Source organism: Mycobacterium sp. (genome assembly GCF_036490025.1).
GTDB lineage: Bacteria > Actinomycetota > Actinomycetes > Mycobacteriales > Mycobacteriaceae > Mycobacterium.
Map to the genome: position 1 here is coordinate 1 of NZ_DASXEP010000202.1, position 44,223 is coordinate 44,223.

Annotated in this window: 45 protein-coding genes and 1 pseudogene; 16 read left to right on the plus strand and 30 right to left on the minus strand. The window is 66.0% G+C overall.

Features of this window, described 5'->3' with window-relative positions; all coding sequences use genetic code 11:
- Together VGG53_RS23700 and VGG53_RS23705 are read right to left on the minus strand one after the other, a co-directional pair.
- Window positions 1–659: Ig-like domain-containing protein (locus tag VGG53_RS23700; RefSeq protein ID WP_331520567.1), on the minus strand; the 659-nt coding region annotated here is incomplete at its 3' end.
- A 46-nt stretch (window positions 660–705) separates the two neighbouring features.
- Window positions 706–1,839: a UDP-N-acetylmuramate dehydrogenase gene (locus tag VGG53_RS23705; protein WP_414689047.1), complete on the minus strand. Its 1,134-nt coding sequence runs from the start codon at window positions 1,837–1,839 to the stop codon at window positions 706–708.
- Between VGG53_RS23705 and VGG53_RS23710 the strand changes: the two genes are divergently transcribed.
- The gene (locus tag VGG53_RS23710; RefSeq protein WP_331520569.1) at window positions 1,820–2,344 is read left to right on the plus strand and encodes a DUF2505 domain-containing protein; all 525 of its coding nucleotides are present in this window, start codon (window positions 1,820–1,822) and stop codon (window positions 2,342–2,344) included. The genes VGG53_RS23705 and VGG53_RS23710 overlap by 20 nt on opposite strands.
- Before the next feature lie 11 nt (window positions 2,345–2,355).
- On the opposite strand, the gene VGG53_RS23715 is transcribed toward VGG53_RS23710, so the two are convergent.
- On the minus strand, window positions 2,356–2,790 hold the full coding sequence (locus VGG53_RS23715; RefSeq protein ID WP_331520570.1) for an SRPBCC family protein: 435 nt from the start codon (window positions 2,788–2,790) through the stop codon (window positions 2,356–2,358).
- Between the two features lie 105 nt (window positions 2,791–2,895).
- Between VGG53_RS23715 and VGG53_RS23720 the strand changes: the two genes are divergently transcribed.
- The 3 genes from VGG53_RS23720 (at window position 2,896) to VGG53_RS23730 (ending at window position 5,837) form a co-directional block, all read left to right on the plus strand.
- A complete protein-coding gene (locus VGG53_RS23720) occupies window positions 2,896–3,723 on the plus strand; it encodes a carbon-nitrogen hydrolase family protein (protein ID WP_331520571.1) in 828 nt (275 codons plus the stop codon).
- Window positions 3,720–4,682, plus strand: coding sequence for a DUF2993 domain-containing protein (locus VGG53_RS23725; RefSeq protein WP_331520572.1), 963 nt, complete (start codon window positions 3,720–3,722; stop codon window positions 4,680–4,682). Before VGG53_RS23720 ends, VGG53_RS23725 begins: the two co-directional genes overlap by 4 nt.
- A gap of 189 nt (window positions 4,683–4,871) precedes the next feature.
- Window positions 4,872–5,837, plus strand: a complete 966-nt coding sequence (locus tag VGG53_RS23730; RefSeq protein WP_331520573.1) for a DUF2993 domain-containing protein — start codon at window positions 4,872–4,874, stop codon at window positions 5,835–5,837.
- A 13-nt stretch (window positions 5,838–5,850) separates the two neighbouring features.
- On the opposite strand, the gene deoC is transcribed toward VGG53_RS23730, so the two are convergent.
- The 6 genes from deoC to VGG53_RS23760 form a co-directional block, all read right to left on the minus strand.
- Window positions 5,851–6,522 carry a deoxyribose-phosphate aldolase gene (gene deoC, locus VGG53_RS23735; RefSeq protein WP_331520574.1) on the minus strand — a complete coding sequence of 224 codons (672 nt, stop codon included), beginning with the start codon at window positions 6,520–6,522 and terminating at the stop codon, window positions 5,851–5,853.
- Window positions 6,522–6,944 (minus strand): DUF2599 domain-containing protein, encoded by a 423-nt coding sequence (locus VGG53_RS23740; protein WP_331520575.1) that lies wholly within the window; start codon window positions 6,942–6,944, stop codon window positions 6,522–6,524. The genes deoC and VGG53_RS23740 overlap by 1 nt, the downstream gene beginning before the upstream one ends.
- 4 nt (window positions 6,945–6,948) lie before the next feature.
- Window positions 6,949–7,173, minus strand: a complete 225-nt coding sequence (locus VGG53_RS23745) for a DUF2516 family protein (RefSeq protein WP_414689050.1) — start codon at window positions 7,171–7,173, stop codon at window positions 6,949–6,951.
- 135 nt (window positions 7,174–7,308) lie between these two features.
- Complete coding sequence (locus VGG53_RS23750; RefSeq protein ID WP_331520576.1) at window positions 7,309–7,920, minus strand: heparin-binding hemagglutinin; 612 nt, start codon at window positions 7,918–7,920, stop codon at window positions 7,309–7,311.
- Window positions 7,921–7,978: 58 nt separating this feature from the next.
- Window positions 7,979–8,371 (minus strand): helix-turn-helix transcriptional regulator, encoded by a 393-nt coding sequence (locus tag VGG53_RS23755; protein WP_331520577.1) that lies wholly within the window; start codon window positions 8,369–8,371, stop codon window positions 7,979–7,981.
- A 96-nt stretch (window positions 8,372–8,467) separates the two neighbouring features.
- Entirely contained in the window at window positions 8,468–9,781 is a 1,314-nt protein-coding gene (locus VGG53_RS23760) for a DUF445 domain-containing protein (protein WP_331520608.1), read from the minus strand.
- Between the two features lie 283 nt (window positions 9,782–10,064).
- Between VGG53_RS23760 and VGG53_RS23765 the strand changes: the two genes are divergently transcribed.
- On the plus strand, window positions 10,065–10,766 hold the full coding sequence (locus VGG53_RS23765; RefSeq protein ID WP_331520578.1) for a TetR/AcrR family transcriptional regulator: 702 nt from the start codon (window positions 10,065–10,067) through the stop codon (window positions 10,764–10,766).
- A gap of 18 nt (window positions 10,767–10,784) precedes the next feature.
- Window positions 10,785–11,846: a prenyltransferase gene (locus VGG53_RS23770; protein WP_331520579.1), complete on the plus strand. Its 1,062-nt coding sequence runs from the start codon at window positions 10,785–10,787 to the stop codon at window positions 11,844–11,846.
- A 21-nt stretch (window positions 11,847–11,867) separates the two neighbouring features.
- On the opposite strand, the gene VGG53_RS23775 is transcribed toward VGG53_RS23770, so the two are convergent.
- The 6 genes from VGG53_RS23775 to VGG53_RS23800 form a co-directional block, all read right to left on the minus strand.
- Entirely contained in the window at window positions 11,868–12,755 is an 888-nt protein-coding gene (locus VGG53_RS23775; protein ID WP_331520580.1) for a cyclopropane mycolic acid synthase family methyltransferase, read from the minus strand.
- Window positions 12,756–12,844: 89 nt separating this feature from the next.
- On the minus strand, window positions 12,845–13,777 hold the full coding sequence (locus VGG53_RS23780) for a cyclopropane mycolic acid synthase family methyltransferase (protein ID WP_331520581.1): 933 nt from the start codon (window positions 13,775–13,777) through the stop codon (window positions 12,845–12,847).
- 124 nt (window positions 13,778–13,901) lie between these two features.
- Window positions 13,902–15,152, minus strand: coding sequence for a KasA/KasB family beta-ketoacyl-ACP synthase (locus VGG53_RS23785; protein WP_331520582.1), 1,251 nt, complete (start codon window positions 15,150–15,152; stop codon window positions 13,902–13,904).
- A 120-nt stretch (window positions 15,153–15,272) separates the two neighbouring features.
- Window positions 15,273–16,133 (minus strand): 3-hydroxybutyryl-CoA dehydrogenase, encoded by an 861-nt coding sequence (locus VGG53_RS23790; protein ID WP_331520583.1) that lies wholly within the window; start codon window positions 16,131–16,133, stop codon window positions 15,273–15,275.
- A 158-nt stretch (window positions 16,134–16,291) separates the two neighbouring features.
- Window positions 16,292–17,578 carry an isocitrate lyase gene (aceA, locus tag VGG53_RS23795; protein ID WP_331520584.1) on the minus strand — a complete coding sequence of 429 codons (1,287 nt, stop codon included), beginning with the start codon at window positions 17,576–17,578 and terminating at the stop codon, window positions 16,292–16,294.
- A gap of 261 nt (window positions 17,579–17,839) precedes the next feature.
- Window positions 17,840–18,637 (minus strand): acyl-[acyl-carrier-protein] thioesterase, encoded by a 798-nt coding sequence (locus VGG53_RS23800; protein ID WP_331520585.1) that lies wholly within the window; start codon window positions 18,635–18,637, stop codon window positions 17,840–17,842.
- A gap of 190 nt (window positions 18,638–18,827) precedes the next feature.
- Here VGG53_RS23800 and ramB point away from each other — a divergent pair, with 190 nt between their 5' ends.
- Both ramB and VGG53_RS23810 read left to right on the plus strand, forming a co-directional pair.
- The gene (gene ramB, locus VGG53_RS23805; protein WP_331520586.1) at window positions 18,828–20,249 is read left to right on the plus strand and encodes an acetate metabolism transcriptional regulator RamB; all 1,422 of its coding nucleotides are present in this window, start codon (window positions 18,828–18,830) and stop codon (window positions 20,247–20,249) included.
- Complete coding sequence (locus VGG53_RS23810; RefSeq protein ID WP_414689048.1) at window positions 20,246–20,809, plus strand: carboxymuconolactone decarboxylase family protein; 564 nt, start codon at window positions 20,246–20,248, stop codon at window positions 20,807–20,809. Before ramB ends, VGG53_RS23810 begins: the two co-directional genes overlap by 4 nt.
- On the opposite strand, the gene VGG53_RS23815 is transcribed toward VGG53_RS23810, so the two are convergent.
- The 7 genes from VGG53_RS23815 to VGG53_RS23845 are packed head-to-tail and all read right to left on the minus strand — an operon-like array spanning window position 20,800 to window position 26,204.
- Entirely contained in the window at window positions 20,800–21,090 is a 291-nt protein-coding gene (locus VGG53_RS23815; protein ID WP_331520587.1) for a hypothetical protein, read from the minus strand. The two genes, VGG53_RS23810 and VGG53_RS23815, sit on opposite strands and share 10 nt — an antisense overlap.
- A gap of 15 nt (window positions 21,091–21,105) precedes the next feature.
- Window positions 21,106–22,500 (minus strand): dihydrolipoyl dehydrogenase, encoded by a 1,395-nt coding sequence (gene lpdA, locus VGG53_RS23820; RefSeq protein WP_331520588.1) that lies wholly within the window; start codon window positions 22,498–22,500, stop codon window positions 21,106–21,108.
- A 31-nt stretch (window positions 22,501–22,531) separates the two neighbouring features.
- Window positions 22,532–23,245 carry a helix-turn-helix transcriptional regulator gene (locus tag VGG53_RS23825; protein WP_331520589.1) on the minus strand — a complete coding sequence of 238 codons (714 nt, stop codon included), beginning with the start codon at window positions 23,243–23,245 and terminating at the stop codon, window positions 22,532–22,534.
- A 33-nt stretch (window positions 23,246–23,278) separates the two neighbouring features.
- On the minus strand, window positions 23,279–23,890 hold the full coding sequence (locus VGG53_RS23830; RefSeq protein WP_331520590.1) for a hypothetical protein: 612 nt from the start codon (window positions 23,888–23,890) through the stop codon (window positions 23,279–23,281).
- Window positions 23,883–24,161, minus strand: coding sequence for a putative holin (locus VGG53_RS23835; RefSeq protein WP_331520591.1), 279 nt, complete (start codon window positions 24,159–24,161; stop codon window positions 23,883–23,885). The genes VGG53_RS23830 and VGG53_RS23835 overlap by 8 nt, the downstream gene beginning before the upstream one ends.
- Before the next feature lie 28 nt (window positions 24,162–24,189).
- The gene (locus tag VGG53_RS23840) at window positions 24,190–24,681 is read right to left on the minus strand and encodes a DUF779 domain-containing protein (RefSeq protein WP_331520592.1); all 492 of its coding nucleotides are present in this window, start codon (window positions 24,679–24,681) and stop codon (window positions 24,190–24,192) included.
- Complete coding sequence (locus tag VGG53_RS23845) at window positions 24,681–26,204, minus strand: aldehyde dehydrogenase family protein (RefSeq protein WP_331520593.1); 1,524 nt, start codon at window positions 26,202–26,204, stop codon at window positions 24,681–24,683. The genes VGG53_RS23840 and VGG53_RS23845 overlap by 1 nt, the downstream gene beginning before the upstream one ends.
- Window positions 26,205–26,260: 56 nt before the next feature.
- Between VGG53_RS23845 and VGG53_RS23850 the strand changes: the two genes are divergently transcribed.
- The 3 genes from VGG53_RS23850 to VGG53_RS23860 all read left to right on the plus strand — a co-directional run bounded on the left by VGG53_RS23850 (window position 26,261) and on the right by VGG53_RS23860 (window position 30,179).
- Entirely contained in the window at window positions 26,261–28,285 is a 2,025-nt protein-coding gene (locus VGG53_RS23850) for a prolyl oligopeptidase family serine peptidase (RefSeq protein ID WP_414689049.1), read from the plus strand.
- Between the two features lie 32 nt (window positions 28,286–28,317).
- Window positions 28,318–28,962 (plus strand): hypothetical protein, encoded by a 645-nt coding sequence (locus VGG53_RS23855; RefSeq protein ID WP_331520595.1) that lies wholly within the window; start codon window positions 28,318–28,320, stop codon window positions 28,960–28,962.
- 314 nt (window positions 28,963–29,276) lie between these two features.
- Window positions 29,277–30,179, plus strand: coding sequence for a crotonase/enoyl-CoA hydratase family protein (locus tag VGG53_RS23860; RefSeq protein WP_331520596.1), 903 nt, complete (start codon window positions 29,277–29,279; stop codon window positions 30,177–30,179).
- Between the two features lie 159 nt (window positions 30,180–30,338).
- On the opposite strand, the pseudogene VGG53_RS23865 reads toward VGG53_RS23860, so the two are convergent.
- The 3 genes and pseudogenes from VGG53_RS23865 to VGG53_RS23875 all read right to left on the minus strand — a co-directional run bounded on the left by VGG53_RS23865 (window position 30,339) and on the right by VGG53_RS23875 (window position 33,448).
- Window positions 30,339–30,928: pseudogene (locus tag VGG53_RS23865) on the minus strand (fasciclin domain-containing protein).
- Window positions 30,929–31,008: 80 nt separating this feature from the next.
- Window positions 31,009–32,715: a cytochrome c biogenesis protein DipZ gene (locus tag VGG53_RS23870; protein WP_331520610.1), complete on the minus strand. Its 1,707-nt coding sequence runs from the start codon at window positions 32,713–32,715 to the stop codon at window positions 31,009–31,011.
- A 67-nt stretch (window positions 32,716–32,782) separates the two neighbouring features.
- Entirely contained in the window at window positions 32,783–33,448 is a 666-nt protein-coding gene (locus VGG53_RS23875; protein ID WP_331520597.1) for a fasciclin domain-containing protein, read from the minus strand.
- Between the two features lie 218 nt (window positions 33,449–33,666).
- On the opposite strand from VGG53_RS23875, the gene VGG53_RS23880 reads away from it, so the two are divergent.
- The 4 genes from VGG53_RS23880 (at window position 33,667) to VGG53_RS23895 (ending at window position 37,791) form a co-directional block, all read left to right on the plus strand.
- Complete coding sequence (locus tag VGG53_RS23880) at window positions 33,667–34,935, plus strand: class I SAM-dependent methyltransferase (RefSeq protein WP_331520611.1); 1,269 nt, start codon at window positions 33,667–33,669, stop codon at window positions 34,933–34,935.
- Window positions 34,936–35,056: 121 nt separating this feature from the next.
- Window positions 35,057–35,617, plus strand: a complete 561-nt coding sequence (sigK, locus tag VGG53_RS23885; RefSeq protein WP_331520598.1) for an ECF RNA polymerase sigma factor SigK — start codon at window positions 35,057–35,059, stop codon at window positions 35,615–35,617.
- Window positions 35,614–36,309, plus strand: a complete 696-nt coding sequence (locus tag VGG53_RS23890) for an anti-sigma factor (RefSeq protein ID WP_331520599.1) — start codon at window positions 35,614–35,616, stop codon at window positions 36,307–36,309. The genes sigK and VGG53_RS23890 overlap by 4 nt, the downstream gene beginning before the upstream one ends.
- A gap of 63 nt (window positions 36,310–36,372) precedes the next feature.
- On the plus strand, window positions 36,373–37,791 hold the full coding sequence (locus VGG53_RS23895; RefSeq protein WP_414689051.1) for an NAD(P)-binding protein: 1,419 nt from the start codon (window positions 36,373–36,375) through the stop codon (window positions 37,789–37,791).
- Here VGG53_RS23895 and VGG53_RS23900 read toward each other — a convergent pair.
- The 3 genes from VGG53_RS23900 to VGG53_RS23910 form a co-directional block, all read right to left on the minus strand.
- Window positions 37,756–38,598 (minus strand): hypothetical protein, encoded by an 843-nt coding sequence (locus tag VGG53_RS23900; RefSeq protein WP_331520601.1) that lies wholly within the window; start codon window positions 38,596–38,598, stop codon window positions 37,756–37,758. The genes VGG53_RS23895 and VGG53_RS23900 overlap by 36 nt on opposite strands.
- Window positions 38,599–38,625: 27 nt before the next feature.
- Window positions 38,626–40,164 carry an aldehyde dehydrogenase family protein gene (locus VGG53_RS23905; RefSeq protein ID WP_331520602.1) on the minus strand — a complete coding sequence of 513 codons (1,539 nt, stop codon included), beginning with the start codon at window positions 40,162–40,164 and terminating at the stop codon, window positions 38,626–38,628.
- A 68-nt stretch (window positions 40,165–40,232) separates the two neighbouring features.
- The gene (locus VGG53_RS23910) at window positions 40,233–40,748 is read right to left on the minus strand and encodes a mycothiol transferase (protein WP_331520603.1); all 516 of its coding nucleotides are present in this window, start codon (window positions 40,746–40,748) and stop codon (window positions 40,233–40,235) included.
- Window positions 40,749–40,847: 99 nt separating this feature from the next.
- Between VGG53_RS23910 and VGG53_RS23915 the strand changes: the two genes are divergently transcribed.
- Complete coding sequence (locus tag VGG53_RS23915; protein WP_331520604.1) at window positions 40,848–42,581, plus strand: N-acyl-D-amino-acid deacylase family protein; 1,734 nt, start codon at window positions 40,848–40,850, stop codon at window positions 42,579–42,581.
- Here the strand turns inward: VGG53_RS23915 and VGG53_RS23920 are convergent.
- Both VGG53_RS23920 and groEL read right to left on the minus strand, forming a co-directional pair.
- Entirely contained in the window at window positions 42,578–42,952 is a 375-nt protein-coding gene (locus VGG53_RS23920) for a heme-binding protein (RefSeq protein WP_331520605.1), read from the minus strand. The genes VGG53_RS23915 and VGG53_RS23920 overlap by 4 nt on opposite strands.
- Window positions 42,953–43,068: 116 nt before the next feature.
- On the minus strand, window positions 43,069–44,223 hold a 1,155-nt coding region (gene groEL, locus VGG53_RS23925; RefSeq protein WP_331520606.1), incomplete at its 5' end, for a chaperonin GroEL.

A 44,223-nucleotide genomic window follows, 5' to 3' on the forward strand; every position in this document is an offset into this window, starting at 1 on the left:
GCGTCGACGTTCACCTTGGTGCCGGCCGGGTAGTACTCCCGGCTGCGCCAGTGCACGCGGGCACCCCCGACCTCGTCGGGTAGCCACGCCCAGCTGCCCTCGACGGGCGGCTCGGCGGTGACCTTCAGCGCCCGCTCGACGGCGGCCTTGTCGGCGATCGGCCCGTCGAACTGGATGATCACCGGTGCCGCGACGCCTACCGTCTGGCCGTCGGCGAGCTGGAACCCGCCATCGATCACCTTGGTGGGTGCGACGGTTGTGATCTCGCCTTTCAATGGGAGGGCCTTGCCGTCGTGACCGACTGCCGTTCCGCTCCAGCTGTAGGTCGCGTCGTAGCCGAGCGGCTCGGTGACGGCATAGAGGGTGCGGTCCCGGTTGAGGGTGCCCGCGACCACCTTGCCGGCCGAGTTGGTCAAGGCGATGTGCTGGAACCAGCCGTCACGGATCTCGGCGCTGACCGGAGCGGTCGGCAACACCTTGGTCGACTTGTCCGCCGGCCGGTACGTCACCGTGGCTTCGGCCGCGGGTTTGGCCTTCTCGGACTGCTTGGCCGGTCCGCCGAAGCAGGCAGCTAACACGTTGGGCGCGAAGACGCCGACCGCCAGGGTCGTCAGTGCCCGGCGCCGGGTGACCGGCGAGAGGCCGCGCGCTGTGTCCACGACATCAAGATACCGGCGAAATCGACCTCTCTCCGCCGCGCAGGTCTTACAGCAAGCAGCCGACCAGCGCGGGTTCGGGCACCAATGTGACGCCAAACACGTCACGAACCCCGTCGCGGACGGTGCGCGCCAATGCCAGCACTTCGGCGGCGCTGGCTCCGCCGCGGTTGGTCAGCGCGAGCGCATGCTTGGTGGACAGTCGGCAGCGTGCGTCTCCGACGTCGGGGTAGCCCTTGCCGAAGCCGGCCTGCTCGACCAGCCAACCGGCGGCCAGCTTGACGCCGCCGGGTGCCGGGTAGTGCGGAACCGGGCGATCGCCGCCGTCGGCCAGCTTTTGGTAATGCTGCTGTGTGACAACAGGGTTGGTAAAGAACGATCCGACGCTCCAGGTGTCGTGGTCGGTTGGGTCGAGCACCATGCCCTTTCGCGCCCGCAGGGCTAGTACCGCCGCGCGTACCGCCGCGGGGTCGGCCCGCTCGCCGGCGGTGGCGTCCAGTGCGGTCACCAACTCGCCGTAGCGCAGCGGCGCGCTGCGACCCGAGGCGTCCAGCGCGAACTCCACCTCCAAAACGACAGCCGCATCGGAGTGTTTGAGCACGCTGGTCCGGTAGCCGAAACCAAGGTCGGCCGGCGCCGCCCAGCGGACCACCCCGCTGCGCCGATCCAGCAGCCGAACCCGGGTGATGGTGTCGGCCACCTCGACCCCGTAGGCGCCGACGTTCTGCACCGGGGTGGCCCCCGCCGAACCGGGAATGCCGGACAGGCATTCCAGCCCGCCCAGGCCGGCCGCGATGGCCGCGACGACAACGTCGTCCCACACCGCGCCCGCCTCGGCCCGCACGATGTCGCCCTCGACACGAACGTTGTTGTTGGCCAACCGAATTACGGTGAGATCGGTCAGCGTGTCGGCGATCACCACATTGGAGCCGCCGGCCAGCACCAGCAGCGGTTGAGCACCCTGGCCGTCGAGATGGCGCAGCGTCGCCACCACCTGCTCGGTGCTGGCGCAGGTGATGACCCGCGACGCGGCCGGACCGACCCGCAGCGTGGTCAGCGGGGCCAGCGGCATCGTCTCGTCCACGCGCGCACCGGCGAAAACCGTTCCCACCCCTCCCCCTTCAGACCCGGTTTCATGCGTCTTGACGGTAGCCTGACCTGCTATGCCGCGTTCGTTCGACATGTCCACCGATTACGTGGTCACCGTCGAGGAGGTTCTCCGGGCCTTCAGCGAGGAGCAGTACTGGCTGGCCCGGCTGGCCGATTCGGGTGCCGACGACACGATCCTGGATTCGCTCCAACTCGGCGGCCCATCCGGCGACGACGGCAGCATCGACGTGATCACCACCCAAGTGCTGCGCAGTGATCGGCTGCCGGGCGTGGTCACTCAGTTCCACCGCGGCGATCTACGCATCCGCCGCGAGGAGCGGTGGGAGCCGATCACCGACGGCTCCGCGACGGCGACGATCACCGGCTCGATCCTGGATGCGCCGGCGTCGCTGACCGGCACCGCGGTGCTGGATCCGCTGGCCGAGTCGGGCGGCGCACGGTTGAAGTTCCGCGCCACCGTCGAGGTGCGGGTGCCGCTGGTCGGCGGCAAGTTGGAGAACTTCATCGGCAGCCAGCTGGTCGAGTTGCTGATCGCCGAGCAGCGTTTCACCACGGTGTGGATCGGCGAAACGGCCTAGCACGCGAGCGCTCAGGCACCACCTTCGGCGGCATTGACGGCGCCGTTCAGCAGTTCGCCGATGACCCTCTTCAACACCGGCTTCAACAGCCAATCGAGGCCGGGAATCTTGGGTGTCGACCGTAGGTGCCAGCTGACCTCGGTTCCGCTGCCGGCTTCGCGCAGCTCGACCGTGCCGACGTGATCGCGCACCGGCGCCCCGGAGACCATCTTGTAGGCGTAACGGCTGGGTCGCTGGTAGTCGATGATCTCTTCGACGATCGGGGGCCCGAACGCCTCGATGCGTCTGATGGCACCCACGCCGTTGGGCGCGGGGGTTCCCTCGCGGTCCAGCGTGCTGCGACGGGCCGCACGCACGTAGTTCGCGATCCCGCGGTGGTTGGTCAGAGCGTCGAACACCGTCTCGATCGGCGCCGTCGTCGCTCGTGTGAGAGTGAACTCAATCATGGTCGCTGATTCTGGCATGCCGCCACGAGCGTCGACTTGGTGGGAACGATCGCGGGCGATTTCGCCCAACAACTCGACGCCGGCCAACCATCTAGGCTGGCAGTCATGCGGATCGCGGTGGCACAGATACTCAGTGGCACCGACCCTGCCGACAACCTGCGGCTGGTCCGGGACTACACCGGGCGGGCCGCCGAGGCCGGCGCCTCGTTGGTGGTGTTTCCAGAAGCGACGATGTGCCGATTCGGGGTTCCGCTGGCCCGGATCGCCGAGCCGGTCGACGGGCCGTGGGCCGACGGCGTGCGCCGGATCGCCGCCGACGCCGGCATCACGGTCGTCGCGGGCATGTTCACCCCAGCCGACCACGGCCGGGTGGCCAACACGCTGCTTGTTGCGGGTCCGGGCGCTCCGAATGAGCCTGACGCGCATTACGACAAGATCCACCTCTACGACGCGTTCGGGTTCACCGAGTCCAACACTGTCGCGCCGGGGCGCGAGCCGGTCGTGGTCAGCGTCGACGACGTCGGGGTGGGGCTGACCACCTGCTATGACCTCCGCTTTCCCGAACTGTTCAGCACGCTGGCCCGCCGCGGCGCCCAGCTGATCGTGGTCAGCGCCTCGTGGGCCGCCGGGCCCGGAAAGCTCGAGCAATGGACGCTGTTGGCCCGCGCCCGGGCGCTGGACTCAACCAGCTACATCGTCGCGGCCGGGCAGGCCGATCCCGGTGAGCCGCTGGCCTCCAGCGCGCCGACCGGAGTCGGCGGCAGCCTGGTGGTTTCGCCGTTCGGCGACGTGGTGGCCGCGGCCGGTGCCGGGCCGCAGCTGCTGGTCGCCGATCTCGCCCTGGAACGCGTGGCAAAGGCCCGCGAGACTATCGCCGTGCTACGCAACTACTCAGCCTTCGCTCATCCGGATAAGGCAGAATCGCCCAGGTGACGAATCCGCAAGGACCCCCACACCAGGACCCGTCCTCGATATGGGCTCGTCCGGGGGACCAGGATTCGCCCGCCCAGACGGAGCTGCCGACGGATTTTTCGTATTCGCCACCGGCTCCGCCGACATATCCGCCGCCGGCTCAGGAATACCCGGCTACCGCGCCCTTTGGTCAGCCGCCGTCGCAGGACACCACAGAACCCGTGAAAACCAAACGCCGCCGCTTCCGCTTCCGCGGCGACCCCGTGTCGGTCATCCTGGTTCTGGTCATCGTGGCGGCGCTGGTCATAGCCGGGCTGGTCGGCGGCGAGCTCTATGCCCGTCACCGCGCCAACGACGTCGTCGCCTCGGCGACCGCATGTGTGGTCCAAGACGGCGCCACGGCGTCCTTCGGCCCGAGCCCATTCCTGTTGCAGCACCTCGCCGGCCACTACAAAGACATATCGATCCACACCGCGGGACACCAAGTCCGCAACGCCAAGGGCATGAAGGCCGACATCAACATCAACGACGTCGACCTGCACGGCAACGCAGATTCCAAGGGCACCATCGGCGAGCTGGATGCCACCATCACCTGGACATCGCAGGGCATCCAGGAGACCGTGCAAGATTCCATCCCGTTCATCGGTGGCCTGGTCAACAGCGTGACTACGGACCCCAGCGCCGGGTCGATCGTGCTCAGCGGGGCGTTCGGGCTGGGCAGCGTCACCGTCAAGCCGCAGGTCGCCAACGGCGAACTGACGCTGCGGGTCTACAAGGTGACCGCGATGGGCGCAATCGTGCCGCACGAGACCGCGCAAGCGGCGCTCAACACGTTTACCTCGGCAATGCTCAAGAACTATCCACTGGGCATCCGGGCCGACAGCGTGCAAGTCACCAACGACGGTGTGGTGGCACACTTTTCGACGCACAACGCGTCGATCCCGGCCGCTCAGAACGACCCCTGCTTCGCCCATGTGTAGTGGAGGCTGCCAATGACGAATCCACCAGGTCCCCCGAACAACGAGCCACCGGAAAGAGGTCGTCCGCCCAGGCCCGCCGGACCGCCCAATCGCGGCTTTTTTCCGCGACGTCAGCCTCCACCGCCATCGGAATCACCGACGCGCCACATCCCCCAGCCCGGCCGGCCGCAGCCGCCATCGGCTCGTGACGTGCCGCGGCCGCCGCAGCCCGGGCGCCCGCCCGGTCGCCCGCCGCAACAGCCGGTGCCCCCGCCCAATCGGCCGCCGCAACAGGCCGGTCTGCCGCCCAACCCGCGGCCACAGCAGCCCGGTCCCCCGCGTCACCCGCACGAACAACTGACCACCCGGATATCGATACCGACACCGCCTCCGCCGCCCGCGGAACCAAAGGCGCCGGGCGGACGTCGATTTTTCGCCAATCGGACGTCGCTGTTGCTGATCCTGCTGATCGTGGCGCTGCTCGTCATCGCCGTGCCGGTCGGCGCGGAGCTGTATGCCCGCCAGCTCGCGAGCAGCAAGGTCGCGAACGCCGTGCAGTGCGAGGTGCAAGACAGCGCCAGCGTGTCGTTCGCCGCAGTCCCGCCGGTGCTGTGGCAGTACACCACCAGTCACTACACCGACATATCGGTGCAGACCGCGGGCAACCAGGTGCGGTCGGCCAAAGGCATGAAGGTCAGCCTCGACATCCGCGACATCAATCTGAACAGCACCAACAACTCCAAGGGCACGATCGGGTCGCTGAACGGCACCATCAGCTGGTCCGCGGACGGCATCAAGCAGTCGATCCAGGACGCCGTCCCGGTGCTGGGCAAGCTCGTCACCGGCGACGTCAAAACCAACACCAGTGACGGCACCGTTGAACTGAAGGGCCTGCTGGACAAAGCCACCGTCAAGCCACAGATCGTCAACAATGGGCTCTCGTTGCAGGTGGTCAGCTTGTCTGCGCTGGGCTCCACAATGTCAACGGACACGGTCCAAAAGAACCTGGACGAGCTCACGTCGAAAGCGACCCAGAACTATCCGCTGGGCATCCACGCCGATAGCGTGAAGGTCACCAGTACCGGGGTCGAGGCCACGTTCTCGTCCAGCAACGCCACTATCCCGGCGTCGTCGTCGCAGCCGCAGTCCGGTCAGGACTGCTTCAGCGGGATCTAGCCTGCCGGGCAATTCAACCCAGACCGTCCAGCACAGCGCGGGTGCCCGACAGCCCGAGCCGGGTCGCACCCGCATCGATCATCGCCAGGGCTGCGTCGGCCGTGCGGATACCACCGCTGGCTTTGACCCCCAGCCGTCCCCCGACGGTGTCGGCCATCAACGCGACAGCGGCCACCGACGCGCCGCCCGCGGGATGAAATCCCGTGGAGGTCTTCACAAAATCGGCGCCGGCGTCGACCGCGGCACGGCACACCGCCACCAGTGTGCGTTCATCGGCGAGCGTCAACAGCGCGGCCGACTCGACGATCACCTTCAGCACGGCGCCCGGCACCGCCGCACGCACCACCGCGATGTCTGACCGCACGGCATCGATGTCGCCGGCGACCGCGGCCCCGACGTCGATGACCATGTCGATCTCGCCGGCGCCGGATGCGACGGCCTGCGCGGCTTCCCGCGCCTTCAGTTCGGGCAGGTGTTTGCCCGACGGAAAGCCCGCCACCGCCGCGACCAGCACCCCCGCGTGCGTTGCGTTGGGCACCATCGACGGCGAGACGCAGACCGCGCAGACCCCCAGCGCCGCGGCTTCGTCGGCGACCGCGGCCACCTCGGCGGCGGTGGACTCGGGTTTGAGCAGCGTGTGGTCGACCAGGGCGGCCACCTGCTCGCGGGTCAATCGGCCGGGCATCAGAACGGCTCGTGCCCGCCGCCGGGATTGCAGCCGGAGCTGACCATCGTCGCGTCATCGACAACCGGCCGCCACGGCTCCAGATTCCAACTGACCTTGCCGGGTTGGGCGATCTCGGCGAGTTCCCAATGGCAGAGGAACTGCGGGCGCATGCCCGGGGTGTCGGCCTGTGGCGCCAGCGCAAGCACCTCCGACCAGGCCTCGTCGGCTTCGGGTCCCGACGATCCCAGACGCCTGGCCGCGGCCCGGCCGGACGCCGTCGGATAGACCCGCAGACTCGACAGTTGGTTCCATTGCGCCCATTGGATGCGGTCGACGAACGGCGTCGGGTAAACCAACGCGCCAGAACCCGGTTCAGCGGACGCGGGAGCAATACCCGACAGCGCGCCGACAGCCGTCGCCGCGAGGATCAGAACTCGCATATCGCTATCGCGACTTGCCCTGAATCTCAAGAAGTTTGGGCCGCACGTCAACCAGGTAGACACCTGCCGCGCACGCACCCACGGTCGCCCCCAGCGCACTGAGCATCATGGTCAGCGGCACCGAGAGGCCCAAGATCAACAACCACACTGGTTTGGTCATCTTGTCGGCGGCCGTGTAGGCGTCGGGCCGCTGCATGGCCGCGTGCACGAAGGCGTAGAGCGCTGTCATCGCCACGGCGACCTGCAGGACCAAAAGGACGCTATTCACAAGACTCACGCAGTAAGGGTAAGCGGGCGGCGCCAGAAACGTCGACTCCGAGTCACCCGGTGGGGCGACTCGGAGTCGAGTGGTCAGTCGGTCGGATTACTTCTGGGTGACCTTCTTGGCCGGGGCCTTCTTGGCCGGGGCCTTCTTGGCGGGAGCCTTCTTGGCCGGAGCCTTCTTGGCGACGGCCTTCTGCGCCTTTTTGGCGGCCGCGTCGGTCTTCTTCGGCAGCTCGATGCCGACCAGCTTGGCGGCGCGTTCGCCGACCGCGCGGGTCTGCGACGCAACGGTGCCCAGGGCCTCCTGGGTCAGCTCGACGGCCTGATCCACGTAGCCCTCGGCACGCGCCGAGGCGTCGTCCAGACCGGACTGGCTGCGCAGCCGCTCCAGTGCGGCCTCACCGCGCTCCACCAGTTCGTTGTAGCGAGAGGTCGCCGCCTCGACGTAGCCCTCTGCGGCGCTGCGCAGCTCCTCAGCGGTGAATCGGTCGCGCAGGTCGCGCAGCTGCTCGGGCAGGTCCTCCTGCAGCTTGGTCAGGCGAGCCCGGCTCTCCTCGACCCGGCTGCGGGTGTCGGTGCGAGTCTCCTCGGCGCGCTCACGCAGCTCGGCGAGCAAGTCGTTGACCGTGGCCAGGGCAAGGTCGGCGGCGCCCAGTGCAGCGAGCAGCGGGGCCTTCAGGTCGTCGATGGCCGGGTTGGTGTTGTCCGCCATGGTGTTTCCTTTCGTCATTCTCGTTGTGCGTCAGTGGATTTGCGTTGGGCTTCCGGGTTTATCCAGAGGTGATCTCCCCCCGGGCAGCCTCATTTTGTTGAACGAAGGACGTGTAGATGTCCAGCAGGACCTGCTTCTGCCCCTCGGTGATCGTCGTGTCGGTGACGACGGCGTCACGGACTTCGCTTCTCGGGCCGGGTTCGAGCATTCCGGCTTGCACGTAGAGCACCTCCGCGCTGACTCGCAGCGCCTTGGCGAGCTGGTTGAGCACACCAGCGGACGGCTTCCGCAAACCACGCTCGATCTGGCTGAGGTAGGGATTGCTGACGCCGGCTTTCTCCGCCAGTTGTCGCACCGATACCTGAGCTGCTTCACGCTGCGCTTTGATGAAGCTGCCGATGTCCGACGCAGCGGTGGACACCACGGCGGCAAGGTTTTCCTCTTGCGACATGGCGGCCCCTTTAGTCCTGAGCGTCGGCTTGGTTGGTGCGAACGCCGCCCACGGTAGCTAACCAGTGCTAGCTTTTGCAAGCACTGTTAGCAGGGCTCAGAACAGCAGCTGCGCGATCGCGTAGATGGCCAGCCCGGCCAGCGAGCCCACCACAGTGCCGTTGATCCGGATGAACTGCAGGTCACGGCCCACATGTAGCTCGATACGCCGACTGGCCTCCTCGGCATCCCAGCGCTCGATCGTGTCAGTAATGATCGCAGTGATCTCTACCCCATACTGAGCGACCAGATGCTCAGCGCCCCGCACGATCCAGTTATCCACCTTGTCCCGCAGCCCGGCATCGTCGCGCAGTGACTCACCGATGCGCACGACCGCGTCGGTGATGCGGCTGCGCAGTGCACTGGACGGGTCGTCGACCCCCTCGAGCACCAGTCGCTTGAGTGTCTTCCACGCCGTCGCCGCGGCGTTGGTGACCTCGTCGCGCGACATCAACTGCTCCTTGACCGCCTCGGCCCGGGCAATGGTCGCGTCGTCGTGCTGCAGGTCGTCGGCGAATTCGAAGAGAAAACGAGTCGCCGACCGGCGCAGTTCGTGTTCCGGATTGCGGCGCACCTTGTCGGTGAAGTCCATCAGCTCGCGGTGGATGCGGTCGCCGACGAGATGGTCGATGAACCGCGGCGACCAGGTCGGCGAGTCGCGCTCGATCACGCGCTGAATCACCTCTCCGGCGTTCAGCGACCATTGAAACGCCCGATCGGCCAGCAGCTGGATGAGGGCCTCCTGCCGGTTCTCGGCAAGCAACGTGGACAACACCCGGCCCACCGGCGGACCCCACTGCGGCTCGGCGATGCGCTGCACGATCACCCGGTCGATCACCTGCTGGACGTCGTCGTCGCGCAGCAGTTCCACCAGCACCCGCAGCACGGTTGCCGACTCGGCGGCCACCCGCTCGGCGTGCGCGGTCTCCGACAGCCACTTGCCCAGCCGGCTCGGGATCTGCGCGTCGCGAAGCTTGGTCTCCACCACCTGAGGTGACAGGAAGTTCTCCCGCACGAAATTACCCAGGCCCTCACCGAGCTGGTCCTTCTTGCGCTTGATGATCGCGGTGTGCGGAATCGGGATGCCCAAGGGGTGCTTGAACAATGCGGTCACAGCGAACCAGTCCGCGAGAGCACCGACCATGCCGGCTTCCGCGGCGGCGCCGACGTAGCCGACCCAGGCGGCGCCGGCCCCGGCGGCCTGCGCCCACCGGCAGCCGAGGAACACCACGGTGGCGCCGACCAGAAAGCCAAGTGCCACAACCTTCATTCGCCGTAGTGCCCGCTGCCGGTCGGCATCGGCTTGCGGGTCGGCCCCGGCGAATGACTCCGCGAAGGATGCGGGTTTGGTCGGCTCCTTCTCCGGCGGCATTTCCGGATCGGTGCGCGCCGTCGGCGGGCGCCGCGGCTCGGCTCGGTGTTTGGGTCCCGAGGCGGGTCTCCCGTTCAGTCCGACTGACACCCCACCATCATCCGCTATCGACGTCGAAGTTCGGTGACGACGCCGGCCCCGGACCTGCACAGGGAACCCGGTGGTTCGTCGTGGTAACTGTTACCGTCCCGCGGGCACAACGCTGTTCTATGAGGTACAGCCGAGAAACAGTCGGATATTACCCGTACCATCAGGAGCATCGAGTGGATAGGAACCGGCGATAGTGGCAAAGCAGATCCCGGCCGGGACAGTAAAAACCGATGGCCGGAAGCGACGTTGGCACCAGCACAAGGTGGAACGCCGCAATGAGCTGATCGACGGGACGATCGAGGCCATCCGGCGGCGTGGTCAATACGTCAGCATGGACGAGATCGCCGGAGAGATCGGGGTCTCCAAGACCGTGCTCTACCGCTACTTTGTCGACAGGAACGACCTGACCACCGCGGTGATGATGCGGTTCGCGCAGATCACCCTGATCCCCAACATGGCCAAGGCGTTGTCGTCGAACCTGGACGGCTTCGACCTCACCCGAGAGATCATCCGGGTCTACGTGGAAACAGTGGCTTCTGAGCCGGAGCCCTACCGGTTCGTGATGGCCAACAACTCGGCCGGCAAGAACAGGGTGGTTGCCGATTCCGAGCGAATCATTGCCCGCATGCTCGCGGTAATGCTGCGCCGCCGCATGCGACCCGAGGGGATGGACCTCGGCGGCGTCGAGCCGTGGGCCTACATGATCGTCGGCGGGGTGCAGTTGGCCACCCACTCGTGGCTGCTGGACCCGCGGATGACGTCCGACGAGTTGATCGACTACCTGACCATGCTGAGTTGGAGCGCACTGTGCGGGATTGTCGAGGTCGGCGGCTCGCTGGAGAAGTTCCGCGGCCAACCGCATCCCTCGCCGATTGTGCCGCCACTAGCTGATTAGCGGACTACGTTGGCGCCCATGAGCGACGTGAAGGCGCGATCTCGCATCAGCTCGTGGGCCTACGCCCTGCGCACCACCAATCCGCCGCCGGACGGACCGGTCGACGCCGTCACCCGGTGGCTGGTCGTCACCCGCGCGGCGGTGCTCCCGATGACGCTGTTCGCCGGATTGGTCGCCGCACTGTTGGCGGTGGGAAAACGCGGATTGGATTGGCGTTGGCTGGTTCTCGCGATCGCCGGAATCCTGCTGGCGCATACCGCCAATAACCTGATGAACGATCTGTACGACACCCAGACCGGCACCGACAGCGCCACCTATCCGCGTGCGCTCTATGCCCCGCATCCGGTGCTCTCGGGACTGGTCAGCCGTCGCACCCTGCTCATCGCGATCGGGCTGGTGAATCTGGCCGATCTGGCGATCCTGATCGTGCTGACCTGGGCGCGGGGCTGGCCCGTCGTGGCATTCGCGCTCTCGGGTTTCGTGTTGAGCTTCGCCTATACCGCGCCGCCGCTGCGCCTGAAGAAGCGCGGACTCGGCGAGCCGGACGTGCTGGTGGTCTGGGGTCCGCTAATGATCTGCGGCACCTATTACTCCGCGGTCGGCAACGTCGGCTGGGACGTGCTGCTGGCGTCACTGCCCTACGGGCTGCTGTGCACGACGGTGTTGATGGGCAAGCACATCGACAAGATCCCCTACGACCAGCCGCTGGGGATCCACACCCTGCCGGTCATCGTCGGTGAAGCCCGGGCCCGCGCGGTGACGCTGGCGATGATGGTGGGGTTCTACCTGCTGGTGGTGGCCGCGGTACTGGCAAAGGCGATGCCGTGGCCGGCGCTACTGGTGGCCCTGGCGCTGCCCCGGCTGGTCAAGGTGTGGCCGTATTTTCGCCGCCCGCCGCCCGACGAACCGCCGGCTGGGTTTCCGGTGTGGCCGCTGTGGTACGCGGCGCTGGCCTGGGTGCACGTGCGCCAAGCAGGCGCCTTGCTGGTGGCGGGCCTGGCGATCGGTGCGGTGCTGCCGGCCGACTTACTCGGCTCCCTGTACCACTTCTCGCACGTGTACTGGCAGACGTCGCCGTAGCCCGGATTCGAACCCGAAGCGCTAGTTCTTCACCAGGGTGAACTGGCCGACCTCGGAGATGTTGCGCTGGAAGAAGTCGGAACACCCGGTCAGATAGTGCATGTAGCGGTCGTAGACCTCTACGGAGGTCACCGCGATGGCCTCGTCGCGCGCGGCTTCCAGTCTTGTCGCCCAGGTATCGAGGGTGCGGACGTAGTGCGGGGTGATCTTCTGCAACAGCTCTACCGAAAACCCGGCATTACGTGAGTATTCGACGACGTCCTCGTCGGACGGCACCGCGCCGCCGGGAAAGATCTCGGCGGCGATGAACCTCATGAACCGGAGGTCGCTCATGGTGATCGGGATGCCCATCTCCGGCCAGCGCTTGAGCGGGTGTCCCATGATCGTCTGCAGAACCATCCGGCCGTCACTCGGCATGACGCGATAGCACAGATCGAAGAACGCCTTGTAGCGCGATTTGGGGAACGCCTCGAACGCTTCGATGCTGACGATGCGGTCGACGGACTCGTCGAACTCTTCCCAGCCGCGCAGCAGGACTCGGCGCGTGCGGCCGGTGTCGATCTGATCAAGCACCTGCTGCCCCAAGGCGTACTGGTTCTTGCTCAAGGTCAGCCCGACGACGTTGACGTCATAGCGTTCGATGGCGCGTTTCATGACCGAGGCCCAGCCGCAGCCGACGTCGAGCAGGGTCATGCCGGGTTGCAGTCCGAGCTTGCCGAGCGCGAGGTCGATCTTGGCGATCTGGGCCTCTTCCAGCGTCATGTCATCGCGTTCGTAGTACGCCGAGCTGTAGGTGCGCGTCGGGTCTTGGAACAGGCCGAAGAAATCGTTGGAGAGATCGTAGTGGGCTTGGACGTCCTCGTACGCCGGCCGCAATTTCGACGAGCCGTCCGACCCGCTGTCCGTCATCTGAGATTGGCCTTTCACCGTCAATCGTATTCAGCTCGTTGGGTTTTGCTTTCCCGAACGATCTGTATAACGCACCTTCCTAAATCCGGCTACGCGGGGGCCTTTTCACAGGTGAATTGACAGACGTCGGTATAGCCATTACGGAACAGGTCGGCGCAACCAGTGAGGTATTTCAGGAAGCGCTCATAGATCTCCTCGGACGTGATGGCGACGGCCTCGTCCTTCTTCGACTCCAAGTTGCTCGCCCACGTGTCGAGGGTGCGGGCGTAATGCGGGCGTAGCCGCTGCTTCCGGGTCACCGTGTAGCCCGCCTCGACCGCGTGATCTTCGACTTGGGCGGCCAGCGGCAGACGACCGCCGGGATAGATCTCGTCCATGATGAATTTGATGAACCGCACCCGCGACATGGTCAGCGGTAGCTGTCGCTCTTTGATCTCCTCGTCGCTCGGGATGATGATGGTGTGCAGCATCATCACGCCGTCGTCGGGCATCAAGTTGAACGTCTTCTTGAAGTAGTCGTCGTACTTGTTGAAGCCGAAGTGCTCGAACGCGCCGATTGACACCACTCTGTCGACCGGTTCGTCGAAGTCCTCCCACGGCTGCAGCCGCACTTCCATGTGACGCTTGCTGGTCGAATTCGCGAACCAGTGGTCCTCGATGTGCTGCTTCTGGTTTTCCGACAGCGTCAATCCGATGACATTGACGTCGTACTTTTCCACCGCCCGCATGATCGTCGAGCCCCACCCGCAGCCGATGTCGAGCAGTGTCATCCCGGGCTTCAGGCCGAGCTTGCCGAGCGACAGGTCGACCTTGGCCCGTTGCGCCTCTTCGAGCGTCATGTCGTCGCGCTCGAAGTACGCACAGCTGTAGGTCTGGCTCGGGTCCTGCCACAGCCTGAAGAAGTCGTTCGAGATGTCGTAGTGGAATTGGACTTCCTTGGCGTTCGACCCGCGGGTCTGCGCCGCGGACTTCGACAACCACTTGGATTGAGCACTAGTTGCTGCGCTTGAGGTATCTGCCACCGTTTGTCCTGAATTATCGGAGATTACGAAACGCGACTGTGCCGTAGGCTCGACACGAGCATGAGGTTACGCCCCACCCTTGAGAAGTAAGGGTAGCCCCCGCGGTCAAATCGGCATGTCGGCATCAGTATTTTCCGAACGCGAGAGCGACGTTGTAGCCGCCGAAGGCGAATGAGTTGCTCACCGCGTACCGGTAGTCACCCGGCCGCGCCTCACCGGTCACGACATCCAGTTCGATCTCCGGGTCGAGGTTCCGCAAGTTCAGCGTCGGCGGGATGACGCCGTCGCGCAACGCCAACACGGTCAGAATCGACTCCACCGCGCCGACCGCACCGATCGAATGGCCCAGCGCCGCCTTCGGGGCGTAGACCGCGGGCGCGTGCGCTCCCAGCGCTCGGTTGATGGCTTTCGCCTCGGCCAGGTCGCCGGCGGCGGTGCCGGTGGCGTGGGCGTTGACGTGGTCGATGTCACCCGGGGCGAGTCCGGCGAGCTGTATCGCTCGCGTCATCGCATGGCCGGCCTGCTCACCGCTGGGGTCGGCCAATACGGGCTGGTAACCGTCTGAGGTAATGCCGGCACCCATGAGTCGGCCAATGATGTTGGCGCCGCGGGCTTTTGCGTGTTCCTCGGTTTCGATGAGCATCAGCGCACCCGCTTCACCGAACACAAATCCGTCGCGATCTTTGTCGAATGGGCGGCATGCGCCGGCCGGGTCCTCGTTATTGGTCGACAGCAGGTCCTGGAGGGCGAACGCCGCGACGGGGACCGCCTCGATCTGGGCCTCGACGCCGCCGCAGATCGCGATGTCGGCGTCGCCGAGCACGATGCTGCGCCACGCCACAGCGATCGCTTCGGCGCCGGAGGCGCAGGCGGACACCGGGGTGTCGATGCCCGCTCTGGCGCCCCGTTCCAGCCCGACGGCCGCGGCGGCAGCGTTGGGCATGGCCTTCTGCACACCCAACGGGGAAATCGCTCGGACACCTCGTTCGCGGAAGTCGTCACTGACCCTGACGAACTCCTCGGTCGAACCCATCCCGGTGCCGATGGACACCATCAACCTGTTGGTGTCGACGTCGAGCGAGCCGGCCTTCTCCCACAGTCGCCGGGCGACCACCGTCGAGATCTTCTGCAGGAACAAAAACCGCCGCAGTTCGATTCGCGTCAACTGCTCGTTGAAATCCTCGAGCAAATGCCCGCCAATGCGGACCGGCAAGGCGAATCGATCGACGAACGCGTCATCGAGCCTGCGGATCCCGCTCTGCCCGTCCAGCAACCGCTTCCAGGTGTCACCGACGTCGGTGGCGAGCGCAGTCGTCATCGCGACACCGGTGACAACTACATCGGCGAGACCATTTCCGGTCGACAGCTCCGCCATGGGCTTGCTTCGTTCCTTTGTCGATGGCTTTTCGGCAACCCTCTTAGCCATGACCCGGTAACGACCAAGGGTAAACCTCGTGCGGCCGGCTCGCGCCGGGATATGCCGCAGCCCGCCTATTCAGTACGAGTAGAAGCCCTTGCCGGATTTCTTTCCGAGCTGCCCGGCCTCGACCATGCGTTGCAGCAGCGGCGGCGGGGCGTAATGCGCGTCCTTGAGCTCGTCGAACATGGCGTCGGCGATCAACTTCATGGTGTCGAGCCCGATCAGGTCGGAAAGCCGCAACGGACCCATCGGATGCGACAGCCCGGCAACGACGGCGGTGTCGACGTCCTCCACCGACGCAACGCCCGATTCGACCATACGAATGGCCGACAGCAGATACGGCACCAGCAGCGCGTTGACGACGAAGCCGGAGCGGTCACCGCAGCGCACCACCTTCTTGCCGAGCACCTGACTCGCGAAGTGTTCGGTGCGCGCCACGGCCTCGTCGGTGGTGACGAGCGTGCTGATCAACTCCACGAGCGGCAGTACCGGAACCGGATTGAAGAAGTGCAGACCGAGCACGCGGCCCGGATTCTTGGTCGCCGCAGCGATCTTCATGATCGGGATGCTCGAGGTGTTGGACGCGAGCACGGCGGTCGGGTCGGTGATGACGTCGTCGAGTTCGGCGAAGACCTTCGCCTTGATGGCCTCGTCCTCGATGATCGCCTCGATGGTCAGTTGACGGTCGGCGAGGTCGGACAGCTTGCTGGTGTAGCGCAGCCGCGCGAGTGTCTCCTCGTGTTCGGCGGCGGCCAGCTTGCCCTTGCTGACGGCCCGCTCCAGCGATGCCTCGATCCGGGCCTTGCCCGCGGCGGCCAGCTCCTCGGTGGGCTCGAAGACCACCACGTCGGTGCCGGCCTTCGCCGACACCTCGGCGATGCCCGCGCCCATCTGCCCGGCACCGAGAACGCCAACGCGGTCAATCGCATTGCTCACTTCGACTGCTCCTCCTCAAACGCGCGAGCAGACGCAGAATCGCATCAACTGGGCTGCAGGAGTGCGATTTTGCGTCTGCTCGGCAGACTAACTCAGCTGCTCGGCTCAGTGGCTACCGCTGTCGGTTCCACCTCGCCTCGCAGCAGAAGCTGCTCGGCTCAGTGGAACTGACCCTGTTCGGTCGAGCCGGCCAGTGCGGTGGTCGAGCTGGTCGGGTCGACGGTGGTGGCAATCCGGTCGAAGTAACCGGCGCCGACCTCGCGCTGGTGCTTGGTGGCGGTGTAACCGCGCTCCTCGGCGGCGAATTCGCGCTCCTGCAGCTCGACGTAGGCGCTCATCTGGTTGCGGGCATAGCCGTAGGCCAGATCGAACATCGAGTAGTTGAGCGCGTGGAAACCGGCCAGCGTGATGAACTGGAACTTGAAGCCCATCGCGCCGAGCTCCTTCTGGAACCGGGCGATCGTCGAGTCGTCCAGGTGCTTGCGCCAGTTGAACGACGGCGAGCAGTTGTAGGCCAGCATCTGGTCGGGGAACTCGCTCTTGACGCCCTCGGCAAAGCGGCGGGCCAGGTCGAGGTCCGGAGTGCCGGTCTCCATCCAGATCAGGTCGGAGTACGGCGCGTAGGCCTTGGCGCGGGCGATGCACGGCTCCAGACCGTTCGTCACCCGGTAGAAGCCCTCGGCAGTGCGCTCACCGGTGATGAACGGACGGTCGCGCTCGTCGACGTCCGAGGTGATCAGGGTCGCGGCCTCGGCATCGGTACGGGCGATGACGACGGTCGGCACGTCGGCGACGTCAGCCGCCAGGCGAGCCGAGGTCAGGGTGCGGATGTGCTGCTGGGTCGGGATCAGCACCTTGCCACCGAGGTGGCCACACTTTTTCTCCGAGGCCAGCTGGTCCTCCCAGTGTGAGCCCGCCACACCGGCGGCGATCATGGCCTTCTGCAGTTCGTAGACGTTGAGCGCGCCACCGAAGCCGGCCTCACCGTCGGCGACGATCGGGGCCAGCCAGTTCTCCACCGAGGTGTCACCCTCGACCTGGGCGATCTCGTCGGCGCGCAGCAGGGCGTTGTTGATCCGGCGGACCACCTGCGGCACCGAGTTGGCCGGGTACAGGCTCTGGTCGGGGTAGGTGTGGCCGGACAGGTTGGCGTCACCGGCGACCTGCCAACCAGACAGGTAAATCGCCTTCAGGCCGGCGCGCACCTGCTGGACGGCCATGTTGCCGGTCAGCGCGCCGAGCGCGTTGACGAACTCCAGGTCGTGCAGTTGGCTCCACAGCACCTCGGCGCCGCGACGGGCCAGGGTGGCCTCCTCGACGACCGAGCCCTGCAGGGCCACCACGTCGGCGGGGGTATAGGTGCGGGTGATGCCCTTCCAGCGCGGGTTGGTGTCCCAGTCTTTCTGGATCTGTTCGGGGCTTTTCGGCGTGCCAACGCTCGACATAGCACTGCTCCTCAAGGTTGTGATCTGAGGACCTCGGATTTCCAGGCTTGCTAAGGACCCCAGCATCGTGCTGATCTACTAAGCCGAAGATGGCACAGGTCAGCGCTGCAGGTCCACCCATTTCTATGCCAAGTTTGGCTAGGGGCCGGCCACTTTTTGCAAAGTTTGCGAAGGTACGAAGTAACTGAAACGGTTCAGTTTCTACCAGCGGGTAACTTAAATTCGCAGGTCAGGCCAGCCGTTTGCATAACGCTTGTACGGTTAGAGCGGGAAGATCGCCGCGACCGCTTTGACCTCGTCGGCGACCGCATATGTGAGCGTTCTAACAGTGCGGTCGGCCAGGTTCTGACCGAAGCGATCGGTCGAGCCGGGCAGGTGGACGTGGGAGATGATCTCCAACTTGTCCCCCAACGCCACCGGCGCATCGTGCTCGATGACCACCCGCAGCGGCGCCTTGAGCAGCTCCGGGAACGACCACAGGTAGTCCTCGATCACACTCCAGTACACCGAGTTGTTCATGTGGTCGAAAAGGTCGATGTCGGTGACCCGAACGGGGAACTCGTGGATCTCCGCGGCGTCGTCGCGACTGCCGGCAGTCAGGTATGCCTTCCACCGCAGCCGGTCGACCTCGGTGGTCTTGCGCAGGCCCTCGAGAAAGTCGTCGGAGATGCGCGACGGCATCTGGGTCTCGCGGTTGATGTTGATCCAGAACGCCTCGGACTCGACCAGGCCGCCCTCGCGCTTCCCGTCTATGCGCACCCGCATCTCACACCACCGGTTCGAGGTACCCGAACACCAGCGGCGCATCCGCAACATGTCGCCGAACTCCACCGGGCGCAGCAGGTCGATCATCGTACGGCGCACAATCCACAGCGGATGAGTCTCCTCGAACCCCATCTCGCGCAATTGATCCTGGCCGATGTCCTGGATGTGGCGGGCTGACGCGTCGAACCGCAACCGGCCCTCCCGGTCGATGTCGGCGACGCGTAGCGGCCATTCCCGGTCGAAGACGTCGGGATGCCCATCGAGCACCGGCATCATCACTTTGTCCATGCTCACGGCTTCACTCCCCGCTGCTCCTCATGCTGGGCCTGTCTCGCGCAACCCGACATAATCCTTGCTAGCCAGGCGGCCAAGCTTAGATTCCCGCAAGCCGGAATGATGCCAAATGACCTTGCCGCGGCGCCAATCCTCAGCGCCGTGCAAATTTCGCTAACCCGGTCTTCGCAACGCTGGGTACGCTGGTCAGATGGCCAAGACATTCGTTGGCTCGCGCGTCCGGCAGCTGCGCAGCGAGCGTGGGTTCAGCCAGGCCGCGCTGGCGCAGATGCTGGACATCTCACCGAGTTATCTCAACCAGATCGAGCACGACGTCCGGCCGCTGACCGTCGCGGTGCTGCTGCGCATCACCGAGGTCTTCGGTGTCGACGCCACCTTCTTCGCCTCGCAGGACGACACCCGCCTGCTCGCCGAGCTGCGCGAGGTCACTCTCGACCACGACCTCGGCGTCGAGGTGGATCAGTCGGAGCTGGCCGACGTGGTGGGCTCGCACCCGGCTCTGGCCCGGGCCTTGGTCAACCTGCATCGTCGGTACCGGCTGACGACCACACAGCTCGCGGCCGCCACCGAAGACCGTTTCTCCGATGGGAGCGGCAGCGGTTCGATCACCATGCCTCATGAAGAAGTGCGCGACTACTTCTATGAGCGACAGAATTACCTGCACGAGCTGGACACGGCAGCCGAGGAGCTCACCGTGCGGATGCGCATGCACCGCGCCGATCTGGTGCGCGACCTGTCCGACCGGCTGACCTCGGTGCACGATGTCCACATCAAGCGAATCGATTTGGGGCACAACGTCCTTCATCGCTACGATCCGGAATCGCGGACGCTGGAGATCGGCGGACACCTGCCATCGGGTCAGTACGCGTTCAAGCTCGCCGCAGAGCTGGCCTACCTGGAGCACGGGACGCTCATCGACAGTCTGGTCGACGAGGGAAACTTCACCAGCGACGAGTCCCGCAAGCTGGCCCGCCTCGGGCTGGCCAACTACTTTGCCGCCGCAACGGTGCTGCCGTACCGGCAGTTCCACGACATCGCTGAGAATTTCCGCTACGACGTCGAGCGGCTCTCGGCGTTCTACGCGGTGAGCTACGAGACCATCGCCCACCGGCTGTCGACGCTGCAACGGCCGTCGATGCGCGGCGTGCCGTTCTCGTTCATCCGCGTCGACCGCGCCGGCAATATGTCAAAACGCCAGTCGGCCACCGGTTTTCACTTCTCCTCCAGCGGCGGCACCTGCCCGCTGTGGAATGTCTACGAGACGTTCGCCAACCCGGGCAAAATCTTGGTGCAGATCGCGCAGATGCCGGACGGGCGCAATTACATGTGGGTGGCCCGCACCGTCGAGCGGCGGGCATCGCGGTATGGTCAGCCCGGTAAGACCTTCGCGATCGGGCTGGGCTGCGAACTCAGGCACGCCCACCGGCTTGTCTACTCGGAAGGACTCGATTTGTCCGGCGACCCAAACGTTTCAGCCACCCCGATCGGCGCGGGCTGCCGGGTCTGCGAACGCGACGACTGTCCGCAGCGGGCGTTCCCCGCGTTGGGCCGGGCACTGGATCTCGACGAGCACCGCAGCACGGTCTCGCCGTACTTGGTAAGGCAACCGTGACCGATTTGACGGGCCGGATCCCGGCGGGCGGCTTCCGCGAACTCGGGCCGATCAACTGGGTTTTGGCGAAGTCGGCCGCCCGCACCGTGCGCGCACCCAAGATGCATTTGTTCGCCACGCTGGGCCAGCACAAGCGGCTGTTCCTGTCGATGATGCCGTATTCCGCGCTGCTGTTACGGGGCCGATTGCCGCGGGTCGACACCGAGCTGGTGATCCTGCGCGTCGCCCACCTACGCGACTCGGAGTACGAGCTGCAGCATCACCGTTGGATGGGGCGCCGGCGCGGGCTCGACGACCAGACACAGGAGCTGATCTTCGCCTGGCCCAACACCCCGGGAGCCGCCGACGGGCTCACCGACCGGCAACAGACACTGCTGCGGGCCACTGACGAGTTCACCCTGAGCCGTTCGATCAGCGCCGAGGTCTGGCAGCAGCTGTCCAAGCATCTCGATCGGCGTCAGATCATCGAATTTTGCCTGCTTGCAGGACAATACGACTGTCTGGCCGCAACGATGTCGGCCCTGCAGATTCCGCTAGACCACCCGGGTGCTCACAAGTAGCTGCTGACCAGCACAGCCACCGACAGCACAACCGGGATTACCGGCAACGCGAATGCGAATGATGCCAGCGTGGCATTCCCCCGCCCCTGCAGCCGCCGTCCCCACAGCGTCGTGCCCAGCGCGAACGCCACCGAGACGACCAGCACCACCGGACCCCACAGGCCCACCGTGGTCACGTCATTTCCGATCGTGAACGCCACCAACCACAGCACATGACCAGCGAGAAGACCGCCGAGCGCGGCCCAAATCGATTCGGCTCGCAGCGCTTTAGATCTGGCCACTTCGCCATGTTAGCGTCAGAAGTTGATCATGTGTCCGGTCAGGCCGTGGAAGCACTCCTGCAACGCCTCAGACATCGTCGGATGGGTATGGACGTTGCGCGCCAACTCGTTTGCGGTCAGATCCCACTTCTGCGCCAGCGTCAGCTCGGGCAGCAGCTCGGAGACGTCGTGGCCGACCAGGTGTCCGCCCAGCAATTCGCCGTGCTTGGCGTCGGCGACGAGCTTGGCGAAACCGCTGGGGTCGCCCACGCCGTGCGCTTTGCCGTTGGCGGTGAACGGGAATTTGGCGACCACCACGTTGTAACCCTCGTCGCGGGCCTGCTGTTCGGTGAGCCCGAAGCTCGCGACGTTCGGCTGGCAGAACGTCGCGCGCGGCAGCATGCGGTAGTCGCCGAGGGCCAAAGTCTCTGCGCCGCCGATGGTTTCAGCTGCAACCACACCCTGTGCCTCGGCGACGTGCGCTAACTGCAGCAACCCGGTGACATCACCGATGGCGTAGATGTGGTCGACGTTGGTGCGCATGTAGTCGGTGATGCCGATGGCTTTGCGGTCGGTCAGCGCCACCCCGGCCGCCTCCAGCCCGAAGCCGTCGACGTTGGGTGCAAATCCGATGGCCTGCAACACTTTCTGAGCCTTGAGTTCTTCGGCATTGCCGTCTTTGCTGACGGTCACGGTGACCACGGATCCGTCGTCGGCGATCGACTCGACCTTGGTGCCGGTGAGGATCTTGACGCCGAGTTTCTTGAACTGCTTTTCGATTTCCCTGGAGGCATCGATGTCTTCGTTGGGCAGCGCGCGCGGCAGGAACTCGACGATGGTCACGTCGACGCCGTAGTTCTTCAGCACGTAACCGAACTCGATGCCGATGGCCCCGGCGCCGGCGATGATGATCGATTCCGGCAGCTCGCGGGACAGGATCAGTTCCTCGTAGGTGACCACGTTCTTCGACAACGAGGTGCCGGGGACCAGCCGGGTGCTGCTGCCGGTGGCGATGATGACGTTGTCGAAGCTGACGGCCTCGGTTCCACCTTCATTGAGTTCGACTGACAGCGTGTGGGCGTCGGTGAACTTGCCGTAACCGTGGATCTCGGTGATCTTGTTCTTCTTCATCAGGAAGTGCACGCCGGCCACCCGGCCGTCGGCCACCTTGCGGCTTCGGTCGAAGGCGGCGCCGTAGTCGAACGTCACCTCACCGCTGATGCCGAAGGTCTTGGCTTCCTTGTTGAAAAGGTGCGCGAGTTCGGCATTGCGCAGCAAAGCCTTGGACGGGATGCAACCGACGTTGAGGCAGACTCCGCCCCAGTATTTCGGTTCGACGACGGCGGTATTCAGTCCCAGCTGCGCGGCGCGGATGGCCGCTACGTATCCGCCGGGTCCGGCTCCGAGCACGACAACGTCAAAGTGGGTCACGGCCCCTACCCTAATGGCCGGACACCGGGCATCAGCCGGCCAGCCATTCATCGATCCGGTCGTCGAAGCCGTCGGCGACGCGCAGGTTGCGACCCGGCGCCTGAGCAAGCCAGCCACGGTCGATGAACGCACTGGTGATGGCGGCAGGAAGCGCCCCGGCCAGGTGGATCCGGCGGTCGGTCCAGTAGACGCAGCAGCGGGCGAACACCCGTCGGCTGGCCCGCAGCGCGGCCAGGTCGATCCCCAGTTGGTCGACCAGGCCCTGCCCGTGGTCGGTGAGCTCGTGGTCGCGGTCGTCGAGGTGGCGGATCGCTCCGATGGCCAGCAGCCGGTCGCGCAGTTGCACGCCGCGGCGGCCGGCCAGGTGGTCGTAACACGTACGCGCCTCGGCCAGCGCGCAAGCGGCCCGCTGCCGATCGGGCGAGCGCACCGGGGCCGGCGGCGCGATCTGCGCGATGGCCTCCAACACCGTGGCCACCTCTGGGTTGACGATCTCGTGATAGCGGTGCCGGCCTTGGGCCCGGACCCGGATCAGGCCTGCCTCGGTGAGTCGGCGCAGATGCACCGAGGCGGCGGCGGGCCGCACCCCGGCTCGCCGCGCCAGCTCGCCGGCGGGCAGCGCCCGCCCGCCGACCAGGGCGGCAAGCATGGCCGAGCGGGTGGGGTCTTCGATCACGCTGGCAATGGAGGTGAGGTTGCGATCAGCCTGCGGCCCGCGGGCCGTAGATCGGCGCGTGTCGCTCACCCCGCCAGCCTTGCACAGCGATAGTTCGACTGCTCAGTACGGCAGCACGCCCGCCAGGCAATGACGCTGGCTGTGTTGGCAGTAGAACGCACCGTAGACCGGGGCTGCGGCGACAACGGATGCGAACACCGCCGAGATCAGCGCGATGGCCACCGCCGACACCAGCGGCCGGTCGGGCACCATCGCCAGTATCAGACCGGCGACCGTGCACCCGACGACATAGATCAGAACGACGAAGACCACTGCGGTCTTGTGCCGGGAGCCGTCGTGGCTCCACCAGTAGAACAGGCCGGCACCGACCGCCGCCGCCGGAACCCAGACCGTAAGCAGCATCAGCAGGAACTGCCACCACCGCACGTATTCATACCGGCCGGGCAGCGCGCTCGACGATGCGGGAAGCTCCTCGGACGGCGGTGCGTCGGTCGTCGCGGTGTAGGCCGCCGGGGGGAAGCTGCCGACCTGCTCATCCGCCGGCTCAGTCGCGGGGGCGTCCGACCGTCGATGCCACCACCGGCGCCGACGAGGCGGCGGCACGGGCTCGATCAGCTCAGGCTCGGCTCGCTGGTGTACGCCGGTGTCGAAGCTCGGCTTGTAGGGCTCGGTCAGCGGCATCGATTCGGTGTCCGGGCGTTCGTGATCAGGCACGGGTCACGACCTCGACCAGTGCGAGCACGCCGAACCATCCCGGCGCCAGGGCCAGGATGAACACGCCCAGTGCGGTCAGCCACCGGTGCCGGGCCAGCAGGATCACCAGTAGCCCGACGGCGCTGGGGAAGCCGACCACCAATCCGATGGCGACATCGGGGCGCATCCGGGCGTGGTCCACGGTCAGTGCGGCCGTTCCGCCCAGCAGCCCGGTGGCGACGCCGAGCAGCATCGCGCTGGTCAGAAGCCAGGGCCGCGGCAGCGGTATCACGGTTAAAAGATACTGCGGCTGCTGCCCGCTACGGGTTTACCGGCGCGGCGCGCCCCGCGGGTACCGGGCACGCGTCGACGGCGGCAGCCACCACCGGCGCACGCTCCGCCAGCCGGTCGCCGCTCTCGTAGTCGGCTCCGGTGATCACCGGAGCCGCTGCCAGCTCGGCGTTCTCGTCGGCGCTGAACGCACGCCCGCGCGATAAAAACCGCATCCCCTCGGGCGCTTCCAGGCTGAACCCGCCGCCACGGCCGGGCACCACGTCGATGACGAGCTGGGTGTGCTTCCACGCCTGAAACTGCGGGCCCGAGATCCACACCGGCACCCCGTCTGCTCCGCTGTCGAGCACCCCGAGCAGCACGTCGCGGTCGCCGACGATGAAGTCCCCGTCCGGGTAACACATCGGCGACGAGCCGTCACAGCAGCCTCCGGACTGATGAAACATCAACGGCCCGTGCTGGTTTTGCAGCTGACCGAGCAGCTTGGCGGCATCGGCGGTGATCACTACCCGGGGCGTCATCAGAAGAAGCCCTGCGCCTTTTGCGAGTAGGACACCAGCAGGTTCTTGGTCTGCTGGTAGTGGTCCAGCATCATCTTGTGGTTCTCCCGGCCGATGCCGGACTGCTTGTACCCGCCGAACGCGGCGTGCGCCGGGTAGACGTGGTAGCAGTTGACCCAAACCCGGCCGGCCTGAATGTCGCGGCCGGCCCGGTAGGCGGTGTTCCCGTCGCGACTCCACACTCCCGCCCCCAGGCCGTAGAGGGTGTCGTTGGCGATCGAGATCGCGTCGTCGTAGTCGGTGAACGACGCGACGGAGACGACCGGCCCGAAGATCTCCTCTTGGAAGATCCGCATCTGGTTGGTACCGGCGAAGATGGTGGGCTGCACGTAGTAGCCACCGGAGAGGTCACCGCCCAGCTCGGCGCGTTCCCCGCCGGTGATGATCTTTGCGCCTTCGTCTTTGCCGATCTCGATGTAGGACAACACTTTTTCCAGCTGGTCGTTGGAGGCCTGCGAACCGACCATCGTCTCGGTGTCCAACGGGTCGCCCTGCCGGACCGCCTTGGTGCGGATCGCCGCCAGTTCCAGGAACTCGTCGTAGATGTCGGCCTGCACCAGGCTGCGCGACGGGCAGGTGCATACCTCGCCCTGGTTGAGCGCGAACATGGTGAACCCTTCCAGCGCTTTGTCCTGGAAGTCGTCGTGGGCGGCCATCACGTCGGAGAAGAAGATGTTGGGGCTCTTGCCGCCCAGTTCGAGGGTGACCGGGATCAGGTTCTGGCTGGCGTACTGCATGATCAGTCGCCCGGTGGTGGTCTCGCCGGTGAAGGCGACCTTGGCGATCCGGTTGCTCGACGCCAGCGGCTTGCCGGCTTCGGCGCCGAACCCGTTGACGACGTTGACCACTCCGGCCGGCAGCAGATCGCCGATCAGCGACATCAGGTAGAGCACCGACACCGGCGTCTGCTCGGCGGGCTTGAGCACCACGGCGTTGCCTGCCGCCAGCGCCGGCGCCAGCTTCCAGGTGGCCATCAGGATCGGGAAGTTCCACGGAATGATCTGCCCGACAACGCCCAGCGGCTCGTGGAAGTGATAGGCGACGGTGTCGTCGTCGATCTGCGACAGCGAGCCTTCCTGGGCCCGGATGGCGCCCGCGAAATACCGGAAATGGTCCGCGGCCAACGGAATATCGGCGGCGAGTGCCTCCCGGATCGGCTTGCCGTTGTCCCAGACTTCGGCCAGTGCCAACGCATCGCGGTTCGCGTCGATGCGGTCGGCGATCTTGTTCAAGATCGCTGCCCGCTCAGCCGGCGCGGTCTTGCCCCATGCCGTCGCCGCGCCGTTGGCAGCGTCGAGCGCCTTGTCGACGTCCGACGCATCCGAGCGCGCCACCTCGCAGAACGGCTGGCCGGTGACCGGCGTCAGGTTCTCGAAATAGCGGCCGGCGCCCGGCGCGACCCACTCACCGCCGATGAAGTTGTGGTAGCGCGATTCAAAGGACATCAGCGCCCCGGCGGAACCCGGTCGTGCGAAGACGGTCATCGCCACTCCTCCTCGTTCGACGGTGTTATACAGCTCACACTACCGCCGCCGTCACAATGGGTTCCATGGCCGGTGATGAGGTGGACGACCGCTATTTGTGGCTGGAGGACGTCCTCGGTGAGCAGCCGCTGAACTGGGTGCGCAACCGCAACGATCCGACGGTGGCGCAGTTCGCCGGTGACGAGTTCGAGCGGATGCGCGCCGAAGCGCTCGAGGTGCTCGACACCGACGCCCGCATCCCCTACGTGCGCCGTCGCGGCGAATACCTGTACAACTTCTGGCGCGACGCCGCCAACCCGCGCGGGCTGTGGCGGCGGACCACGCTCGACAACTACCGTCGCGACGACACCGAGTGGGACGTGCTGTTGGACGTGGATGAACTGGCCCGCGTCGACGACGAGAACTGGGTCTGGTCAGGTGCCATTGTCATCGAGCCCGAGTTCACTCGCGCCCTGGTCAACCTGTCCCGCGGCGGCGCCGACGCCGTCGTCGTGCGCGAATTCGACATGCAGACACGCGAATTCATCGCCGACGGGTTCGAGCTACCGGAGGCCAAGACACAGATCGGCTGGGACGATCCGGACACCGTGCTGGTGGGCACCGATTTCGGCCCCGGCTCGCTGACCGAATCGGGCTACCCACGCATCGTCAAGCGATGGCGCCGCGGCACGTCGCTCGACGACGCGGAACTTGTCTTCGAGGGGGCGCGCACCGACGTCAGCGTGGGCGGTTCCGCCGATCGGACACCGGGTTTCGAGCGCACCTTCGTGTCTCGCTCCACCGATTTCTGGAACAGCGAGCGCTACGAACTGCGCGGCTCGGAACTGGTCCATATCGATGTTCCCTCCGACGTGAGCAGCATCTCGATCCACCGCGAATGGCTGTTGATCGAACCGCGCACCGACTGGACTTTCGGCACAACCACCTATCCGGCCGGCTCACTGCTGGCTGCCAACTACGACGAATTCATCAGCGGTGCACGGGAATTAACTGTTGTCTTCACACCTGACGCGCACACCTGCCTGCATCAGTACGCCTGGACACGCGACCGGCTGCTGCTCATCACGCTGGCCGACGTGGCCAGTCGGGTCGAGATCGTCTCACCGGGTAGCTGGGAGCGCGCAGCGCTTCCTGGCATTCCCCCGGCGACCGCGAGCGTGATCGTCGCTGCCGACGACACCGGTGACGAATTCTTTCTGGACTCCAGCGGATTCGACAGTCCATCCCGGCTGTTACGCGGCAACGGCGATGAGTCCCTGGAGCAGATAAAGGTCGCGCCGGGCTTCTTCGACGCCGAAAACCTCACCGTGCAACAGCATTTCACCACATCGAAGGACGGCACCGCGATCCCGTATTTCGTCGTCCGATCCGGTGACACCGAGGGCCCCGGCCCAACGCTGCTGTACGGCTATGGCGGGTTCGAGAACTCGAACACTCCCGGTTACAGCCCCGTATTGGGGCGGCTCTGGTTGGCCCGTGGCGGCACCTACGCGCTGGCCAACATTCGTGGTGGGGGTGAGTACGGGCCGCGATGGCACACTCAGGCGATGCGTGCAGGACGGCACCTGGTCGCTGAGGACTTCGCTGCGGTGGCAACCGATTTGGTGGACCGCGGTATCACCACCGTGCCGCAATTGGGTGCGCAGGGCGGCAGTAACGGTGGTCTGTTGATGGGCATCATGCTGACCAAGTACCCGGAGTTGTTCGGGGCGTTGGTGTGCCAGGTGCCGTTGCTGGACATGCGCCGTTTTCACCTGCTGCCGGCGGGTGCATCCTGGGTGGCCGAGTACGGCAATCCCGACGATCCGGATGACTGGGCGTTCATCGGCGAATACTCGCCGTATCAAAATATTTCGGCCGATGCCGACTACCCGCCGGTGCTGATCACCACGTCCACTCGGGACGACCGCGTGCACCCTGGGCATGCCCGCAAGATGACCGCGGCGCTGGAAGCCGCCGGCCACCGGGTCTGGTACTACGAGAACATCGAGGGCGGCCACGCCGGTGCGGCCGACAACGCGCAGATCGCGTTCAAGACGGCACTGTGTTTCGCGTTTCTGTGGCGGATGCTGGGTACATGACGGTGCACGCTGTGAAGGTGTGGTGTTGTGCGATGCGATTACCGTCCGTGCTGTGTGCGACGGTTGCCACGGTCGCGCTGGTGGCCGTGCCAGGCTGCTCCAAGGTCATCATCGGTAGCGCGGTCTCGGGCCCTCATCCGCCGGTAACCAAAATCAGTCAGTGCCAACATGTTTCGGCTCCCCTGACGTCGATCGAGGTGCACGCGGCCGGCGAGCCGCGCCTGCGGATCCCGCAGCCCCCCGGATGGGAGCGCGCGTCGATGCTGGACTCAGAGGTAATCCGTTTCACGATGAGAAACAAGGGCCTCTCGGCCGAAAACTTCATACCCGCCGCAGTGGTGACCCTCGAATCCGTAGCGGGCGAGTTCACCGATCACCAAACGATCTTCGACCAGGAACGTGCGGCGCTGGTCGAACGTCTTGGTGCCACCGGCTTGCACACGACGCAGACAACTCTCTGCGGTGACAAGGCTGAGCTCGTCGACTACGACGCCCCGGCCATGGGCCGGATTCCACCGCGCAAGGTAAAAACACTCATGGTGGCCGGCACCTTCAGCGACAGCACCTTCGTCGCGACCGTCACCGTCCAGTCCACCGACCCGGACAATGGCGTCTACGCCAGCGACACCGCGATGGTCCTGGCGGGGTTTCAGATGCTGCCGCCCGAAGGCGGCTAGCGCGGCATCCTCGTCGCTTTTCTCAAAAAGATTCGGGAAACGCCGCCGCCCAATCTTTCATGTGACTAGCCTGAGGTGTACCTTAATTTTTACTGAGACCCGGCGGTAGGACAAATCGAGGGAGGGTCGAGATGAACCCGGTGTTGGTGGGCGCATTGTCGGTGGCCAGCCCTCTGTTTGCGGTCGGAATGTACAAGCTGCAGGCGCGCCTCGAGCGGTGGGATGCCCAACGGCACGCCGAGGACTGACCTCAGCCGTCCCTAAGTGGTGCCGAGGCTCTTGACCCTCGAGTCCGGAGCGGCTTCGCTTCGGCTATGCCGACAACCGATTTTGAGACACTGCTGTATTCCACGGCGGGGACCGTCGCAACCGTCACGCTGAACCGCCCTGACTCGCTCAACACCATCGTTCCGCCGATGCCCGACGAGATCGAGGCCGCCATCGGACTCGCCGAGCGCGACCCCGCGGTCAAGGTCATCGTGCTGCGTGGCGCCGGCCGGGCGTTCTCCGGCGGCTACGACTTCGGCGACGGTTTCCAGCAGTGGGGCGAGGCGATGAACACCGATGGGCGCTGGGACCCGGGCAAGGATTTCGCGATGATCACCGCCCGTGAGACCGGGCCTACGCACAAGTTCATGGCGATCTGGCGGGCGTCCAAGCCGGTGATCGCCCAGGTGCACGGCTGGTGTGTCGGCGGAGGCAGCGACTACGCGTTGTGCGCCGACATCGTCATCGCCAGCAACGACGCCGTCATCGGCACCCCGTACAGCCGCATGTGGGGCGCCTATCTGACCGGGATGTGGCTGTATCGGCTCAGCCTCGCCAAGGTTAAGTGGCACTCGTTGACCGGCCGGCCGTTGACCGGCGTTCAGGCCGCCGAGGTCGAGTTGATCAACGAGGCGGTCCCCTTCGAGCGACTGGAGGCCCGGGTCGCCGAGATCGCCGCAGAACTGTCGCGAATCCCGTTGTCGCAGTTACAAGCACAGAAGCTGATCGTCAATCAGGCCTACGAGAACATGGGCCTGGCCTCGACCCAGACGCTGGGCGGCATCCTCGACGGCCTGATGCGCAACACGCCCGATGCACTCGATTTCATCCAGACTGCCGCGATCAAAGGAGTCCGGGCCGCCGTCGAACGCCGCGACGGGCCGTTCGGCGACTACAGCCAGGCCCCGCCGGAACTGCGGCCCGACCCTTCGCACGTCATCACGCCCTAGCGTGGGCGGATTCACAGTCGCGCAGGAGCCGATGCCGACCGGTTGGCCGTCATCGGGAAGAACGGCAGCGCGGCCAACGGAAACAACCCGCAGACCGCGAACGCAAATGGATAACCGGCCGTGGTGATCAACGCCCTGACGAGGTGTCACCGCCGTTCCTCACTGGCCGGGCGGCATCAGCACCGTGTCGATCATGTACACCGGCGCGTTTGCCGTGGGGACGCCGCCACACACCAGGCCGGCGTTGTTGACCTTGAGGCCGTCGCCGCTGCCCGTCACGTCCACCGGCGCTCCCTGAACGCTGGCGTGTGACCCGCCAACTTGCGCGGCACTCAGCTGCCCCGGCACGACGTGGTAGGTCAGAATGCTCTTCAACTTGTCCGAATTGGTTTTCAGCACATCGATGGTCGCGGCCGGTAGCTTGTTGAAGGCCGCGTCGGTCGGCGCGAAAACCGTGTACTGGCCGCTGTTGAGGATGTCGACGAGATTCACCTGCGGGTTGAGTTGACCGGAAACCGCCCGGTAAGCGTCGTGAGTTCGGGGTTGTTCGATGCGGCGGCCGCGACCGGATCTTGCGACATCCCGGACACCGAAGCGGGACCGTCCGGGTGCATTGCCGCATACCCCGCGCACCCCGCGCCAACCAGATTCGGCGCGGCCGCTGCGGGCGCGCACATGCCGAGGCTGATGCCTACCGCGGCGGCCGCCGCGAGACCAGTTGCTGGGACCGCCTTGCTATGGGTGTTCATCACTTTCCAGGCTCCTCAGTGTTGATAGCTGACACTGTTGGTTCGGAGCCGGACGTGCATTGGATGGGCAGCCGGACGAATCACCCGTAGGTGAAGGAAAATACTTGCAGCCCTTTGCTGGCACGCACATCGAGTGATCCGCGGGCGACGTCGTTGGCCGCAACGATCTGGCGTGATGTCGGCGGACCATCGACCGGCAACGTCGTCGTCTTCCCCCCGCGCGTCACCGCTAAAGTCCCGGTTCCGCCGACGACGATGTAGACATTTTTGGCGCGGTAGTTCAGTTCGATGCTCGAAGAATCGCTGTCGGCCGTCGCGCCCTGGTAGTCGAGTGCCCACGGTCCCTGGAGGGCGAAGGTGTCCTCGGGCAGCGTCGGCGGATACCCGAAGGTCGCGCGCCCCTCGTCGTACACGCCGTTTCCGGCGTAGTTGGACATCTTGCCCACCCCGAAGTACGTCTCGGGCGTCAGCCCACCGCGCGGGGTGGTGTCGGGTGCGCCCACCGGCGACGGTAGTGAAATCCCGGGCCGGGCGGTGGTGAGCAGCTCGCGGATCAGCTTCTCGGTGCCGTTGTAATCGCCTTCGCCGAACTTGGTGTGGCGCACCGAGCCGTTGGCGTCAATGAGGTATTCGGCGGGCCAGTACTGGTTGCGGTAGTTCGTCCACGTCGAGTAGCCGTTGTCCTGGGCGATTGGGTACGTGATGCCCAAGTCGGCGGCGCCCTGCTGAACATTGCTGGTGACCTTTTCGAAGGCGTACTCCGGTGTGTGCACACCGATGACCTCGAAACCTTTGTCGCGGTATGCCTTATACCAACCTTCGACGTGCGGGATGGCACGCTGACAGTTGATGCACGAGTACGCCCAGAAGTCGACGAGAACCACCTTGCCCCGCAGCGAGCGCAGGTCGACGGGACCGTTCCCCGGAGTGTTCAGCCATGCGGTGATGCCCTTGAGATCGGGCGCGGGCCCGCAATTCTGCAATTGCTGCGACCGGCTGTAGCAATTCGACAGTCCCTTGTTTTGGTCGTTGACGATGCCACCGAGTTGCTGCTGGACCTGCCGGTTACTGCCCAGCTTGTCCTCCAGCGAGTGGGTGTAATCCGGCAGCGCCCGCTGCAATGCCGCCGGCAGGTTGAACACTAACGCCACCGCCAGCAGGATCGTCACTACTCCTGCTATGACGCGAATCGCGCGCTGACGGCGCCGAAACGCACTGACCCGGTTGGCTATTCGCTGGCCGGCGAGGCCGAAGCACAACAGTGGTATCGCCGTGCCCACCGCGAACGCCAGGGTCAGCACCAGGATGGGTATGCCGATCTGCGCTGTCGCACCTGCCACCACAATCGCGGCCAGTACCGGTCCCGCACACGGGACATAGAGCACGCCCAGCGCCAAACCGAGACCAAAACCATTGGTGCGGGTGGCAATCCGCCGCTGCGGAAGACGCGCGAACGGCCGCTCCAGCAGTTCCTCGAAGCGCGGGAAGATCAAACCCAGCCCGATCGCCACCAATGCGACCAACGCCACCCACCGAATCGCGTCCTGTGGCAGGTGCAGTAACGACAGCAGTGCCGAGCCGACGAGGGTGACCAAGCTGAAGCTGAGCACCAGACCGGCGATCACCCGATACGGCCGCGACACGTCGCGTTCGGCTTTGACGGCGACGCCCCCGTCGGCCGTGAAGGTGGTTCCGGAGAAGAAGATCACCGGCAACACCGGCAGGATGCACGGCGAAATGCCGGTGATCAGGCCGCCGATCAAACCGATCAACGCGAGAGACACCATGGTCATTATTCGCCACCGGAGCCGTCCCGGATTGGTGGCCCTGTGTTAACAGCGATAGCGGCAGGCGCTACTGGCCGGGCGGCGGCACCAGCACAGTGTCGATCATGTACACCGTCGCGTTGGCGGTGTGCACCCCTCCGCACACCAGACCCGCGTCGTTGACTTTGAGGTCGTTGCCCTGACCGGTCACGTTCAGTTCGGCGCCGTGCAGCGTCTTGTGCATGCCGTCGACCATGCCCGGGCTCGACTGCCCTTGCACCACGTGGAAAGTCAGGATGTTCTTCAACATGTCGGCGTTGGTCTTGAGCTCGTCGATGGTGCCGGCCGGCAGCTTGTCGAACGCCGCGTTGGTCGGCGCGAACACCGTGTACTGACCGTTGTTGAGGGTGTCGACCAAGTTGACGTTCGGGTTCAACTTGCCCGACAGCGCCGTCGTCAAGGTCGACAGCTGCGGGTTGTTCGACGCCGCCGTGGCGACCGGGTCCTGTGCCATTCCGGTCACCGAAGCCGGACCGTTCGGGTGCAGCGCAGCGTAATCCGCGCAACCGGAACCGATCAGCCCGGACGCGGGGCCCGCCATGGCGCTGGTCGTGGCCGGCGCCATCGAGCTCATGGCCGGGCTCGCGCTGGTCTGCTGCCCGGACTGCGGCTTGTTGCTTGAACATGCCGAAAATCCCACCGCCGCGAGCGCCGCGAAGCCCACCGCAAGGGTCTTCCTCTGACTGTCCTTCATCACGCTTAACTCCTCTGTCAACGCGACGGACGCCGCCGCTTACGAATTGGACCCAAGGCATTCGGAGCAATCGGCGGCAGGTATGGGTCTCGTCATCGCTCGTCGTGACCGCGGTCCGTCATCCGCTGAGGCGTCCGCTCCGAATACGTCATGTGCGCGAAACCTGTCACCTATCCGTCGTCGACGACAGCGCGGAGATCGAATTCGACCGCCCCGCGCTGATCGCCGACCCCCCGCGCCCGGGCGCCGCTGATTCAGCATGCTGGCCAGAGGTGGTCGCGGTCCCTTCCGGCCCCGTGGCCGCCGCATCGGCGGTTGTCGCCGACCGGTTGCTCCGGCGCGCCGCCGCCGTGTTGCCGATGCGCCTGGTCTACCCGGACGGCACGGTGATCGGCGCCGGCGACGCGAATTCACCGGCGCTGATCATCAACGAGCCGGACCGGTTGGCCCGCCGGATGGGACGACATGGACTGGTCGGTTTCGGCGAGTCGTACATGGCAAGTGAATGGGAGTCGACAGACCTTGTCGCGGTGCTGACCATCCTGGCGACGCCACTACCCAAGATGGTCCCGGTGGGGCTGCGCCGGCTCAAAGCGATTGCCGTTGCCGCCCAGCCGCGTTCGCCACGACCCAGCCGGGAACAGCTGCGGCGCGACGTCGCCGCGCACTATGACGGCTTGTCCGGCGACTTGTTCGTCGAGTTCCTCGACGAGACCATGACGTACTCGAGCGCGCTGTTCCAGCGCCTGCCCGCGTGCTGGGGCGATCTGGCTGACGCGCAGCGACACAAGATCGACCGACTCCTGGACGCGGCCGGCGTCGGACCCGGGACCTCGCTGCTGGAGTTCGGCACCGGATGGGGCGAGTTGGGTATGCGCGCGGCCGCGCGCGGCGCCCGCGTCCGCTCCGTGAGCCCGTCGGAGCGCCAAGCGTGGTTGGGCCGCCAACGGGTGTCCGCCGCCGGTCAATCCGATCGAGTCCGCATCGACGTGTGCGATCATCGCGACATCGACGGATGTTATGACGCCGTGATTGCGGTGGAAATGATCGAGGCCGTGGACCACCGCTGGTGGCCTGATTTCCTGCGCACCCTGGGGCGATTGGTCAAACCCGGCGGCCCGGTGGTGATCCAGGCGGCCACCGTGCCGCACGCGCAGATGCTCGCCACCCGCAATAGCCAGACCTGGACCCAGAAATACATCTTCCCCGGGGCACAGATTCCGTCGGCTAAAGCTCTGCTCGAAATCATCCAGCAGCAGACCAGATTACGTCCGGTCGACATGCTCTCGCTGGGCGAGCACTATGCAGAAACACTGCGACTGTGGCGGGACCGATTCATGCAGCGCCGAAAGACGCTGGAGCACATCGGCTTCGACGAGATATTCGCGCGGATGTGGGAGCTGTACCTGGCGAACCGGGAGGCCGGATTCCGGTCCGGGAACCTCAACGTCTATCAGTGGACGTTCGTCAACGAAGCCGCGCCGTGATCGCCGACTTCGAAGCGGTGGGAGACCATCACCTGCGGGTATTCAAAGCCGACCCGAGCCATCGTGGTCGATCGGCGCGAAGATGACGACCGCGGTTGCTGAGCGGATAGGCTACCGACCGATGACCGAACCAAGGCACGGCAGCGAATTGGACTTGTTGCTGCCCCGGGTGGCACGTCGCGATGCCGACGCGTTCGCCGCTCTCTACGACCACACCCGGGCCCGGGTCTACGGATTGATCACCCGTGTGCTGCGCGATTCGGGCTACAGCGAGGAGACCACCCAGGAGGTGTACCTGGAGGTGTGGCGGACCGCCGAGGCGTACGACTCCGCCAAGGGCTCCGCGCTGTCGTGGCTGATGACCATGGCGCATCGCCGCGCCGTCGACCGGGTGCGTGCCGAGCAAGCCGCCGGCCGGCGGGAGTCGCGGTACGGCGCGGCCACTGTCGAGCGGCCCGGCGATCTGGTCGCCGATTCGGCGATCGCCGCTGACGAGCGCCGTCGGGTGGCGGCCTGCCTGGACTCGCTGACCGATGTGCAGCGGCAGTGCATCGAATTGGCCTACTACAGCGGGTTGACGTACGTCGAAGTCTCACAGCGGTTGTCGGCCAACCTGTCGACGATCAAATCCCGGATGCGAGACGCATTGCGCGGACTTCGCGGCTGCCTGGGTGTGCCATGACCGAGCCGACCGAATTCGACCTGCTCGGGCTGGCCACGCCGTACGCGCTGAACGCCATCTCCGACACCGAACGCGCAGCCATCGAACGGCAACTCGCTGCGGCGCCGGCCCCGGTCGCCGCCGCCTTCCGCGACGAGGTACGCGCCGTGCGCGAGACGGTGGCCGTGCTGTCGGCGGCGACCAGCGCCGAACCACCGGATCGTCTGCGCAGCGCGGTGCTGGCCGCCGCGCGCTCAGATATCGCCCCCCGGTCTCGTTGGCGCACAGCGCTATTGGCCGCAGCGGCTGCGATCGTGGTGGCATTGGCCGCGTTCGGCGCAGGAGTCGCACTGCGCCCAACGCCCAGACCGGCGATGGCCGAGCAGATCATGTCGGCACCCGACGTCCGAACGGTCTCCACCGATCTGGCCGGCGGAACGGCGACGGTGGTTTTTTCGCGGAACATGAATGCCGGTGTGCTGGTGATGAACAACGTCCCGCCACCGTCGCAGGGCACCGTCTATCAAATGTGGCTGGTCGGCGACAACGGCCCGCTCTCGGCGGGCACGATGGACACCGCCGCCGTCACGCCGTCGACTACCCACACGTTCGCCGACCTGGCGAACTCCAAGGTGTTGGCGTTCACCGTCGAGCCCGGCAACGGGTCACCGCAGCCGACCGGGAAGATCTTCGCCAAACTGCCGCTGAGTTAGCCGCGGGCGCCGGACTGGGTGATCCGATAACGTCGCCGCCAAGGGGGAACTGGTGTGACAACGATGGAAACGGATTACCTAGTCGTCGGCGCGGGCGCGATGGGCATGGCGTTCACCGACACGCTGGTTGCTGAGACCGACACGCAGGTGGTGCTCGTCGACCGCGGCCATGCGCCGGGCGGGCACTGGACCCAGGCGTATCCGTTCGTCCGGTTGCATCAGCCGTCGGCGTACTACGGGGTCAATTCCCGCGGGCTGGGCAGCGACTCCATCGACCAGCTCGGCTGGAATGAAGGGTTGTACGAACTGGCCACCGTCGGCGAGATCTGCGCCTATTTCGAACGAGTGATGCACCAAGACCTGCTGCCCAGCGGGCAGGTGTCTTACTTTCCGATGGCCGAGTATCTCGGCGATGGGCAATTTCGCACGCTGGCCGGCAGCGACCACACCGTCCACGTTCGCAAACGTGTGGTAGACGCGACGTATCTGCAGACCACGGTGCCCGCGATGCGGCCGCCGGCATACGACGTCGCCGATGGGGTCGACTGCGTGCCACCCAATGACCTGCCGGCTTTTGTCGCGAGGCGCGACCGCTTCGTCATCGTCGGCGCGGGCAAGACCGGAATCGACGCGTGTTTGTGGTTGCTGCGCAACGGAATTCCGCCGGATCGGTTGACCTGGATCATGCCGCGCGATTCGTGGTTGATGGATCGCGCCAACATCCAGCCCGGTCCGCAATTCCTGGAGCGGTTCCAGGCCGGTTTCGCCCAGCGACTGGTGGCGATCGAGGCCGCCACGTCGGTGGCGGACCTGTTCGAACGGTTGGAGGCGTGCGGCAATCTGCTGCGGCTGGATCCCACGGTGGAGCCCACGATGTATCGCTGCGCGAACGTGACGAGGACCGAACTCGAGCAGTTGCAGCGCATCCGCGACGTCGTGCGGATGGGACGCGTTGATCGCATCGAACGCGGCAAGGTGGTGCTGACCGACGGCGCGATCGCTGTCGATGGTTCGGCGCTATACGTCGACTGCAGTGCGGACGGGCTGGAAAAGCGGCCAGCTGAAACAGTTTTCGATGGCGACCTGATCACGCTGCAGAGCGTGCGCGGCTGCCAGCAGGCGTTCAGCGCCAGTCTGATCGCCCACGTCGAAGCGGTGTACGACGACGACGCGACGCGAAACCGGCTGTGCCGGCCGGTGCCGCACCCCAACACCGACCTGGACTGGCTGACCACGACGCTTGCCGAACAGCGCAACCAGATCAGCTGGTTCGAAGATGCCGACCTGACGAACTGGCTTTGCGCGGCGAGGCTGGACCTGATGCGGCACATGTACGCCCCGCTGATCGACAAGCCGCAGAAGGTGCGCAACAAAGTGTTCGGTCTGATCACCGCGGGACTGCGATCGGCCAACGAGAAGCTGGACGCCCTACTGAGCGAACACCTTTCAGCGCTTCCGCAGGCTGCCGAGGCCGGCCGCTAGAACGCCGAGCAGCACCAATATGCCGCCCGCGGCCAGCGTCAGGTCGAGCCAGTCATGCAGGCTGCTCCTGGCCTGGCCGACCATGACGTCAGCGATCCCGCGGATACCGCCGGTTGTGTTGTTCAGCGTGTCGTTGATGCGGTAACGAGCCAGTTCGATCGCGGCCCATCCCCCGGCGCCGACCAGCAGCGCAGAGATCCCGAGACCGGCCAGCGCCCGGGTGCGGCTGCGCGCGGCGGCCAGCGTCAGCAGCGCGCAGAAGCCGGTCAGCACCACCACGCCGATGGCGGCCCATAGACCCCACCTAGCCAGCGGCCGTAACTGGCCTGGCTGCAACACTTTCGGCGTCGATATAGTCACCGGGACCCGGACCGTGTCGGGCACCTGCACGTTGTAGCTCGCCAGCAACTGGACGAACGCGGTGTCTTTGAGCATCCCGGCCAAATCGACCACCCACTGGTCGCCGTCGGCCTGCGTGTGGGCGCCGGTAAACATCCAGTCGTGGGCCAGCCGGTTGGCGTCGGCGAACTGCGCCGGGAAGTCGGGACCGGCGGTGTACCCGGCGGCCACGGCATGGACTTGCACCGGGTCGACGTGTTGATCGCGTTGATTGATCAGAACCGTTGCCCTGGTGGCGAGTTCAGCTGCCACCGCCGCTTGCAGCGCCTGATCGCCCGCCGCTTTGCGGGCCATCGCGGTGTAGCCGTTGACGTCGATCACGTGGGTCTGCGTCCACACCGCGGGCACGGCAACCGCGAGCGCGACGGTGGTGCACAACCACAGCAGCGCCGTCAGCGCGAATCGCACGCAGTGGTCCTTGCCTGCACAGGTCCGCTACTTGGCGACGCGACGCGGACGCGACAACGCCATCTTGGTCATCATCTTGTTCATGCGCTTCAGCGCCTTGAGCGAATTGTGGTAATAGTTCTGGCCCGCACCCACATTGGTGCGAGGACCGACGACGGTCTCGACCCGACAGTACTTGCGCAGTCCTTCGGCGCCGCCGAACCGCGCCCCGATGCCCGATGTCTTCCACCCGCCCATCGGCGCGGTCGTGCACATCAGGTTGGTGATCACGTCGTTGATGTTGACCGCACCGCAATCGAGCTGCAATGCAATCTCTTTGGCGCGGTCGAAGTCCCGGGAGAACACCGAGGCACTCAGCCCGTATTCGCTGTCGTTGGCCAACCGGATCGCTTCCTCCACCGATCCGACCTTCATGATCGGCAACGTGGGGCCGAAGGTCTCCTCGGTCATGCACGCCATCGAGTGGTCCACATCGACGAGCACGGTGGGCGGGTAGAAGGTGCCCGACGTGTCCGTGCGCTGACCTCCCGTCAATGCCCGCGCACCGGCCGCCACGGCCTCGCGGACGTGGCGTTCGGTGACCGCCAGCTGCTGCTCGTCGATCAGCGCGCCAAAGTTGTGTCCCTCGCCGGCCCCGACCTGCAACGCCTGCACGTCGCGGACCACGGCCTGGACGAATTGGTGATACACCCGCTCCAGCACGTAGACCCGCTCGACCGAGACGCAGGTCTGCCCGGCGTTGAACATCGCTCCCCACACCGCGGCGTGCGCGGCGAGATCGACGTCGGCATCCTCGAGAACGAGCATCGGGTCCTTGCCGCCCAGCTCCAGGCTGACCGGCGTCAACCGGCGGGCAGCGCGCTCCATCACTTTGCTTCCGGTGGCGCACGAACCGGTGAACTGAACGTAATCGGCGTTGTCGACGACGGCCTCGGACACGGCGCGGGCACCCTGCGCCACCGCCAGCACGTCGGGCGCGCCGGATTCCAGCCAGCCTCGCCGCAGCACCTCGGCGGTCAGCGGGGTGCGCTCGGACGGCTTCAGCAACACCGCACATCCCGCGGCCAGCGCGCCGATGCCGTCCATCAGTGCGTTGGCCACTGGGTAGTTCCACGGCGCGATGATGCCGACGACCGGCCGCGGCCGGTAATGGACTGTGACCTTCTTGATCGCCATGAACGGCAATGCCGCCGGCCGGCTTTCGGGCTCCAGCGCCTTGCCCATCGTCTTGATGTAGTACGACAGGATCATGATCAGCATCGGCACTTCCTGTGCCGCGTCGACGGCGGATTTGCCGGTCTCTTTGATCAGCAGCTCTTCGATCTCGCCGCGATGCTCGCCCAGCCATACCGCGAAGCGGGCCAGCGCCTTGGCACGGCCCGTGGCTCCGCGCTGCTCCCATTCGCGTTGAGCGGCGCGCAGCCCCGCAGCGATGGCGTGCACGTCAGCGGGGTTGGTCCACTGCACCTCCCCCGCGATTGCGCCGTTCGCGGGATTGTGGATGGTGCCGGTGCCGGAAAACTCGGTGGTGCTCGGGGCGACGTCGGGAGGCTTGATGGCGGTCATAGGGGCAATGGTAGACGGGTGACTGTGACGTGTGTCTCGCGGCTTCGACGGGTGTCAAGTTCGCCGAATCAGGGCGCGATACCCAGCACGTAGGCGGCCTGACCGAGATGCTGGGCGCAATCGTCGATGATGCTGACCAGACGGGCGCTGGCAGTCACCGGCGGATCCCAGTTGCGGTCGATGACGCGCGTCAAGTCTTCCGCGGTGATCCCGGCGACGAACTCGAGGGTCACCTTGTGCACCGCGTGGTAGTAGCCGGCCAGCAGATCGGCCGGCGCATGCACCTTGGCCACCTCCGCCGGGCCGTGGTCGTAACCGGTGTCGTTGCGCGGCAGGTCGAGACCGAACCGGTCAACCCACCCGCGGGCCGTCCACACCTCCTCGATCCCGGCGATCGGGGCAAGTTGGACGTCTTGGACTCGCGCGCTGTGCCAGATCAGCCAGGCGATGCTGTTGGCGTCCGGGCTCGGCCGATAGTTGGCCTGGTCGTCGGTCAGGCCGGCGGTGATCTCGTCGACATGCTCGATCAGCCGAGTGAACGCGTCGCGCAACAACTCTCGAACCGCAGCGTCAGGATTGTCCATACTCGGCGACCCTACGCGCGGCAGCGGGCCTCGACATGGTTGCCGTCGGGATCCGAAGTGATCCTGGCCTCAGCCACCCGCCGGTCGTAGATTATTTAGATGACCTACGACTTGATCATTCGCAACGGCACCATCGTGGACGGGCTGGGAGGCGAGCCGTACGTCGGTGACGTCGCCGTGCGCGACGGGCTGATCGCCGCAGTCGGTTCAGTCAACGGAGCGGAGGCCAAGCGGGAAATCGACGCGACCGGGCAGCTGGTCACGCCCGGCTTCGTCGACCTGCACACCCACTACGACGGCCAGTCCATCTGGTCGGAACGGCTGACGCCGTCGTCGGCGCACGGGGTGACCACCGTGGTGATGGGCAACTGCGGCGTCGGGTTTGCGCCGTGCCGCCAGGAAGACCACGACGTGCTGGTCGATGTGATGGCCGGGGTCGAAGACATTCCCGGTGTCGTGATGACCGACGGCCTGCCGTGGAACTGGGAAACGTTCCCGCAGTACATGGACGCCCTCGACGCGGGCAAGCGCGACATCGACGTCGCCGCCTACCTGCCGCACTCGCCGCTGCGGGTCTACGTGATGGGTCAGCGCGGCGCCAACCGCGAGCCGGCCACCGCCGAGGACCTGGCCACGATGCGGGTGCTGGCCAAGGAGGCCATCGAGGTCGGCGCGCTGGGCTTCGCGTCATCGCGGTTGACCATCCACAAAACCGAGAGCGGTTCACCGATCCCCAGCTACGACGCGGGCCGCGAGGAGATCGAGGAGATCGCGCGCGGTGTCGTCGACGGCGGCGGTGGCCTGTTGCAGTTCGTGCCCGATATTCCGGCGGGCGGCTACCAGCCGGTGCTGCAGACGGTGTTCGACGTGGCCGAGGATGTCGGATTGCCGGTCACCTTCACCCTGGTCGTCGGCAACGCCGGCGACCCGACCTGGCCGGACGCCATCACGATGATCGAGAAGGCGAATGGAAGGGCGGGCGGCGGCGACCCTCAAGTCACCGCGCAGCTGTTGCCGCGCCCGATCGGGCTGATCATCGGGCTGCAGCTGACCGCCAACCCGTTCGTGCTGTACCCCAGCTACCGCGAGATCGCGGATCTGCCGCTGGCCGAGCGCGTCGCCGAGATGCGCAAACCCGAGGTCCGCGCGCGCATCCTCGCCGACAAGCCCGGCGTCGGGCACCCGATCCTGTTCGTCACCCAGATGTGGGACTGGATCTTCCCGCTGACCGACAACCCCAACTACGAGCCGGACCCGTCGGACAGCATCGGTGCGCGGGCCCGCGCCAAAGGGGTGAAGCCAATGGAAGAGGCCTACGACCGGCTGCTCGACGACGACGGGCGCGCCATGCTGCTGGTCGCAACCAGCAACCTGGAGAACAACTCGCTGGACACCGTCGGCGAGCTATTGCACCGTGACGACGTCGTGCTCGGTCTCGGCGACGGCGGCGCGCACTACGGAATGATCTGTGACGCAAGCTATTCGACGTACTTCCTGACGCACTGGGCGCGCGACCGCAAGTCCGGCCGGTTCGAGGTGCCCGAAGCCGTGCGCCGGCTCACCTCGGTGCCGGCCCGCGTTGCGGGGCTCGGCGACCGCGGCCGCATCGCTGTGGGGTACAAGGCCGACCTCAACGTCATCGACCATGCGGCGCTGAGGATCCACAAGCCGGTGATCACTCACGACCTGCCCGCCGGTGGCCGCCGTCTCGACCAGACCGCCGACGGTTACGTGGCCACGATCGTCTCCGGTGAGGTGATCGCCGAGAACGGTGTGCCCACCGACGCGCGGCCCGGCAAGCTGGTCCGCGGCCGGCAGCCGGTTCCTGCCTAGCCGGACAGGGCGTCGAACAAGGCGGCCAACTGGTCCGGCGACACCGACGTGTTGCACCGGCCGCGCAGGTCGAGCAGCGGCTGGGCGATGTTCTTCAGCTCCAGAGCCTCGCCGGGATGGCCGAGAAAGTATCCCCGCACCGATGACTTCGCGTCGGCCGGCGCTTGGTTGACCGCGGCGGTCAGGACGTTGTTGGCATCGGGATGGCCGTCGAGGTACCCACTGGCCGAGTTCAGTACCCCGCTGGCGGTCGCAGCCACCCCGCTGGCCGAGCATGGGTCGGGCGCAGCACCGGCGGACGGCGCGATGACAACGCAAAGAAGGCAGCCGGGGATTACTCCAAAGATAGTGCGCCATAACGATTTTCTCACCGTGCCGTCCCTTCGTCCCCGACATTTCGAATCTTCAGTCAAGCAGTTGTGCCGCCAACCGAAAAACCCGGCCCCACCTGGGGACCGGGCTTCTCGTTGTCTGACGCGGACTTGAACTAGAAGTCCATGCCGCCCATGCCACCGGTCGGGTCGCCGACGGGAGCGGCGGCCTTCTCCGGCTTGTCTGCGACGACGGCCTCGGTGGTCAGGAACAGACCCGCGATGGACGCCGCGTTCTGCAGCGCCGAACGAGTCACCTTCACCGGGTCGGCAACGCCGGCCTTGAGCAGGTCCTCGTACTCACCGGTGGCGGCGTTCAGGCCGACGCCGGGCTTCGCGTTGCTGACCTTCTCGGCGACAACGCCGGGCTCGAGCCCACCGTTGAAGGCGATCTGCTTCAGCGGAGCCGACAGCGCCACGCGGACGATGTTGGCACCCGTTGCCTCGTCACCCGTCAGCTTCAGCTCGTCCAGAGCCGGACCCGCCTGCAGCAGGGCCACGCCACCACCGGCGACGATGCCCTCCTCGACGGCAGCCTTGGCGTTGCGGACCGCGTCCTCGATGCGGTGCTTGCGCTCCTTGAGTTCCACCTCGGTGGCGGCACCGGCCTTGATCACCGCAACACCGCCGGCCAGCTTGGCCAGGCGCTCCTGCAGCTTCTCGCGGTCGTAGTCGGAGTCGCTGTTCTCGATCTCGGCGCGGATCTGGGCCACCCGGCCGGCGATGGCGTCGGAGTCGCCGGCGCCCTCGACGATGGTGGTCTCGTCCTTGGTGATGACGACCTTGCGGGCCTTACCCAGCAGCGAGATGTCGGCGGTCTCGAGAGACAGACCGACCTCTTCGCTGACGACCTGACCACCGGTGAGGATGGCCATGTCCTGCAGCATCGCCTTGCGACGGTCACCGAAACCGGGGGCCTTGACCGCCACCGACTTGAAGGTGCCACGGATCTTGTTGACTACCAGGGTGGACAGCGCCTCTCCCTCGACGTCCTCGGCGATGATCAGCAGCGGCTTGCCGCCCTGGATGACCTTCTCCAGCAGGGGCAGCAGGTCCTTGACGGTCGACACCTTGGAGCTGACCAGAAGGATGTAGGGGTCCTCCAGGACGGCTTCCTGACGCTCGGCGTCAGTGACGAAGTAGCCCGAGATGTAGCCCTTGTCGAACCGCATGCCCTCGGTGAGCTCGAGCTGCAGGCCGAAGGTGTTGGACTCCTCGACGGTGATGACGCCCTCGTTGCCGACCTTGTCCATCGCCTCGGCGATCAGGTC

Coding starts and splice junctions, on each gene's coding strand:
- VGG53_RS23850 (WP_414689049.1), top strand. CDS start 26,261: ATGGGTTCCATGGCCGGTGATGAGGTGGACGACCGCTATTTGTGGCTG.
- VGG53_RS23705 (WP_414689047.1), bottom strand. CDS start 1,839: ATGTCGAACGAACGCGGCATAGCAGGTCAGGCTACCGTCAAGACGCAT.
- deoC (WP_331520574.1), bottom strand. CDS start 6,522: ATGCCCGGCCGATTGACCCGCGAGCAGGTGGCCGCCCTGGTCGACCAC.
- VGG53_RS23710 (WP_331520569.1), top strand. CDS start 1,820: ATGCCGCGTTCGTTCGACATGTCCACCGATTACGTGGTCACCGTCGAG.
- VGG53_RS23745 (WP_414689050.1), bottom strand. CDS start 7,173: ATGACAGCGCTCTACGCCTTCGTGCACGCGGCCATGCAGCGGCCCGAC.
- VGG53_RS23845 (WP_331520593.1), bottom strand. CDS start 26,204: ATGACCGTCTTCGCACGACCGGGTTCCGCCGGGGCGCTGATGTCCTTT.
- sigK (WP_331520598.1), top strand. CDS start 35,057: ATGACCGAACCAAGGCACGGCAGCGAATTGGACTTGTTGCTGCCCCGG.
- VGG53_RS23875 (WP_331520597.1), bottom strand. CDS start 33,448: ATGAAGGACAGTCAGAGGAAGACCCTTGCGGTGGGCTTCGCGGCGCTC.
- VGG53_RS23840 (WP_331520592.1), bottom strand. CDS start 24,681: ATGACGCCCCGGGTAGTGATCACCGCCGATGCCGCCAAGCTGCTCGGT.
- VGG53_RS23785 (WP_331520582.1), bottom strand. CDS start 15,152: ATGGCGGAGCTGTCGACCGGAAATGGTCTCGCCGATGTAGTTGTCACC.
- VGG53_RS23720 (WP_331520571.1), top strand. CDS start 2,896: ATGCGGATCGCGGTGGCACAGATACTCAGTGGCACCGACCCTGCCGAC.
- VGG53_RS23860 (WP_331520596.1), top strand. CDS start 29,277: ATGCCGACAACCGATTTTGAGACACTGCTGTATTCCACGGCGGGGACC.
- VGG53_RS23910 (WP_331520603.1), bottom strand. CDS start 40,748: ATGGACAATCCTGACGCTGCGGTTCGAGAGTTGTTGCGCGACGCGTTC.
- VGG53_RS23775 (WP_331520580.1), bottom strand. CDS start 12,755: ATGACGGACAGCGGGTCGGACGGCTCGTCGAAATTGCGGCCGGCGTAC.
- VGG53_RS23750 (WP_331520576.1), bottom strand. CDS start 7,920: ATGGCGGACAACACCAACCCGGCCATCGACGACCTGAAGGCCCCGCTG.
- VGG53_RS23890 (WP_331520599.1), top strand. CDS start 35,614: ATGACCGAGCCGACCGAATTCGACCTGCTCGGGCTGGCCACGCCGTAC.
- VGG53_RS23740 (WP_331520575.1), bottom strand. CDS start 6,944: ATGCGAGTTCTGATCCTCGCGGCGACGGCTGTCGGCGCGCTGTCGGGT.
- VGG53_RS23755 (WP_331520577.1), bottom strand. CDS start 8,371: ATGTCGCAAGAGGAAAACCTTGCCGCCGTGGTGTCCACCGCTGCGTCG.
- VGG53_RS23715 (WP_331520570.1), bottom strand. CDS start 2,790: ATGATTGAGTTCACTCTCACACGAGCGACGACGGCGCCGATCGAGACG.
- VGG53_RS23905 (WP_331520602.1), bottom strand. CDS start 40,164: ATGACCGCCATCAAGCCTCCCGACGTCGCCCCGAGCACCACCGAGTTT.
- VGG53_RS23770 (WP_331520579.1), top strand. CDS start 10,785: ATGAGCGACGTGAAGGCGCGATCTCGCATCAGCTCGTGGGCCTACGCC.
- aceA (WP_331520584.1), bottom strand. CDS start 17,578: ATGTCGAGCGTTGGCACGCCGAAAAGCCCCGAACAGATCCAGAAAGAC.
- VGG53_RS23915 (WP_331520604.1), top strand. CDS start 40,848: ATGACCTACGACTTGATCATTCGCAACGGCACCATCGTGGACGGGCTG.
- VGG53_RS23760 (WP_331520608.1), bottom strand. CDS start 9,781: ATGCCGCCGGAGAAGGAGCCGACCAAACCCGCATCCTTCGCGGAGTCA.
- VGG53_RS23870 (WP_331520610.1), bottom strand. CDS start 32,715: ATGGTGTCTCTCGCGTTGATCGGTTTGATCGGCGGCCTGATCACCGGC.
- ramB (WP_331520586.1), top strand. CDS start 18,828: ATGGCCAAGACATTCGTTGGCTCGCGCGTCCGGCAGCTGCGCAGCGAG.
- VGG53_RS23855 (WP_331520595.1), top strand. CDS start 28,318: ATGCGATTACCGTCCGTGCTGTGTGCGACGGTTGCCACGGTCGCGCTG.
- VGG53_RS23895 (WP_414689051.1), top strand. CDS start 36,373: ATGGAAACGGATTACCTAGTCGTCGGCGCGGGCGCGATGGGCATGGCG.